This is a genomic window from Thermovibrio guaymasensis (assembly GCF_003633715.1).
Classification (GTDB): domain Bacteria; phylum Aquificota; class Aquificia; order Desulfurobacteriales; family Desulfurobacteriaceae; genus Thermovibrio; species Thermovibrio guaymasensis.
Genome location: NZ_RBIE01000002.1, coordinates 54495 through 109676, shown reverse-complemented (window position 1 = coordinate 109676; position 55182 = coordinate 54495). Strand labels below are relative to the sequence as shown.

Genomic DNA, 55182 nt, shown 5'->3' with positions numbered 1-55182 from the left:
AGGACGTAATACTTTTTCCTTGAGTCTGGAGAACTCTTAAATACTCCTTCCTCTTTCCACCTTTCCTGCCACTTTCTCTCTATCTTATCGTGCTCGTACTTCATCTCTCCTCCAGCTCATGAGTAATATAATTGTTCCCAATTTTAGCTGGGAGGTTTGATAATGTCTATTCCAGAACCCCTCTTAAAAGTAGCTGCAATCTTCTTTGACGTTATCTTTGTCCTGTTAGTTTTCTCATTTATATTCATCTTTGGACTAAGGTTCTACTGGCGCTGGAAGGCTAAAAGGTTAAAGGGTGAGCCTGTTCCGGAGGAACTTTTAGTACCAAAGCTTAAAAAGGGAAAGGGTTTAATTTACTTTTACTCTCCAAACTGCCGTCCCTGCCAAATGGTTGAACCAATCTATAAAAAACTCTCAAAGGAGCTTAAAGGTGTTCACTTTGTAAAAATAAATGTTTTGGAGAAGCCAGAAGCTGTTAGGAAAATAGGGATTCTTGCAACTCCCTCTATGGTGCTTGTTAAAGATGGTAGGATTAAAGAGGTCATTCTTGGGCCTGTGAGCGAGGGGGTTTTAAGGGAGAAGCTGAAGTGAAGATTACTTTTAACGGAGCAGCAGGGGTTGTAACTGGAAGTTGCCACTTCTTTGAAGTTAAAGGAGCTAAGTTTCTCCTTGACTGCGGTCTCTTTCAGGGAAGTGAAGAGCTTGAAGACCTTAACCCTAAGTTTACGTTTGATCCATCGAAGGTTGACTTTGTAATCCTCTCCCACGGCCACCTTGACCACTGTGGGAGGCTCCCTTACCTGGTAAAGAGGGGCTTTAAGGGAAAAATTTACGCGACCTCTGGAACCATTGAGGTATCAAGGTTAATACTCATGGATGCAGCTCAAGTTCAAGAGGAGAACCTTAAAACTGTAAACAGGAGGAGGCTGAGGGAAGGGAAGGAACCGAAGGAACTCCTCTACACTGTAGATGACGTCTTTGACACTTTCAGCCACTTTAGGGCCTGTGACTTTAAGAAGTGGTACCAAATTGGCCCTGTAAGGTTCCGTTTTCACGATGCAGGTCATATCCTTTGTTCTGAGTTCGTTGAGATTGAGGTTGAGGGCAAAAGAGTCCTCTTTAGCGGGGATTTGGGGAATAGAGGTAAGCCTTTAATAAGGGACCCTGAGCTTCCTCCGAAGGCCGATTTGGTTTTAATAGAGACTACTTACGGAAACAGGAAGCACAAGAGCTTTGAGGATTCGGTTAAGGAGTTTAAAGAGGCGGTTCTTTCAACCTTTGAAAGGGGTGGGGTCGTTTTAATTCCTACCTTTGCCCTTGAGAGAGCACAAGATATCCTTTACATACTGAAGGAAATGTATGAAAAGGGGGAGCTCCCTCCCTGCAAAGTCTTCCTTGATTCTCCCCTTGCAATCTCAATTACAAAGACATTTAACCGCCATCCAGAGTGCCTTGAGGGGAGGGTTCTTAGGGAACTAAGGAGGAAAAGGGATCTCTTTTCTTTTCCTTACCTTCACTTTACAAGGACTGTTGAGGAGTCAAAGAGAATTAACACTTATGAGGGTAGAGCAATAATAATAGCTGGTAACGGGATGTGTACCGGCGGTAGGATCCTCCACCACATAAAGCACAGGATTTGGGATAAGAGGAATTCAATAGTGTTTGTAGGCTACCAGGCAGAGGGAACTCTGGGAAGGGAGATAGTTGAGGGAAAGAAGAAAGTTAAAGTCTTTAACGAGATAGTTAAAGTTAACGCTAGGGTTTACACTATAAACGGCTTTTCCTCCCACGCAGACCAACCTCAGCTTTTAAGCTGGCTTAGGGAAACTGTAAAGAGTAATACCGACGTTGTTTTAGTTCATGGTGAAAGGAGGGTTCAAGAAGTTTTTAAGAAAGAAGTTAATAAGATATTCTCTATTATTCCTTTTGTTCCTTCTCTCTATGAGAGTCTTTTTTTTTTGACAAAAATTGTTAATCCTGATTGACAAAAATCGTCACTCTTAATTAGAAAGTTTCTTCTTTATTTTCCCTTATTAACTGGCATATGTCTTGCTACTTAAGCAAACTAAAATTCATTTAGGAGGTAAACATGAAAAACTTATCAAACTTCCGTAAAGGTTTCACGCTTATTGAGCTGATGGTTGTTGTAGCGATTATTGCAATCCTTGCAGCAATTGCTATTCCCCAGTACAGGAAGTTCCAGCTCAAGTCAAAAACCGTTGAGGCCAAGGAGAACATTGGGGCAATCGTAACTGCTGAGGAGAGCTTTGCAGCAGAGCACGGTCAGTACGCCCAGTGTTCGGCGGCTCCTACTGGAGTTACTCCCGGACCTACAAAGCACCCTTGGCAGGTTCAAACTCCCGGTGCAGGATTTGACCTTATCGGCTTTAGGCCTGCAGGGGATGTTTACTACGTTTACGGTGTAACCGAGGGGGCTCCTCAATCACCTGCAACTTCCGGTAACAGCATGGCCAACGATGCAACCGCCTACAACACCGACACTTCAATTGACACAAACGGTAACATTCAAAACGGTGTTGATGTTCACGATGGACAGGTTGATATTACGATTGCCGCTACCGGCGACCTTGACGGAGACGGCATCAAAGCCGGATTCTATAGGGACGACGAGCACACCAAGATTAATCCTGACCCCGTTGATGCAGGTGCTAACGAGTTTTAATTTGGCTTAATCCTTGCTCTCCCAAGGAAGGGCTTCGGCCCTTTCTTTTTTTTCTCAGTTTTATAAAATGGTCATAATAACTAACATTAAGAGTAGAAAAATTGAGAAGAGGGTTTACAATCTTAGAGGTCTTAATCGTACTCCTTTTACTAGGAATCCTTGCGGGAATAGCGGGGTACAACTACAAAAGGTACGTCCTTCAAGCTAAAAGAGTAGAAGCCCTTGAAAACCTCGGAGTTCTAAGAAAACTGGAGGAGATCTACAGGGCGGAGAAGGGGTGGTACGTTACCTGTTACTGGTCCCCTGAAAACATACCCCCCCCTCAGGGTACGGAGGATTGGAACAGTAACTCTTACTTTTACCTTATAGGTTTTAGACCTCAAGGTGTTATCAGGTATAGGTATGCCGTTGCAAAGGCGAATGGCAGTAGAACCGTTTCCCAGTGTATGGCCGATGTGGAGGCCTGCTACGATGACAGCGTTGTTGCTAACGGCTTTACTCAGGTAAGAGAAGGAGTTATAGATATCTTAATGAAGGCAGAGGCAGACCTTGACAATGACGGAAATATCGGAAAGGTCTTCATTCCCGATGAACCTCCCCAAAGAATCGTCTACGTCAATTACACGGTTTACTGATATGGCTATTTTATCTGTTAAAAACCTACAAAAGAGCTATAAGAAAGGTTTTCTTAAAAAGGAGAGCGTTAAGGTTTTAAAGGGCGTAAACTTTGAAGTTAGTAGGGAAATTTTTGGGTTTATAGGTCCTAATGGTGCGGGTAAAACGACTACAATGAAAGCAATTATGGGCTTTATTTTTCCCGACAGTGGGGAAATTAGAATTTTCGGAAAGTTAAATACGGACGTTTCTGTAAAGAGAAAAGTAGGTTTCCTTCCAGAAAGGCCTTACGTTCCCCTCTCAATAACCGGAAAGGAGTACCTTGACTTCTGTGCCGACGTTTACGGTATTCCCTACTATAAGAGGAGGAAGAAGTACTTAAAACTCCTTGAGCTCGTTGAACTCGTCGGCGTTGAGGAGAGGAAGCTCTCCTCTTACTCTAAAGGTATGGTTCAGCGCCTCCTCTTTGCCGCGACCCTTCTAAACGAACCGGAGTTCCTAATTCTTGACGAGCCCATGAGCGGTTTAGATCCAGTCGGGCGGAGTGTGATTGCTTCCGTTATAAGAAGGTTAAAGGAAGAAGGTAAGGCCGTCTTCTACAGCTCCCACATAATTCAAGACGTTGAGAGGCTCTCCGACAAGGTTGCTATTATCGTCGGTGGTGAGATAAAGCTAATTGACTCGGTTTCTTCCCTTATAAGTAAGTTTATTACTGGATATACGTTAGTTTACAGGAAAGTTGGTGAGAGTTCCCTCCTCTCAAAGGAAATAAGCAGGCAAGAGCTCTGGTCTTTCCTAGAAAAGTTAAGGAGGGAGGGCTATGAAATAGTGGCGGTTGAGCCCAAGAGCCTTTCCCTTGAGGACATTCTCGTCTCCTTTATTAAAGGCTCTGGAGGAATGATTTGAGTTTTTGGCCGGTTGCAAAGCTCACCTTTAGAGAGAGCGTGAAAGAGCGCTTCTTTATCGGAATGCTCCTTGTTGAGGTTCTCCTACTCTTCCTCAGCTACTACCTCTCCGAGCTTGCCGCCGGAGACAGCGTGAAGGTGGGTATGGACTTTGCCCTTGCCTTCTACTTCTTCCTGACGGCCATCTTTGCCATTATGGTTCCCGTCTCAACCCTTTTTCGTGATATCTCCGATAAGTTCGTTTATCTGATACTCTCCAAACCCATTAAGAGGGAGAGTTACCTTGTGGGCAAGTATTTTGGCTCCCTTATGGCCCTTGCCCTCTTTCTCTTTGCCTCATTCTTTATAGTTTCTGTGGGTGTTTTAGGAATAAGCCACTTCGCAAGGTTGTACGTTCCTCATGTTATTGTAGTTGAAAGGATTTTTCTCCTGACTCTTTCCCTCTTCTTTATGGGAACTCTCCTATCGGCCTTCTCAACCCTATTCTCAATTCTCTTTACGAGCCAGACCCTCGCCACCGTTGTCGGCTTTCTCCTTTTCCTCTCGGGCCTTGAGCTTGCCTCTGTTAAGGAGCTGTCCCTTTCCTCTGATTACGTAAGCCCTTTTAACAAGGTTTTAATAAAAGTCCTCTACTACTTCTTCCCCAACTTCTCCCTCTATGACCTCAAGGCCTATGCCGTTCACCTTCAGCTCTCCGTTTCACCTCTCTACTTTGTCCTGATTGTTCTCTATACCCTTTTCTACTCCTGTGCAGTACTTTTAATCTCCACTTGGTTCTTTACTAGGAGAGAACTGTAGTGAAAAGGCTGGTTTTGGCGTTTTTCCTTATAGCTCTTTCTTATCCAGTTATGGAGAAGGCAACCTCCCTTCAACCTAAGGTTGAAGGGGACTCTAAGGTCTATTCTTACTCCTACGAACGGTTGATTTTGACCTTCCCTACCCTCAAGCCCCTTATTTCCGACGTTCTCTATATGCAGACTTGTTATCTGACTGGGAATGACATCTTTAACCAGTGGCGGGAGAGAAAGTTCAGTAAGGAGGAGTGGGAAACCAATTTTCACAACGTGAAGGTTATAACAAAACTTGATCCTTACTACTTTGACCCTTATTACTTTACCGGTTCTTACATTCTATGGCGAATAAAGGATAAGAAGGAATTTCTGCACGAGGTTAATATAACTCTTGAAAGAGGAATGAAATATATAGACGACTGGAGGCTTCCGTTCTTCATAGGGTTTAACTACTTTTACTTTTTAGGGGATAAAGTTAAGGGTGCTCAGTATTTGAAAAAGGCATCTGATATGGAAGGGGCTCCCTACTACCTTAAACTTTTAATTCCCCGTCTTTACGCTCAGTCTGGTAAATATCAGCTTGCTGTGATTGAGACTGCTCAGGAGTTAAAGAGGGTTAAAAATGAAGTTCTAAGGAAACAGCTTGAAAGGAGACTAAAAGTCCTTATTTACCTTAGAGACCTTAACTTAGCTCTTGAGAAGTTCAGAAAGGTTTACAGGAGGTGTCCTAACTCTTTAGATGAGCTCGTAGATAAAGGATTTATTAGTAAAGTTCCAGAAGATCCTTATGGTGGGAAGTTTTACGTAGATAGGCAAAAGTGTACTGTTTGGACTACCAGTAACCTTAGACCGGTTAAGTCTTCTACTCCTTCTTCCCAGTAAATTTGTAGCCGTAACTTCCGAGTTTAACTAAGTTAATGGTTAAAACTATTTGGTAGTCAATTGTGCTATCGTAATTTTTTATCCACCTGTAGGAAATTTCTCCGTTCCAACATCCCCTGTTCATGGTGAATGAGTACTTTCTTTCCCTGTCAGTTGAGTTTTTTAAATCGTACCTCTGGATGTAGTTGAAGTTTAGGAATGGCGAAAGTGGTAGTTTAAAACCCCATTTAAGGTATTGGATATCCATTTCTTTACCGTTGTAGTGATTGATCCAGAGGTTAATTCTACTTAGGTTAACCTGGGCGTAGGAGTTTAGAAATTTTAGTCCACCTCTTTGGGGGGAAACGTCTGCAGTTTCCCTTAAGGTCAACCAGTAAGTTGGAGTAATTTCAAAGTCTCCCTTTAATTCCTTCCACTTAGAGCCGTTTAGAAGGTAGTCGGTCTGAGCCGATATACGAGCTAACCTTTTCCCTTTTCCGTAAAGGTAAAGTTCAACGGCAGGGCTTAACCTCCTCTCTCCCCTTATCCTATCTGTTATATCGTAGAGGGGGAAACTCTCCTGATTTTTGCTTTCAACGTAGTTAAAGGTTAGTTCTGGGTTAACTGAAATGGCGTAGCTACCTAGGGGATAGAACCTATTAACCTTAGTTGAGTTTTTAAACCTCCACAGCTCCCTGCTGTTGCCGAACTGGTAGTAAGTGTACATGTAGGTTAATTCGCTGGTGTTTTTTACCCTGCCAATCTGCTTACTGAGTTTAAGGGAAGGTTCTAGGTTAACCCTGTAGGAGCTCCCTCCAGCCTTCCTGTAAAAGTATGTAGCCCTTGAAAAGAGGTTAAAAGTGAAGGGAGTTTTAGGGATTGGAGAATCAAGGAGGTAAATGGAGAGGGAGGGAAGTCTTTGGTAGATAGTATCGGCACTTCCGTCAAGGTACCTTAAGTAAACGGCGTTGGCGTTTAAAACAGTGTGCTCCCAGAGTTTACTTACTGTTACGTCTGACTTTGTGTAGACTTGTGACTGCTCCACTGTGTCAAGGTTTGAGGAGCTCTTGTAGTACTCCCTGCTACTTACTATCTCTGCCTTTGCACTTCCGTAGGCATAATCTGAAGGTTTGTAAGTATGGTTAAGGTTAAACTTCCAGTCCTTCCTGTCTGACTTGTTAAGCTGGTAGTAAGTTAGGTCTCCCCTGTTCTTCTCTCCTAAGACGTACCTTAACTCTGCCTGTTTTCCCTCTCCGTCAATAGTCCTTTTTTCGTAGGTGAGGGTTAGATCGGCGCTCCTTCCAAGGACTAAGTAGAAGGGCTGTTTGTAAATAAAACCGTCTTTACTTATGTACCCAAACCTTGGAAACAGAAAACCACTCTTCCTTTCCCTCTTTATGGGCCCTGAAAGGTAAGGAGAAATTAAAATAGGAATTTCCTTTACTCTAAAAGCTACCCACTTTCCTGCGAAAGACTCTCCTAAGAGGATCTTAAACTTCTTTGCAGAGACCGACCAGTCTGGACATTTGTGGGAGCAGGGGGTGTACTCTCCGTCGTAAGCTATCCACTCCTTTTCGGAAACCCTTTTAATCCTTTCTGCCTTAAGTCTTTCCCCCCTTGAAAGCCACCCTTCAACGTTCTCAAGGAGAGCTTCCTTTGTGTTAAGGTTGTAAATGAGGTTTTTACAGTGGAGCTCGGTATCCCCTTCCTTTATTACTACATTTCCCCATACTCTTATAGTTTCCCTTTTCCTATCGTATAGGCCCTTATCTCCCTCTATAGTAACGTCTTTGTACTTTACGACTACTCTACCGTGTGCCTTTACAGAGGTATTAACGTTTCCCTTAACTTCCTTTGCCGTTATTACTACCGGGACCTCCCCTCCGAAGGCGGGGAGTGTAAGGAGGAAGAGAAAGGTTAGAACGCTCCTTCTCAAAATCTGTTACCCCTTTTCAATTTTGTAGTTTAATTTTAAACTGTAAACCAAATTTAAAGGAGTTTTCAGATGAAAGGACCTGCTGAAATTGTTAAGAAGCTGGCTCTCCTCCAGATCGGTTTCATTTCGCTGGTTTCTGAGAAAGTGGAGGAGATGATTAAGGAGCTTGAGGAAAGGGGAAAGCTCTCTGAGGAGGAGGGGAAGAAGTTTCTTGAAGATCTAAAGAAATTACTAATCAGTAAGAAGGAAGAGATTGCAAAGGAAGTGGAGAAAGCTGTAAGGGAGATGAACCTGGTTACTAGAGAAGAATTTGAGGAGCTAAAGAGGGAGGTGGAGAGTTTAAGAGCTCAATTAGAGGAGATTAAAGCATCTATTGATAAAGGAAATGAGGGGCCTTAAGAGGCTTTGGGAGGTCCTCTCCTCCCTTTACTTCTGTTTTTACGAGGAGGTTTCCAGATACCTTACTCCTTTTGGTGCCTTTCTAATTTCACTTCCTTTTTGGAATAAGAAGGAGCTCCTATCATACCCTCCTCCTGTAAGGTTAAGGCTTTCACTTGAGAGTTTGGGCGGAGCCTTCATAAAGGTCGGTCAGCTCTTATCAACGAGGATTGATGTACTCCCTGCAGATTTTGTTAAGGAGCTTGAAAAACTCCAGGATAGGGTTCCTCCCCAGCCTCTAAAGGAAATCCTTGAAGCCTATCCTGAGCTGAGGACTTTTTTCTCCTACGTTGAGCCTGAACCAATAGGTTCTGGTTCTGTTGCTCAGGTTCATAGAGCTTTCCTAAAAGACGGGAAGGAAGTTGCCCTTAAAGTTGTAAGACCTCATGCTGAGAAGCTAATAAAAGAGGACGTATCAATCCTTAAGCTCATAGTTAAGCTTTTGTGTTCTATTTACCCTCCCTTAAAGGACTTCAGACTTCCCCAAATCGTTGAGGAAATTGAAAGAATGCTCCTTGACGAGCTTGACCTTGGAAAGGAAGCCGCCTACATGGAGCTCTTTAGGAAGTTCTCAAAGGAAGAGCCTTCATTTTACGTTCCTGAGGTCTTCTGGGATTACACTTCAAGGAGGTACTTGGTATCTGAGTTTATCCGTGGAAAGAAGTTGGGAAGTACTGACCTGCCTGAGGAAAGGAGGAAGGAGCTTGCTGAGAAGTTCGTTAGGGCGGTTAACAGAATGGTCTTTGAGCTTGGAGTTTTCCACGGAGACCTTCACCCTGGAAACATATTCCTGCTAAATGACGGTCGTTTTGCATTTGTTGACTTTGGGATAATTGGAAGGTTCTCTCCTGATACCCTTTACGAGTTCTTCCTCTTTTCCTTGGGGGTTATGAATAGGGACCCAGACCTTATAGTCGGCTCCCTTAGGAGGATAGGAGCCCTTCCGGAGAACCTGAACGAGAAGCTCTTAAAGAGAGAGATTCTCATTTTCCTTGATAAGTACTACAACAAACCCCTTTCTAAGATAGACGCTGAGAAGCTCTTCTATGAGGAGCTCTCAACTGCAAGGAAGTTTAAAGTTGTCCTTCCTGAGGAGCTCGTTACTTTAATGAAAACAATAGCCCATACTGAGTCAATAGCAAGGATGATCTACCCCGACTTCAGGCTTCCTCCACTGCTGAAGCCTTATTTGGAGAAGATTGCCCCAAAAGTTCTCCTCTCATTCTTAAAGAGGGCAGGAACTACTCTTTCTATGAACTACGCTCAGCTCGTTGATGAGTTTCCAAATCTCTTAAGGAGCTCTTTAAAGAGGGAGAGGAGGAGTTACAGGGAAATCTTTTGGGGAATGGCCCTTTTGGGCTTCTCTGTTACTCTCGTCTTTTCTCCGAAACTCCTCCTTTTCTACATTCCCACCGTCCTAATCGTAAATAAGCTTTCCCGTTAAGGCTATAATTTCTCAAAATTTCTGGAGAAGAGGTATGGCTGTTTACACTGCGATCCTTCACTACCCAGTTTACAACAAGAGCGGTAAGGTTGTAGCTACTTCCCTAACTACCCTTGACATTCACGACATAGCGAGGGCTTCAAGGACCTATGGGGTAAAGCGCTACTACGTAGTTCAGCCAATAGAGAACCACCTTTGGCTTGCAAACAAACTCCTATCTTTCTGGCAAGGTGGACACGGCAGGGAGTATAACCCAAAGAGGTGGGAAGCCTTAAAGATAGTTAAAGCTGTTCCTTACTTTGAAGATGCCTTAAGTCACATTCTGGAAGTTGACGGAGTAAGGCCGAAAGTAGTTGTTACCACTGCAAGGAAGAGGGAAAACGCTATCTCCTTCTCTAGGTTAAGGGAGAAGATTGAAAAAGGAGAGGACTTAATAATCTGCTTTGGAACCGGGTGGGGATTGACTGAAGAGTTTATGGAGAGTGCAGACTACGTTTTAGAACCGATTGTTGGTCCTACCGATTACAACCACCTTTCAGTTCGCTCTGCTGCTTCAATAATCCTTGATAGACTTTTAGGAAGGTAGGGGGCAATCTGCCCCCCTATAATTACTTTTCTTCCTTATATTCCCACTTCCCGGTTGTCAAATACTTGTGGATTGACCTTGATGCAACTTGGGCGTGCTTTATCGCAGTTACTACCAAGTCTCCTCCGTTAACTACGTCTCCACCTGCCCAGATTCCCTCAACGTTTGTCCTGAACTCTTCATCTACAGTTGAAAGGTTGTTCCACTTATCAATCTTAAGTCCTTCAACGTCTTTATAGGCAACTGGGTTATCTCCCTGACCAACGGCAAATACTATAACGTCACAGGGTATCTCAAACTCGCTTCCTTCAATCGGTTCAACTTTTGGTCTTCTACCTTCCTGTGGAATCAGTTTCATCTTTATGCACTTAATTGCCTTAACCTTTCCTTCCTCGTTTCCTATAACTTCAATGGGCTGAGTTAGCCAGTTTATTTTAACTCCCTCTTCCTCAAGCATCTCCCACTCGTCTTCCCTTGCAGAGGATGAGTCTTTGGTCCTCCGGTAAACTATCTCTACTTCATTTCCAAGCCTTACTGCTACAATGGCACAGTCTACAGCTGTAAAGCCTCCTCCGACAACTACTACCCTCTTACCTTGGGGGAGCTCCACCTCTCTATCAGGTGCAAGGAGGGGATGGACCTCTCCAGTATTAACTTTCATTAGAAAGCCGATTGCCGAGTAGCACCCTTTTAGGTCTGCTCCGGGAATATTCATCTTCTTTCCCCTTCCAGAGCCTACTGCTATAAAGACAGCGTCAAAGTTCTTCCTTATTTCATCTAGACTGATATCCTCTCCTACAACCGTATTTGTCTTTACCTCAACTCCTAGGTTCAGTATCAGGTTTATGTCCCAATCAAGGGCTTCCCTTGGAAGTCTGGGCTCAGGAATTCCGTACCTCATAACTCCACCAAGGTAAGGCAGGGCTTCAAAAATCGTTACTCTATGTCCCTTCTTTGCTAAGAAGTATGCAGCTGAAAGGCCTGCAGGTCCTCCACCTATTATGGCTACTTTTTTTCCTGTATCTTCACACTCTTTTTCATCAACCCAGCTGTTTCCGTACATTCTCACGTTATCTGCTATAAACCTTTCAAGGCCACCTATAGCCACTGATTCCCCGTCTTTTCTCCTTAAGAGAATACAGCTACTTTCACACAGTCTCTCCTGAGGACAAACCCTCCCACACACGGAGCTAAAAGGGTTTCTCTCTCTCAAGATCTTATATCCCTCTTTAACCTTCTCTTTTTGAATTGCCTCAATCCACTCAGGTATTCTGCTGTTTACGGGACATGAGTCCATGCACGTTGGAGTCTTACAGAGTAAACACCTTAGAGACTCATCCTTTGCGGCTGTGTGGCCGTAGCCTAGAACGTACTCATTGAAGACCCTCTTTCTAACGTTTGGTGGAAGAACCGGCATTGGCATCCTATCCATCCATCTGTCAAGCCTTTTCTTCATTACCTTCCTCCTGGAAGTTTTATAGCTAAATTTTACAAACTTGTTAAAAATTTGTAAAAAAGTTCTAAAATCTTTGTTACTTTATAATAAAATTAATAAATCAATGAATCGTGTTAAGATACTCGGAAAATTTGTAAAACTTGAGGTGTGCAATGTACAGGATTGTTGAGAAGAGGGAACTGGCAAAGGGGGTTGACGAGTTCGTCGTTGAGGCTCCTGAAATTTCAAGGAAGGCTAAGCCCGGCCAGTTTGTAATTGTTAGAGTTGTTTCTAGAGGGGAGAGGATTCCCCTTACGATTGCCGATGTTGATCCTGAATCAGGAACCGTTACTCTAATGGTTCAAAGAGTCGGTAAGAGTACTTACCACCTTTCCTGTTTTGAGGAAGGAAACTCCCTGAGGGATATAGTCGGTCCCCTTGGAAAACCTACTGAAATAAAGAAGTGGGGACACGTTGTTGCAGTAGGTGGAGGTCTTGGCCTGGCTCCGATTCACCACATATGTAAGGGAATTAAGGAGGCTGGCAATAGGTTAACGGTAATTATGGGCTTTAGGAGTAAGGATTTGATCTTCTGGGAAGATAGGATGAGGTTGATGGCGGATGACCTTATCATTACAACTAACGATGGTTCTTACGGTAAGAAAGGACTGGTTACCGATGCTTTAAAGGAGGTTATTGAGAAGGATAAAGTAGATGCGGTTATATGTGCTGGGCCTGTTCCTATGATGAAGGCTGTTGCGGAGTTGACCAGGCCTTACGGAATTTACACGGTTGCTTCTCTTAATCCGATTATGGTTGACGGAACCGGAATGTGCGGTGCCTGTAGGGTTACTGTTGGGGGAGAAGTGAAGTTTGCGTGCGTTGATGGTCCTGAATTTGACGCCCATCAGGTTGACTTTGATGAGCTTATGAACCGGTTAAGGATGTTTAGGGACAAAGAAGAGATTGCCATGAGAAGGTTCCAGGAAAAACACTGTGGTTGTGGAGGGAAGTAGTGGCTAAAAAGGAGATAAGGAAGGTTAGGGTTCCCGTTCCTGAGAGGGAGCCTTTAAAGAGGATAAAGGATTTTAAGGAAGTTAAGATAGGCTACAGCCCTCAGCTTGCAGTTGAAGAGGCAAAGAGGTGTCTTCAGTGTCCTCACTCTCCGTGCGTTGATGCCTGCCCCGTTAACGTTCCAATTCCCCAGTTCATAAAGCTCATAGCTGAGGGGAAGTTCGTTGAAGCTGCAAGGAAGATTAAGGAAGAGAATATAATGCCCTCAGTTTGCGGTAGGGTTTGTCCCCAGGAGATTCAGTGTGAGGGGGCCTGCGTCGTTGGTAAGGTTGGAGATCCTGTGGCAATTGGAGCCCTTGAAGCCTTTGCAGGAGATCACGAGGCAAGCGTTGGCTACGAGAAGTTTGAGATAAAGGAAAAGAGCGGAAAGAGGGTTGCCGTTGTAGGCTCCGGCCCTGCCGGTATAGCCTGTGCTGCAGACTTGTTGAAGTACGGCCACGAAGTTGTAATCTTTGAGGCCCTCCACGAACCTGGGGGAGTTCTGATCTATGGAATTCCAGAGTTCCGCCTGCCGAACGGGACTGTCCAGAGGGAATTAGAATTCTTAAAGGAGATGGGGGCAGAGATAAGGCTTAACTTTGTTGTCGGAAAGACTGCCACTATCTATGAACTTTTGGAAGAGTTTGACGCCGTCTTTATAGGTTCGGGAGCCGGACTTCCATACCTTTTAAACGTTGAGGGAATCAACCTTAATGGAATTTACTCGGCAAACGAGTTCCTAACGAGAGTTAACCTTATGAGGGCTTACGAGTTTCCAGAGTACGATACTCCCGTCTTTGCAGGTAAAAGGCTTGCAGTGATAGGCGGTGGTAATACGGCGATGGACGTTGCAAGGACTGCTGTAAGGCTTCCTGATACTGAGGAAGTTTACGTAGTTTATAGGAGAAGTGAGAAAGAGATGCCTGCAAGGGTTGAGGAAGTTCGCCACGCTAAGGAAGAGGGGGTTATCTTCAAGACTTTAACTTCTCCTTTAAGGTTTGTCGGTGAAGAGGGTTGGGTTAAGGGGATTGAGTGTATAAAGATGGAGCTCTCAGAACCCGACGAGTCAGGAAGGAGGAAGCCGGTTCCAATTCCCGGAAGTGAATTTATCCTTGAGGTTGACTCTGTTGTTATAGCAATTGGTCAAGGGCCTAACCCTGTTGTTGTTGATGGCGTTAAAGAGATTAGGAGGGGGAAGAAGGGAGAGATCATTGTTGACCCAGAAACCTTTATGACAGACCTTCCTGGGGTCTTTGCCGGTGGTGATGCGATAAGGGGAGGATCAACGGTTATCGTTGCAATGGGAGACGGGAGGAAAGCTGCCAAGTCAATTCATAAGTACTTAACTCAAGGTTATAATTCCTCCTCCACAAAATGAGAGGAGAGGTGAAATGCCAAAGGTAATACTTGTTAGACACGGTAAGACCGTTTGGAATGCAGAAGGCAGGTATCAGGGAAAGATGGACATCCCTTTAAACGAGGAGGGAAGGGAACAGGCAAGGAAAGTTGGGGAAGCTCTAAAGGATTTCCCCGTTAAGGCTGTCTATTCAAGCCCTCTTTCAAGGTGTAAGGATACTGCATCTGAAATTGCAAAGCACCACGGTTTAGAAGTTCAGGTTAAGGAGGGCTTTAAGGAGATTGACCACGGCCAGTGGGAAGGAATGCTTGCAAGTGAAGTTGAGGAGAAGTATCCAGAACTTTTAAAGCTCTGGAGGGAGAAGCCAAGTCAAGTTAAAATGCCGGAAGGGGAATCTTTAAAGGACGTTTACGATAGGGCTGTAAAGGCTTTTGAGGAAGTTGTTAGTAAACATTCCGATGAGGATTTGATTATTATAGTCGGTCACGATGCTACCAACAAAGTCCTTATGTGTTATCTCCTTGGAACAGACCTTGATAAGTTCTGGGCATTTAAGCAGGCAAACTGTGGAATTACGGTCCTTGAGTATCATCCTGAGACTAAGAAGGTTATTGTTCACGTTGCAAACGCTACAGGTCACCTTGGAAAGGAAATAGACTTTGAGGTTCAAAAGTCCCTTTAAACTTTTAGACCTTAAGGAGGAGTTTGGGGAGCTCTTAACCGGAACTTTCGTAGAGAGGTTAAATCGCTTCGTTGTGCTGGTGAAGGTAGGGGACGAGCTTAAAAAAGCTCACCTTTCAGATACGGGGAGATTGAGGGAGCTCCTGACTCCTTCCTCTCCTCTCCTTCTTGCTCCAAACCCCAAGGGGAAGCTTGACTATAAAGTTGTTGCCGTTAAGAAGTCTTATGAGTGGATCTTAATAAACACTCAGGTTCACTCAAAGATTGCTCAAAGGCTGATAGAAAAGGGTTACTTAGGCTTTAGACCTAAAGAGGTCTTAAGGGAAGTTAAGGTAGGAAAGAGCCGAATAGACTTTTTAATTGATAAGGACTTCTATCTTGAAGTTAAAGGGTGCAATTTGGTAGTTAACGGAACCTGCCTATTTCCCGATGCTCCAACAGAGAGGGGAAGGAAGCACCTTGAGGAGTTAATTGCACTTAAAAGGAAGGGCTACAGGGCGGGAGTTCTCTTCTTGGCCTTTAGGAGGTGTTCAGAGCTCCGTCCAAACTCAAAAACAGACCCTGCCTTTAGCGAAGCTTTTGAGAGGGCCAAAGCTTCAGGGGTAGAGTTCTTTGCCTTTAACCTTTCCCTTCACCCTCTAAGCGGTGAAGTTAGAGTTATTGGGGAAGTTCCCGTTTGATGTAGAGGACTTGCCATCTGAGGACTACTGGTATATTATTCCCAACCCAGATGCTCCATCTCTCCCTCCTCTAAATTTGGGCTGCCCCCTGGGGTGGGGGCTCTTTTAACCTTCGTTAGGTTCTGAGAGCTCCGTGAGTTTCCCTTCTTTAAACAGGTTAACTGCTTCATCAAGGAACTTAACTACCGTTGGGACTAAGTAAACTTCTATTCCTGCAACGTTCTTTAGTTTGTCAAAGGCACCTGCTCCAATCTCTTTAACTAAAACAGCTTTGACGCCCTTTTCTTTCAGCATTTGGGCAATTTGCATTCCCCTTCCCCTTTGAACGTTGTTTGCTGGGTTTTTCACAAATTCAACTTCTCCCGTTTCTGTATCAACAATCGCAAAGAAGTTTGATTTTCCAAAGTGAGCGTTTATTAATCTCCTTCCTTTAACTTCAGTTTCAAGGACGGGAACTGCTATCTTCATTTTAGCCTCCTAATTTAATTCTTAAATTCAAATTTAAACTCTATTTAAATAATGTCCTTCTTTTGATTTAGGTCAAGGATATTTCGGCTACCTCCATTTAAACTAAAAAGTGCAAACAGAAATTTCAGGAGGTAAAGATGTTCGGATTCTTCAAAAAAGGCGAGAACAACGAAAAGAAGCCAGAAGGCCTTTCTAAGGAGATAGGCATTAAGATGCCCTCTTTCCACGAAAGCGTTAACTACATGTACACCAAAGTTAAAGAGGCGGGCCTTTCAAACGTTGCAGACAGATTTGAGGCAATGGAACAGGTAAGGTGTAAGTTCTGTAAGGAAGGGGTTTCATGTCAACTCTGTTCAATGGGTCCCTGCCGTATAACTTCAAAGACTCCCAGAGGAGTTTGTGGTATTGACGCCCACGGTATAGTTATGAGGAACATGCTCATTAAGGCCAACATGGGACTTGCTGCCTATACCTACCACTGTAGAGAGGCGGCCCTTACTCTCCTTGAGACTGCAAAGGGTAACACAGTTTATGAGATTAAGGATCCTTCAAAGATAGATGCCCTGGCTCAAGTTTTAGGAGTTGATACTTCACTTCCTCTTGATAAGAGGGCAGAAGCTGTTGCAGAGGGGGTTTTAAAGAGCTTAGCGGAGAATAAAACCTCTGTTTTCGTAGAGAAACTAGCTCCTGAGAGCAGGAAGGAGGTCTTTAAAAGGTTAGGTATTATGCCTAAAGGACCTATGAACGAGCTTGTTGACTCTGTTGCCCGCTCAATGACAAACATTGACGGAGATTATATCAGCCTTGCCCTTGCAGCACTGAGGAACGGTGTTGCTTCAGCCTTTGGAGCTCTTGTTCCCCTTGAAATGATTCAAGATGCCCTCTACGGAACTCCAAATCCTCACGAGTGTACAGTTGACTTTGGCGTTCTAGATCCAGACTACGTTAATATCCTCCCAAATGGTCACGAACCTTTTGTGGGAATGGCACTCGTTAAGCTGGCTCAGGATGAGAAGTTCCAGCAAATGGCCAGGGAAGCAGGAGCTAAAGGGCTTAAGATTGTAGGTTCAATTGAAACAGGTCAGGAGATGATGGCCCGCTTAGAGTGTGGTGATGTCTTTGCAGGTCTTACTTCTAACTGGATTTCAATTGAGTACTTCCTTTCAACAGGTGCCGTTGACGCATTCGTTATGGATATGAACTGTTCCCTTGCAAACCTAAAGGAGTATGCTGATAAGTACAACTTTAAGCTTGTTGCTGTTTCAAACATTATCGGCGTTCCAGGTTCCATAAGACTTGAGTATGAACCTGGAAATGAATCTAAGATTGCTGAGGAGATAATTAAGATAGCGATTGAGAACTTCAAGGAGAGGAGAAATAGGCAGAAGGAGGACGTTAGCAGGTTTAGGCAGAAGGCCATCGTTGGATTCTCTGCTGAAGCTATCGTTAATGCCCTTGGTGGTTCCCTTGATCCCCTACTTGAGGTTATTAAGAACGGTGACATTAAAGGAGTTGTTGCCCTTGTTAACTGTACTTCCCTCGGAAACGGTCCCCAGGATTCAATGACGGTTCAGATTGCCAAGGAGCTTATAAAGAGGGATATCCTAGTTATCGGTGCAGGTTGTGGAAATGCCGGTTTACAGAAGGCCGGTCTTGAAACTCTAGAGGCAGTTGATAAGTATGCAGGACCGAAGTTAGCAGGAGTTTGTAAGGCTTTAGGAATTCCACCGGTTCTTTCCTTTGGTACTTGTACAGATACCGGAAGGATTATTATGACGGTTGTTGCAATTGCCAACGCCCTTGGGGTAGATCCGTCACAGCTTCCTGTTGCCGTTACCGCACCTGAATACATGGAGCAGAAGGCTGTTATTGACGGTTTCTCAGCCGTTGCTATGGGACTTTACACCCACATCTCCCCCGTTCCACCAGTTACAGGTTCTGATAAGGTTGTTAAACTTTTAACCGAAGAAGTTGAGGGACTTACAGGCGGTAAGATTGCCGTTGGTGATGATCCGGTTCAGGCTGCAGACGGAATTGAGGAGCATATAATGAAGAAAAGAGATCTCCTTGGAATATAGGGATATTATCTCCTATCTCCCTCCCGTAGCTATCCCCTCCTCCTGGAGGGGATTTTTAAATTAGGAGGAAGGGTGTCAAGGAAGAGAGAGAAAGAAACTATTAGGAAGATGGTTGAAATTTACTGTTGGAAGAAGCATGGAAGTAAAAAGGGGGAGCTCTGCCCTCAATGTCAAAACTTACTGAAGTACGCCTATCAAAGGTTAGATAACTGTCCCTTTGGAGATAGAAAGCCCACCTGCAAAAAGTGCCCCATCCACTGCTACAGCCCCTTAATGAAGGAGAAAGTAAGGGAGATTATGCGCTTTAGTGGACCAAGGCTTTTAATTTACGACCCTTTTGGGTGGATAGTTCATGAGCTTAGGGAGAAACTACCTGTACTAAAGGGATAGTTCCCTCAGTGCCTGGGGCTTTTTAATCTTTATTCTGTTCCTATCCTTTTCAATAATTCCCATCTCTTTGAGTTTGCTGAGCATTCTGGAAACCGTTTCTTTTGTAAGTCCTAACTCCATGGCTGCAAGGTTTGTACTGAACTCTACTTCCTGCCCCTCCTCCTCAGATTTCCTCAGTATGTATAAGGAGATCTTTGAAAGGGCGTTTTTAAGGGACAGGCTCTCTATAACGTTAGTTAGGTAAACGAGCCTCTGTGCCATTACAGACATTAGCTTCATTCCTATTTCTGGATCCCTCTTTATGAGGGATAGGAAGTCCCTCCTTGGTATTAGTATGACTTCAGAGTCTTCAATAGCTTCTGCCCATGCCGGAAAGTTCTTTCCGGTAAAACTTGCTGCTTCTCCAAACATGGTTGGCTTGTCAAAGATTCTTATTATCTGCTCCTTATCTCTTGAGGTTTTATAGACTTTTACTTTCCCCCTCTTTAGAATGAAGAAGTATTCGCCTTTTTGAAACGGAGAGAAGATAGTTTGGTTCTTTGTGTACTTCTTTACTAAGGATATTGAGGTAATCTCTTTAATCTGCTCCTGGGATAGTTCTGAAAAGAGGGGTACTTCTCTTAGGAGCTCCATCTTCTCTCCTAGGAAATTAATCTGGAATGGCTCCAATCTCCTTCAAAAAGAGCTCTGCAACTTTTAGGTCTTCGGGAGTTGTTATCTTTAAGTTCCTGTAGTCTCCAGGAATAGATATAACAGTGTATCCGTACCTCTCAAGGAGCGCTGCATCATCTGTTGCAAAGAAATCCTCTTTCTCAGCCCTTTTATGGCACTCTAGAAGAACTCTGAACTTAAAGAGCTGAGGAGTTTGAACCAGAATTAGCTTATCCCTGTTTAAGGTCCTCTTAACGATAAAATCTCCAGGTTCTAGTGGTGATTCCACCTCTTTAACCGTTTCCTTTGGCTTTACTCCTAGAACTATACCGTCCGACTGGTAGTCTGAAAGGGCTATCACCATGTCACTTATAGTTGAAAGCTCTATTACCGGCCTTACTCCATCGTGAACGATAACCTCTTTTGGAGAGAACTCCTCTGCTGCAAGAAGCCCTCTGTATACCGAGCTTTGTCTCTCCTTCCCTCCGGGAATTACCCTAAGGAGTTTTGGGAACTTTTCCTTTAGCTCTTCTCCTCTCTTTAAATCCTCCTGAGGGAGAACTAGTATTATCCCGTCTATCAGGTCACTCTTGTTGAGAACCTTTAAGGGATACTCTAGGATCTCTCTACCGCCTATTTTGAAAAACTGTTTCTTCCCACCGAACCGCCTTCCTATTCCGGCAGCCGGCACTACTGCAACTCTCACTTTACTACCTCTTTCAACCTTCCAAAGATTATCTTTCCTGCTGAGGTTTGGAGTATGTTGTTTACTGCTACTTTAACTTTGTGTCCTATAAGGTGCTTTGCGTTATCAACAACTACCATTGTTCCGTCGTCAAGGTAGCCAACAGCCTGGTTTTTCTCTTTTCCTTCCTTTACTAGGAAAATTACGAGTTCTTCTCCAACTGCCACAACCGGTTTAAGGGCATTTGCAAGGTCATTAATGTTGAGTATCTCTACCCCCTTTATTGTTGCCACTTTGTTTAAGTTGTAGTCTGTTGTTATGAGTTTTGCCTTTAGCCTCTTACACAGTTCTACGAGTTTTGTATCAACCTCTTTAATCCACGGAAAGTCCCTTTCGTAGATTTCAACTGGAGGTTTCTCTAAAGTCCTGATCTTAGTAACTATCTCAAGACCCTTTTTCCCTTTAGTTCTCACCAGCGGGTCTGTTGAGTCTGCAAGGTTCTGGAGTTCTTCAAGGACGAACCTTGGAACTATTATTTTTCCCTCTATAAAGCCGAGTTTTGCAATTTCGTACACCCTTCCGTCTATTATTGCACTTGTGTCAAGGACTTTAGGTGTGCAGTAGAGGGAGCTCTCCTCCTTCAAAATTTCCGTTAAGGGCTTTTTCCTCCCTATTTCAACGGCGAGCAGTCCAAAGAGGTATGGAAGAGTTATAAAGAGAATTTCCTGAAGGTAGGGGAAGTTTGTAAATAGAGAGTAGAGGGAAAGGGTTATACCCTTTGCAAGCCAAAGGCCTAGGAAAAATCCGGCTGAAAAGAGGAGTATTAGTTTAACAGAGATTTTCTTCCTCAGGATGAACTGATAGAGGAGGAAAGCTGCAGCGGTTATGAAGATTCCGAGGATTAGAGACTGGGTTAAGGTGAAACCGTAGTTTTTAAAGATTATTAGGTAGATTACAATAAGGGCTAGGAAGAAGGCCCCAATAATTTTACTCACGACTTCTTAACCTCTCTGAGGATTTTCCTTATTTTCTGCTTTACTTTCCTTACAGGTTCTCCCAGTGAAAGGGCAATTTCCTCAGAGAGTTTATTGAAAGCTTCTTCAAACATCCTCTTTTCAGAGTAGGAGAGCTCTTTATCCTTAGAACGGTAGGAAAGGTTCCTTACTACCGTGGCAAGCTCTTTAATGTCCCCCGTTTTTAACCTATCAACGTTAAGTCTGTGTCTTACCGTCCACTTTTCACTTATACCTTTTGGAACCTCAGAAAGGTAGTTGAATATCTCCTCTATTTCCTCCTCCGAGAGTACCGGCCTTATTCCGCTACTTTCAGTTCCGGTTTCAGGAACTAGAATTGACATGTTCTTTCCAACTAGGTTAATTCTGTAGTAGAGTATCTTTCTCCCCCCTATTTCCCTTTCCTCCATCCCTTCAATTATTCCTACTCCGTGGGGGGGATATGCCACTTTGTCTCCTACTTTAAACATATCTGCTCCTAATGCGGTTTTCTAACTGGTACCTCCCCTTTCTTAGGTTCTCCGTAAGGGATTGGAATGTACTGGACTGAAGGCTGACCTACCGGTTGGTAGTAGAGCTCCATAAGTTCGTAAACCTCTTTTGGAACGTCGGTTGAAACGTTTAGCCCGAGCTCTTTTATTACTTCAACTGTAAGTGGGTAATCGTGGGTCCAGTAGCCTGAAGTTAAAAGTTCGGCAATTTTCTCTGCTTTTTTCTCGTCGTGCCCCTTTTTAGTTAAGATTCTTAAGATTGTGCTCTTCATTTGGACTAAAGCTTTCTCTGCAACGTCTGCAAGTATTAAAGTTTCATCTTTAATGCTTCCTTTACCTTCCTGATACTTTTCCTTAACTGCCTTTACTATTGAAGGTGCAGGAAACTGGCCGAGTTGGGGGTCTAGTGGTCCCAGGACGGCGTTTTCATCCATTACTATTTCATCTGCGGCAAGGGCTATGAGCGTTCCACCGCTCATGGCGTAGTGGGGGACTATTACCCTTACTGGGGCTTTATGTTTAGCAAGGGCTGATGCTATCTGAGTTGCTGCAAGGGCAAGTCCTCCAGGTGTGTGAATTATGAAGTCTATGGGCATATCGTCTGGAGTCATTCTTATTGCCCTAAGGACCCTTTCAGAGTCCTCAATTGTTATGAACCTTACAAGTGGAAATCCCATAAGGGCAAGGCGTTCCTGCCTGTGAATCATCGTTATTACTCTTGATTTCCTCTTCTTTTCAATTTCCCTTATGAGTCTTAACCTTGCCCACTCAAGGTTTTTCTGCTGGAAGAGGGGCCAGAGGGAGAAGAAGATGATTAGAAGCCAGAATATGTCAAAGAAGCTAATTCCCGGTGCAGGTGTTGGTTGGGCCATAGTAACTCCAGTTTAGGATTTATATACGATTTTACCATTATAGATGGTAAACTTCACTCTTCCCTTTAACTTCCAGCCTAGGAAGGGGCTGTTCTTACTCTTTGAAAGGATTAACTCTTCTGTTAATGTGTACTCCTCGTCTGGGTCAAAGATTGTAATGTTTGCTCTGCTTCCCTCTTTCAGATTTCCTATATCCCTCTTCCTAATAATCCTTGCAGGGTTAGTTGATAGCTTCTCAACCATTTGGGAGAGTGTGAGGTAGCCCTCCCTAACTAGGTTCAGGGATAGGGGAAGAAGAGTCTGGAATCCGATTATTCCAAAGGGAGCGGCGCAGAACTCAACGCTCTTTTCGTCCTCCGAGTGGGGAGCGTGGTCCGTTGCTATTGCATCTGCAGTACCGTTTTTTAAAGCTTCTCTGCAGGCTGAAAGGTCCTCTTTATCCCTTAAAGGTGGGCACATCTTTGCGTTTGTATCAAACTCCTTTACTGCCTCTTCAGTTAGTGTAAAGTGGTGGGGAGTTATCTCACAGGTAACTCTTACTCCATCCTTTTTAGCCTCTTCTATGGCCTTTAGAGCTCCCTTTGTGGAGACGTGACAAACGTGGATATGGGCACCTGTTAGTTTTGCCACTATTAGGTCTCTAACAGTTCCTATCTCTTCTGCTTCCTTAGGCATTCCCGGAACGCCGAGGAGACTTGATAGGTAACCTTCATTCATATGGCCGCCGGCAGAGAGAGTCTTATCCTCTGAGTGGGTAAATACGGGAATTCCTAGGCTCCTAGCGTAGTCCATTGCGTTCCTTAACACTCTGCTATCCCTTGGAGTCTCCCCATCGTCCGAGATGGCAACTATTCCTGCCTTTACCATTAATCCTATCTCTGCAAGCTCCTCTCCTTTTAAGCCTTTCGTTATAGCTCCTACCGGAAAGACGTCACAGAGGCCAACTTCCCTTGCCCTTTCAATTATGTACCTTGTAACGGAGGGGTTATCGTTAACCGGCTGGGTGTTTGCCATGCAGCAGACTGAAGTTATTCCGCCGGCAACTGCAGCGTTTGAACCGCTCTCTATGTCCTCCTTCCACTCCTGACCAGGCTCCCTTAAGTGGGAGTGGAGGTCTATTAAACCGGGAGTTAAAATTAGACCGTCTAAATCAATTACCTGGGAAGCTTCTACTTTATCTATCCTTTCTGAGATCTTTACTATCCTTCCGTTCTCTATAAGGATTTCCCTTCTACCCTCTATCCCTTGAAAAGGGTCAATAACTTTAGCTCCCCTTATTAAAAGCCTCATTTAGCCTCTCCAACTTTTTGTTTGTGGCACCTTGAGCAGTTTTTGGGATCCTTTGCACTGAAGGCTTTGCTGCCGTTGTGGCAAGCTCCGCAGAATTTACCTTCCCATATGTCTTTCATGGTGAACTTATCCGCTCCAAACTTCTTCTTAAAGAGTTTCGGGTGGCAGTAGGAGCAGTGCTGTTTTTTTACCTTTACATGGTAAACGTGGCTGAATGTAACGTTTCCGTTTTCGCTTTTAAAGATTAAATCCTTATTTAAAACTCCACCCTCAAAACAGCCTGCTAAAAGGGTGGCAAGTGTGAGGATACCTATCGTTATTTTCCTTTTCATTGAATTTCCTCCCTTAACTTTTCAAGCCTTCCGCACAGGAGGGAGAGGACTACCATCCTTACCGAAAGTCCCATTTCAACCTGAGGGAAGATTAAAGACCTCTTACTGTAGGCTACGTCTCCCGTTATCTCAACTCCCCTGTTAAAGGGGCCTGGGTGGAGGATTACGGTTCCCGGTTTTAACTCTTCTAACTTTCTCCTGTTTATTCCAAAGAGCTCTGAGTATTCCCTAACAGAGGGGAAGGTTTTCTTTGCATTTTGCCTCTCTAACTGAATCCTTAAGAGAATTACCGCGTCTGAAATTTCCTTTACCTCTTCAAAGGAGTTTAACCTCTTTACTCCAAGGGCTTCAGGGACTCTGGGCATCATTGGTGATGGGCCGTAGATGAATACTTCTGCTCCTAATTCCCTTAAAAGTATGGCATCTGAGCGGGCAACTCTGCTGTTTGCAATGTCTCCAAGTATTGTTACTCTCTTTCCCTCTAAAGAACCAAAGTGTTCTGTTAAGGTTGCACAGTCAAGGAGCGCCTGAGTTGGGTGCTGGTGTCTTCCATCTCCTGCGTTAACTATTGAAGCCTCTACGAACTTCTGTGCTAAAAAGGGAGCTCCCTCGCAGGGGTGCCTTAAGATGATTATGTCTGGGTGCATCATGTCAAGGTTTTTAACAGTGTCAATTAGGCTTTCTCCCTTCTTTACAGAGCTAGCTGACGTTGAGATGTTTATAACGTCTGCAGAGAGGAACTTTCCAGCCTTCTCAAATGAGGAGCGGGTTCTTGTTGAAGGTTCAAAGAAGAGGTTTACAACGCACTTTCCCCTCAGGACGTTGAACTTCTTCCTTCCTTCCCTCAGCGCTCTTCTAACCGAGAGGGCGGTTAGGTAGATTTCGTTAAAGAGCTCCCTGCTTATCTGATCGGCGGAAAGGAGGTTCTTCATCTAAACCCTCTCAAGGCTTTTTGCAACCAGTTTAATAGCTTCCCTTACTTCGACAGCCAATCTGTGGGCTTCAAGACCTTCACACTCTGCAAGTTCCCTTGCAGGTCCAGATACCCTATTAAACCCTTCTTGGCTTACGTAGAGGACTGATGAGCGCTTAACGAAGTCGTAAACTCCTAAAGGAGAGAAGAACCTGGCACTTCCTCCAGTTGGTAAAACGTGGTTTGGCCCTAAGACGTAATCCCCTAAGCTTTCACAGGTATGGTGGCCTAAGAAGATTGCTCCTGCGTGCTTTATGTAATCAAGAAGGGCAAAGGGTTCCTTCGTTGCGACCTCAAGGTGTTCTGGAGCTATTTCGTTTGCAACTTGGCAAGAGTGGTAAACGTCTCTAGTTAGGAATACTGTTCCAAAGTTTTCTATTGACTTTTCGGCTATTTCTTTTCTCTTTAACCTTTTAAGTTTTTCATGGACTGCTTTTACAGTCTCTTCTGCTATACGGTTATCGTGGGTTACTAAGAAGGCTCCTGCAAGTTCGTCGTGTTCTGCCTGTGAGAGGAGGTCTGTTGCAACCCAGTCTGGGTTTGCAGTTTCATCTGCTATAACGAGGATTTCACTTGGGCCTGCAACCATGTCAATGTCAACTGTTCCAAATAAGAACTTCTTTGCAAGGGCAACGAAGATGTTCCCTGGACCAACTATCTTGTCAACTTTTGGAATAGTTTCCGTCCCAAACGCTATTGCTGCTACTCCGTGAGCTCCTCCTACTCTGTAGATTTCGTCAACTCCAGAAAGCTTTGCAGCTACCAGGGTATATGGGTTAATTTCAAGGGAACCTACTGCCGGGGTTATCATTACTACCCTTTCAACCCCTGCGACTTTCGCGGGAACGACGTTCATAACTACTGAAGAGGGATACGCGGCTTTCCCTCCAGGAACGTAAACTCCAACCTTTTCAAGGGGGGTTACTTTCTGACCGAGGACTATTCCTGGCTCCGTCACGAAGTATGAGTTTTCTTTCTGGTGCTGGTGGAACTTCTCTACCCTTTCAACGGCAAACTTTAAGGCTTCTACAACCTCTTTGGGAACTTTCTTAAAGGCCTCCTCTACCTCTTTATCTGATACTTTTACGTTTTCAGGAGTTAAATCAACTTTATCAAACTTTTTGGCGTAGGAGAAAACGGCACTGTCTCCGTAGTTTCTAACGTTTTCTATTATCTCAAGGACCGACTGGGCGAACTTACTTTCAAGGCCTTGTCCTCTGTTCTTTATCCTTACGAGTTCCGGCTCCCTCTTCCAACCTTCTTTCCTCAGGTTAACTACTTTCATACCTCTTCTCCTGCTTTGAAGTTGAGAGAATTATAGCAGGGTTAGAAGTTGCTAACCTTTTCAGCTTGGTAGATTATTTCTTCAATAGTTTTTGGTTTTGAAATGAAATAACCTTGAAGGAAATCAATGCCTTCTTTTTTTAGGATTTCTGCTGCCTCTGGTTCTTCAACAAATTCCGCAACGGTTTTGATTCCAAGGTTCTTAGAAAGGGAACCTATGGCTTTTACTACGTTTCTTGTGAATTGACTTGATGAGATTTTTTTAGTGAAAGAGCCATCAAGTTTTAGTACTTCAAGAGTTCTGTTTTCTGCAAGGTCTATTACTAGTTTAAAAGAGGAATAACCACTTCCAAAATCATCAATTGCGAACTTAAGGTTAGGATATTTTTTCGAAATTTGTTTAAGTTCACAAGCATTTTCAAGGAGTCTCTGCTCAGTTATTTCTAAAAAGATGGAAAAGTTTTCCATTTTTTTGAGAAAGTTGTCTAGTTTCTTTAAGAAAGATACCGAGGAAAGAGATTGAGGACTTACATTTATGAACAAGTTAGTAGTTACTGAAGCTACGAGATCTTTTTGCTCTAAAATTCTTTTAAGAACAATTTTATCTATATTAGTTATCAAGTTGAATTGATAGATTAAATCTATAAAAAGCCCGGGAGGTACAAGAGAATCTCCATCCCTTAATCTAAATAGAGTTTCAAGGGCTATTATATTGAAAGTTTTGCTATCGGCTATGGGTTGAAAAACAATTTCTATATTGTTGTTATTGATTTTACCTGTTATAAATGAGATTTTTCTAAGCTGTTCTTTTTGCCACTTAAATAGTTTTTCAATTCCCTCTTCATTTGTAATAATGAAAACTTGTTTTTCTTCTTTTTTTGAAATCTCTTTTAGCTTAGTTAAGAGATTATTAAGGCGATTTTCAAATCCTTCAAAGCGTTCATCTAATAGGAAACCATAAACTCTAAATGGTGCTTCTGTGCCTATTTGCTTTAAAGTTTTTTCTAGCAAAACAGTTAATTTTTTTATGTCTTTTTCAAATTTCTCCTCTTCAATACCTACTCCTAGAATTAGAAAATTGTGATTAATACCCCTCACTGCTAGATAGTTTTTTTTCTGGCTTTCAAAAAAATTTTGGATTACCTTTTCGGTTTCCTCAAGGATTTTATCCACCTTGGCTTCGGAAAGAGTTCTGTTCAGTTTCTTTAAGTCCGCAAAATCAAGAGCAGCAATGAATTGCTTTGGATAGAATTCTTTTAAATACTCTACTAACTTTATAAAGTTAGAATCTCCTTTTGTAAATGCTTGAAAGTAAAGTTCTGCAAGTTTCTGGCTGACTTTTAGTGCTAACTCTTTTAATTCTCCAAATGCTAAGAGCCCTTCGGTGTAGTTTCCTTTCTTCAAAAGGATAAAGAAAGCTTTTGCAGCTCTAAATACAGCTTTTTCAAGGTTTTCAAGGTAATCACATAAATAAGCGTTCATGCAGGCCATTATACTCTCGGGGTAGTAAATGCTTGTCTTAAAATCGCTTTCTGTATAGCTCTCGAGTGGGAATTTTGATAATTCTTCTCTTCGTACGGACTCAATTATCCTTTCTATGTAATTTGCATGGGCTCTATAGAGGGCATACTTTTTAAGTTTAGAGTTTTTTATATCTTCCAATTCTCCAATATTAATTTTTAGGTATTCTTTTGCAATTTCATTTTCCAAATTTTGAAGTTTAGCTTTAATCGTTTTTGTTTCTTCCTTAGAGTCTGGGTTTTCTACTGCAATTTCTTTAGCGAGTTCCACCTTGAAATTTTCAATAAATTTTTGAATTAAGAAGAAAGGTAGCTTGTTTTTAATTATTTCTTTAATAGCTTCGGAAACTTCTAGTTCCTTGCTAAGGAATTTTAAAATTACCTTTTTTATATTTTCTACCTTCTTCTCTGAGATTTCTGAATAGCTTATTAGAGAGAGATTTTTTATTAATTCTTCACTTGCTTTTTGGGCTGATTTCTTTATTAAGTTTTTACTATTCATCCCTTCCCCCTAAAAGAATCATTTAATTTAAGATAACTCTTTTTAAAACCTTTGGAAAGGGGATAATTGAGATTTAAGAGAGGAATAGGAGGGGATATCCCCTCCTTCAAATTTTAAGAGTAAAGATCTTTTAGTTCAGGGTACAAAGGATGTTTTGTACAAATTTCAAGAACTTCAGACTTAACTTTCTCAATGACTTTCTCATCGTTAATGTTGTTTAAGACTTTGGCTATAAGCTGGGCGATTCTCCTGGCTTCGTCCTCTTTTACTCCTCTTGTCGTTATTGCAGGAGTTCCAATTCTTATACCGCTTGTAACAAAAGGACTTCTCGTATCAAAAGGAATCGTGTTCTTATTAACTGTAATATTTGCTCTACCAAGGGCTGCTTCTGCCTCTTTTCCTGTTATTCCCTTATCTGTAAGGTCAACTAGCATTAGGTGGTTGTCTGTTCCTCCGGAAACTAGCCTGAAGCCCTGCCTCTGGAGCTCTTCTGCCATTACTTTAGCGTTTTTAACTACCTGCTCTTGATACTTCTTGAACTCTTCAGTTTGGGCCTCTTTAAAGGCAACGGCCTTTGCGGCAATTACGTGCATAAGTGGTCCACCCTGGAGGCCGGGGAAGACGGCCTTGTCTATATCTTTTGCAAACTCCTCTTTACACATTACAACTCCGCCCCTTGGTCCCCTCAGTGTCTTGTGGGTGGTCGTCGTTACGAAGTGGCAAGCCTCAATGGGGGAGGGGTGGAGACCTGCTACCACAAGGCCGGCAATGTGGGCAATGTCTGCAAGGAGGAGAGCTCCGACCTCATCGGCAATCTCCCTGAACTTGTCAAAGTCAATAACTCTTGGGTAGGCTGAAGCGCCGCATATTATCAGCTTAGGCTTGTGCTCCTTTGCGAGCTGGTACACTTGGTCAAAATCTATAGTTTCTGTATCCTTCCTAACCCCGTACTGAACTACGTTGAAGTACTTTCCGGTCATGTTGACTGGAGAGCCGTGGGAAAGGTGTCCTCCGTGGGAGAGGTTCATTGAGAGAATCGTATCTCCTGGTTTTAAAACTGCTAAATAAACGGCCTGGTTTGCTTGGGAACCGGAGTGGGGCTGAACGTTGACGTGCTCAGCTTTAAAGAGCTCCTTACACCTTTCAATTGCCAACCTTTCTGCAACGTCAACGCACTCACAACCTCCGTAGTAGCGCTTTCCCGGGTACCCTTCAGCGTACTTGTTTGTTAGAACGCTTCCTTGGGCTTCCATAACTGCTGGGGAAGTAAAGTTTTCAGAAGCGATCAGTTCCAGGTGCTCATTCTGTCTCCTGTACTCACACTTTAAGGCCTCAAAAATTTCAGGGTCAACGCTCTTAAGGTGCTTCATTTAACTATCCTCCCATTCGTTTTTCTCAATTTCAGATATCTTATTTACTCTCCTTTCGTGTCTTCCTCCCTCAAACGGAGTTTCAATCCACGCCTTCACTATCCTCTTTGCAAGTTCATCCCCTATTACTCTGCCTCCTAAACACAGGACGTTTGCGTCGTTGTGGCGCCTGCTCATTTCGGCTGCGTAAACGTTGTAGCATAAAGCTGCTCTTATTCCCTTAACCTTGTTCGCAGCTATTGATATCCCTATGCCGGTTCCGCAGATAAAGATTCCCCTGTCGGCCTCTCCGTTTACTATTCCTTTGGCCGCTTTATAGGCAAAGTCTGGATAGTCAACCGATTCTTCAGAGTAAGTTCCGTAGTCAACGTACTCAATTCCCAGTTCTTCAAGGTAGGATTTAATTACCTCTTTGAGCCTAAAACCTCCGTGATCGCAGGCAAGGGCTATCTTCATCTCCAACCTCCTATTTTGTGGGCTAATTATATCTTTAATTTCTGGAGGTATTGTGATGGACTTTCTCCTTTCCATTGCCGGATTTGACCCGACCGGAGGGGCCGGAATCTTAAGGGACTATGCAACCTTTCGCCACTTTGGCTTTCTAGGGTGTGCAGTAATAACGGCGAATACAGTTCAGAATACAAAGGGAGTAAAGGAAGTTGATTTCGTTGAAGGTGATTTTTTATTAGAGCAGCTTGACGCTGTTCTTGAGGAAATTCCCGTTAAAGGGGTAAAGTTGGGGTTACCTCACAGAGAAGAAAAGGTAAATCGGAAAATAGCCGAAAGAATAGGTAAATTAGGCGTTCCGGTTGTTTTTGACCCCGTTTTAGCTCCGACCTTTGGGAAGGAGTTCGTTGAGGACTTAAAGGCTATAGCTCCTCTAATTGAAGTTTCCACGGTGATAACTCCTAATTACTCAGAATTTAAAAGGCTTGAGCCGTCTTTTGGAGAAGTTTTTAAAGAAAGAGTTCTGGTAGTGAAAGGAGCTCCCAAAGGCGAAAAAGAGGTTGAAGACCTCTTAATCGTTAATGGTAAATTGGTGGAAAAGTTTGTTCACAAAAAGGATAGCAGAGTGGTGAGGGGAACCGGCTGTGCCTTTTCTTCCTCCTTTTTATCTCTCCTTTCTAAAGGGTTTAAAGTTGATGAAGCTTTTAAAGTAGCAGTAGAGTTTGTTGGCGGATATAGGGAAAGTTCCTTTGAGTTATCTGGAGGAGGGCAACTCTATCCTGAGTTTTAGATTGGTGCCCGGGGCGGGACTTGAACCCGCACGGCCTTGCGGCCAGGGGATTTTGAGTCCCCCGCGTCTGCCAGTTCCGCCACCCGGGCAAGTTTGCAAACTATAATATAGGAAATTTTTCTTTAAATGGAGGAACTATGAATTTGAGGATTGGATTTATCGGTGGTGGAAACATGGCTGAAGCCTTTATTGGAGCCTTCGTTGGAGAGGAGCTTATTTTGCCCAGCATGGTCTGCGTATCTGACGTTAATGAATCAAGATTAAAGGAGCTCCAAGAGAAGTTTGGAGTAAAGACCTTTAAGAGAAACGTTGACGTTGTTCTTAACAGTGACGTGATCTTTTTAGCCGTTAAGCCTCAAGTTTTGACTTCCGTTTTAGAGGAAATTAAGGACACTGTAACTGCCGCTCAGATAGTTGTCTCAATGGCAGCCGGCTACCCTATAAGGAAGATTGAGCAGGTAATCGGAGATGATAAGAAGATAGTGAGGATTATGCCGAACATTTTGGTAAAGGTTAGGAAGGGGGTAATTGCCTTCTGTGAGAACAAAAGGCTTTTGGAGGAAGAGGTAGAGAGAATAAAGAGGCTCTTAGAGGCAACGGGAAAGGTTTACTCACTTTCGGAGAACCTCTTTGATGCCTTTACCGGAGCTGCCGGAAGTTCCCCAGCCTTTATTTTCCTCCTTATAGAGGCTTTAAGCGATGCAGGCGTAAGGGTCGGTTTGAGTAGAGAGATTTCAAAGGAGATAGCCTTTCAGGTCCTTGAGGGGTGTGCTTCCATGTCAAGGGATGAACACCCGGAGGTTTTAAAGGACAAGGTCTCATCCCCTGCCGGAACGACGATTGAGGGGCTTTCAGTCCTTGAGGAAAAGGGTGCCCGCTTTGCATTTATTGAGGCTGTAAAGAGGGCTACTGAACGCTCCAAGGAGATTTCAAAACTGGTAGAAGAGATGTAATGGTAAGGCCTGAGAAGAGGTATTACAGGAGATTTCAAAACCCTAAGGGCTTTAAATCCTTTGAGGTTATAGCCGGAGAGAGTGACCTCTGGATTGCCGTTCCTGAAAGCCTTTACTCTCCCGATTTGAGGGAAGGGATTTCAGAGTTTGTAGTGGAGCTCCGTTCCCAGATAGAAGTTTACGGGAGCTCTAAGGAGGAGTTCTTTACCTCTTTAACTCCAGTTGAAGTTGAACCTATTGCCCCAAAGGTTGTTAGGAAGATGGCAGTTGAGTGTAGAAAGTGTGGGGTTGGTCCGATGGCGGGAGTTGCTGGAGCTGTAAACCTCTTTGTAGGTAGGAAACTGGAGGAGATGGGAGTTAACCAGTTCATAATAGAAAATGGTGGTGATCTCTTTATAAAAAGGGAGGAGGAAACCCTCTCACTCCTTATAAGCATGAACCCTAAATTTGACGGGAAGTTCGGTATTTTAGTTCCTCCGGGTGAATGGGGGCTTTCAACTTCTTCCAGTAAGTTTGGCCACTCTCTAAGTCTAGGTAGGGTTCAGTCGGCTACAGTTCTATCAAGGGACCCGGTTTTCAGCGACTGTTGTGCTACCTATTTGGGAAACTCAACTTCTCCTGAAGATGCTTTAAGGAGACTTAACGAGCTGGATGTTGAAGGAGCTTTGGTATTTATAGATGGAAAGTTCGTCATTAAGGGGAACTTAAAGCCCGTTCTAATTGAACCTGCTTGACTGGAAACTTCCTTAACAGTATAAATTAATCGCAATATTTGAATTAAGAGGAGAAAGATGAAAATAAGGCTTCTCTCTGTTTTCCTTTCAATTTTGAGCTTTGGGAGTTCCTACGCCTTAACCTTAGAGGAGGCGGTTAAGACTGCACTTGAGAAGAACAACCTTTTAAGGGTAAAGAGGATAGAGGTTAAGGAGAAGTTCTACGACGTAAAGAGTGCAAAGGCAAGGTTACTTCCATCGCTGGAGCTTTATACCGAGTACAATAAGACGACTGATCCACCTTACGCCATTATGAACAGGATGGAAGTTAAGAAGTTGGATATGATGGGAACTAACTTTAACGACCCGGCTAAGTATCAGCTCTTTAAAACTGGACTTAAGGCTAAAGTTCCAATATGGTACGGAGGGAAACTAAGGATTGCCGTTGACCTTGCAGAGAAAGAGCTAAAGGCTACGGAGGAACAGGTAAAGAAGAGTAAGAATCAAGTTGTTTTCGACGTTGTTAAGGCCTACTACGGGGTTTTAACTGCAAAGGCCTTCGTTGAGACTGCACAGCTTGCAGTTAGGGATGCTGAAAAGCACTTAAGGGACGCTAAAACCGTCTATAGAGCAGGTTTAGGGCTTAAGTCGGACGTTCTAAGGGCTAAAGTTTACCTTGAACAGATGGAAGAGAACCTTGTAAAGGCAAAGAGTAACTATGAAATAGCTCTAAGGGCTTTAAAGGTCGCTATGGGTGAGTTTCCAAAAGGTTCTACCTCTGTTGATGGAGATTTAACCTACAGGGAATACTCATTTAACCTTGACGATTTAATTGAAAGGGCCCTCAAGAACAGACCTGAGCTTAAGGAGCTGGAAGTTCGCCTTGAGCAGACAGAGGACATGGAGAGGATGGCAAAGGCCGACTTTCTGCCCCACGTTGGAGCCTTTGGAAATCTCTTTATGGCAGACGATACAGCTCCTTGGAACAAGGAAAACTCAAGCTGGGCTTTTGGCTTTTCTGCATCTTTAAACCTATTTAGCGGTGGGCAGAAGTTCTACCGGCTGAGGAAGAGCAGGATATCTCAGCTTAAGGTGAAGGAGTTTAAAGAGAGGGCAGAGAAGGGAATAGCCTTTGAGGTTTCTCAAGCCTACTATCACTTTATATCCGCCAAAAAGAGGGTTGACCTTGCAAGGGCAGCCCTTGAATCTGCACAGGAGAGCTTAAGGATTGTTGAGAAGAGGTACAGAAACGGAGTTGCAAACATTACAGAGCTCCTTGACACCCAAACTGCCCTAAATAGGGCAAGGAGTGCTTTCGTGGCTGCCCTTTCGGCCTACTCTTTAGCAGTAGCAGAGATTTACTACTCTACTGGAGAGTTACCATCAAAATACACGGAGCTAGTTAATTAGTGTGGTAGAGCTTTGAAGGGAATTGTTGAGGTTTTAAAAAGGGCCGGTAAGGTTGGTGTTTTAACTGGCGCTGGAATAAGTGCAGAGAGCGGAATTCCAACCTTTAGGGGTAAGGACGGCCTCTGGAACAGGTTTGATCCTACCGAGCTTGCAACTTATGAGGCCTTTTTAAGGAATCCCAAGCTAGTCTGGAAGTGGTACCTCTGGAGGATGCACCTGATTTCTAAGGCAAGGCCAAATCCTGGACACTACGCAGTTGCAGAAATGGAGAACTTGTTTCCCGGTTTTCTACTTATTACCCAGAACGTTGACGGCCTTCACAGACTAGCTGGTTCTAAGAAATTTGTGGAGCTCCACGGCAACATCTTTCAGGGTAAGTGTCGTTCCTGTGGAAGGCTCTATTTGGAGGAGGAGTTTTCATCCCTCTGGCCCTTTTCAAGTAGGGGATTCCTTTCCTCAATAACCGAGGAAGAGCTTAAGGAGAAGGTGTTTTCAGAAGTTGATAAGGGGAACCTTCCAGAGTGCTTAACGTGTAAGAGTATAGTAGGGCCAGGTGTGGTCTGGTTTGGGGAGAGTTTGCCTGAAGAGGCCCTTGAGAGGGCCTTTTCCTTTGCTTCAGAGAGCGACGTATTCTTTTCGGTTGGGACCTCTGCCCTCGTTCAGCCTGCAGCCTCTATTCCCCTTTTGGCCAAGAGGTCTGGAGCCGTCTTAGTTGAAGTTAACCCTGAAGAGACTCCGATTTCTCCTTACTGCGATTTCGTTTTTCGGGGTTCTGCTTCTGAAGTTCTTCCCCAGATTGTCTCTTTGTTGGGAGCTCCCTAATTGAGTAGGAGGATAGGTAGAAGGTGTGTTTTCCCAGCCTGTATTCCTTCAGTACGTTTCCCTCTTTCCTCTGGGTAATGAAGAGGGAGTCTGCCGGTGGGTTCTCTGTAAACTTCAGAATCTCGTTCCTTCCCCTCTCAACGTAGAAGTCTAGCTGAAGGTATTTTGTTTTTGTGTACAGTTTGAAGCCCTTTGAGTCGTTCACTACTTCTTCTGCAACTTCCCTTACTGGAGGGTACTTATTCTGGGCGATGGGTAGGAAGTAGGAACTGTAAAAGCCCCTGAAGATGAGCATTAGGACGGCCCAGAGGAAGACGACTCTTGTAATGTTAAGCCTAGGAGCAAGGAAGAAGTATACTCCGTAGAGGAAGAGGATAAAAATTAAGGTTTCCTTGAGAGTTAACGAAGGGTTCTTGGAGGCAATAACCCCTCCGACTATTCCGACTAAGACTACAACCTCTGCCGTAAACCTTAGAACCTCTTTAGCCCTTTTGTGGAGAATTTGAACTTCTCTAAGTAAAGCCCCAATTACAATTGAAAGGAGAGGAAGGGCCGGCATTAGGTACCTTAGCCGACTTCCCGGGAAGAGCCAATAGATTAAGCTATCTATTAGGAAGGCCGTTATTAAGACCTTTTCTGCTTTACCTAGGTTGAGTTTTAGCTTCCTTTTGTACCCGTAGTAAAGGAGAACTAACGACCAGGGAACAGTTGCAGATACTAGTCTGAGTGGAAAGCTTAAGTAGTTCTTTACTGCTTTTATTAGAGGAACTTTTCTGGGAGCCCTTGAGATAACTTCGGAAAAGAGGGTTTTAACTGCAACGTCGCTCTTAACTGCAAGTAGCCATAGGATGAAGGGGGAGAGTCCAACAAGAGCTCCGAATAGGTTCTCTCTGCTTAGGAGCTCTCTCCACTTTCCAGTTACAATGCCGTAGGATATAACAGTTACGAGGAAAAACTGGATCCCAGGAAGGCCTTTAGTTAAGAGGGCTAAAGCTGTGAAAGTGTAGCCTAAAGTCCAAGCTAAGAGTTTCCTCTCTCCCTCCATAAAGTAGAGCCAAAGTAGGGAAGCAGTTGATACAAGGAGTGTAAAGAGAGTATCAGGCTCACATTTCGTTCCGTATCCAATTAAGACTATGAAGAACGTCGGGTAGATGAGAGCTCCCGCTAGGGCTCCTTTCTTCCCTACTAACTTCCTTCCAGTTATGAAGATTACTAAACTTGTGAGTATTACAGCTATTGAAGAAGGAAGTCTGAGGGAAATTTCCTTAACACCTCCTAAGATCAAGGAAAAGAAGGCTAGAATCCAGTTGTGAAGGGGAGGTTTCTTATAGTAGGGTTCTCCTAAAACTGTAGGCTGGAGGAAGTTTTGACTCTTTAGCATTTCAAAGGTAATTATTCCCCTCCTCGGCTCCTCATGGATTAAGACTAAAACACCGATGTTTATTAAAAAGGCTAAAAAGAGGAAGATTAAGAACCACTTTAAAAACTCACTTTCCCTTTCCTTCACTGGCCTTTACCTCTTTAAAGTGTTCTCTTGGAACGTCCGGCTTTTCCCCAACGGGATGGAACTCAACTTCAATTGAACCACAGTTAGGGCACCTGAAGTAACTTATCCACATCTCCTTCTCTCCCACTATATCTGAGACCTCTCCCTCTTGGTTAACGTTCCTTGAGCCTAGGTAGGTGCACTCTCCAACGTTTCCACAGGTTGAGCACTTTAAGAGCCTTTTGTACTCTTTCAAAACTTCCTCCTTCAGTATAGAATAGATAGCCGAATTTAGCAGTTTTGAGGAGTTTACTAAATATGGTTAAGAGCAGGAAGTTCCTATTTATCCTGTTAGCGTCCTTAACTCTCCTTTTACTTCCCAACGGTCTCTACAGTGCCTTTGATAAAGATGAGCCTAAGTACTTAGAGGCCGCTTGGGAGATGGTGAAAAACGGAGACTTCATTACTCCTTACTACAACTACGAGTATAGGTTTGATAAACCGGTCCTCATCTATTGGCTTATAAGTCTAGGTTATAAGCTTTTTGGAGTTAACGAGTTTGGAGGGCGCTTCTTTGTTTCTATCTTTGGTGTCCTTACTGTAATCCTTCTCTTCTGGTGGCTTAGGAGGAGGGAAGGAGAAGACCTGGCCTTTGTCTCATCTTTAGTTCTCCTTACGAGCTTGGATTTTATAGTTATGTCCTCAGTTGCAATGCCTGACGTTGTTCTAACCTTCTTTATAGCAGCTTCTCTAATTTCCTTCTTTGAAGGCTACGTAAGTAGGAGTAAGAACTGGTATAGGCTTGCCTTTCTCTTTTCAGGTCTTGCCACTTTAACTAAGGGACCTGTTGGCCTTGCCCTTCCAGGTTTGATTGCTGTTGTCTTTTTAGTCTTAAGGAGGGATTTACTGAAGACCCTAAGGGATATTCCTTGGGTTTCTGGCTTCCTAATCTACTTTGCAGTTGTTCTCCCATGGTACGGAGCAATTTTAGCTAAACACGGAAGAGACTTCTTCATGGACTTTATAGTCTTTCACAACATCCACAGGTTTACCGGGAAAATTCCAGGTCACCCAACCCAGTGGTGGTACTACATTGCCAACTACTTCTGGCTCTACCTACCTTGGTCCTTTATTTTTCCATTTGCCCTCTATAGGGCCTTTAAGAGTAAAGAATCTATTACTGAGCCTCTTCTTAATTTTTCAATTGTCTGGTTCTTCACAGTTTTCCTCTTCTTCCAGATTGCCCACACAAAGCTTGCCCACTACCTACTTCCCTCCTTTCCTGCCTTTAGCGTTATTGTTGGCTGGTACCTCTTAAAGTTTAAGGAGAGGTTACCCTACCTGATCACGGGGGGCCTTTTGATAATTCTATCGGTAGCAGGTTTTGGCTTTTGGTTCTATAAAGGGTGGCCGCTTTGGGGAGCTCTCTTCCTACTCTTCCCTCTGGCTGGAGGTTTCCTATCTATCAAGTTTAACGACTACAGGCCCCTTGCTTACGGTTTCCTTTCAGGAATGCTTCTCTTTAAGTGGGTTGCCCTTCCCTCCCTTGAGCCTTTTAGGGCAAAGCCCCAGGTTGGTAAGGCACTTAGGAGTTTAAAGAAGGTGTGTCCTGAGTGTAAGGTAGCCTTCTTTGACTATACCAGTCCTGAAATTATCTACTACTACAGGTTGGGCAAGTTGGAAGACTTAAATAGGGATAGGGTGGAGGAGCTTCTAAAGTCTGGTGAACCTGCCGTTATAGTTACTAGGGAAAATAGGTTGAAGAAGCTAAAGGGTGTGAACTACGTCCTCCTTGACAAGAAGAGAGAACTCATTACTAACCACTCAATCGTTGTAATTTCTAACAGGGAGTTAAAGGAATGGAGGAGATAAGGAAAGTTTCCGTAGTCATTCCTGTTTATAACGAAGTAGAGAACGTTCCAATCCTCTACGAGAAGCTAAAGAGAGTTCTTGAGGAGCTCCCTCAGGACTACGAGATTATCTTCGTAGACGATGGGAGTACTGACGGTACGAGGGATAAGTTAAGGGAAATTGCCAAAAAGGATAAGAAGGTTAAGGTAATTGAGTTTTCCAGGAACTTTGGCCAGACTGCTGCGATGGCTGCCGGGATGGACTATGCGACAGGGGACGTAATAGTAACTATGGATGGAGACCTTCAGAACGACCCGGAGGATATTCCCCGCCTCCTTGAGAAGATAGAGGAAGGGTATGACGTTGTAAGCGGCTGGAGGAAAAATAGGAAGGATGCGGCGATAAGCAGGAAGCTTCCTTCAAAGATAGCCAACTGGTTAATAGGAAAGTTAACGGGAGTTGAAATTCATGACTACGGATGTACTCTTAAGGCTTACAGAAGTAGCGTTATAAAGAGAGTTCGCCTTTACGGTGAGCTTCACCGCTTTATTCCCGCCTTAGCGTCTACGGTTACTTCTACCGATAAAATTGTTGAGATCCCTGTAAAGCACCATCCGAGAATCTATGGGAAGTCAAAGTACGGTATTTCAAGGACCTTTAAGGTAATTTCAGACCTGTTCTTTATCTGGTTCTTAAAGAAGTTTATGCAGAAACCTATACACTTTTTCGGTTTTATCGGACTGGTTCTCTTTTTAGCCGGATTTTTCCCTTTTGTTTACTTGATTCTTCTAAAGTTGACCGGCCATTCAATAGGTAATAGGCCTCTTCTTATAATTTCAGTTCTCTTTATACTTGCCGGAATACAGATGTTTACCGCCGGTATAATCAGTGAAGTCCTTATGAGGATTTACTACGAGTCACAGGATAAGAGACCTTACGTAATAAGGAGACTTATAAACGTTGAAGAAGAGCAGTAGTTTAACGGTTTCCTTCTTAATTCTTTTAATTTTCATTTACTTTCTATACGAGTATAGAGTTTTTTCAAATCTTGAACAGATAGTTTCTAATTTAGATCCTCTCCTTCTCTTTATCTCTCTCCTCCTTTACGTATCAACTTACTTCTTTAGGGCAAAGCGTTTTACCGTTATGTTCCCTCAGATTTCCACTAAAGACCTTACTGCCGTTATGGCAGTTCACACTTTCTTCAATAACGTCTTTCCTTTCCGTTCAGGGGAGGCTTCCTTTCCGATAATTCTCAAGAAATTCTTTGGCGTTGAGCTCTCCATATCTTCAGGAGCTCTTCTCTTTGCCCGCCTCCTTGACCTTATCTCCCTCTCTTTCCTCTTTCTAATTTCTTCCCTCGTGGTTGCATCTCATGAGAGGAAGCTCCTTCTGATTCCTCTGGTTTCTATCTTGGCTGTTACACTTGTCTTGGTTTTAGCCCTTAAACTACTTAAGATGCTGAGAAATAGGTTTTTTGTTATAGGAGCTCTCTTTTACTTCTTTAATCAGTTTGTATCTACCAGGAAGCTTTCTCTAATAGCGCTCTACTCCCTTTTAACCTGGCTTTTTAAGTTCTCATCCTTTTATTTTATATTAAGAGCGGCTGGAGTTAACCTTAACTTCTTTCAAACGGTTTTCGTTTCCACCTTCGGAGAGATTACCACAGTCCTCCCGGTTCACAGTATCGGAGGGTTTGGAACTTACGAAGCTGGTCTTGTTGGAGGATTTAAGCTCCTTGGAGTAAAGACTAGCTATGCCCTTACTGTTGCCTTTTACTTTCACGTTATTCTCTTGGTTATGTCTGGCCTACTTGCTCTTGCCGGGTGGGTGTACCTTCAATTTAGGTTAAAGAGAGTTTATAGATAATTTCCTCTGCAATCTCTTTAGGTTTCTTTCCTTCACATTCAACGATGAGGTGGGCCCTTTCGTAGTAAGGAAGTCTCTTCGTGTAGAGTTCCAGCAGTCCCTCTTTCCCGAGTTTTGTTAGTGGTCTGTTCTTGTCCTTAGAAATCCTTTCCCAGAGGGTTTCAAAGGGAGTTTTTAGGAAAACTGACTTTGAGAGTTGGTTAATTACTTTTACGTTGTCTTTATAGGCGGGAGTTCCTCCTCCTGTAGAGAGTATAAGTTCACTCTTTTTAAGTAGGACTTCCTTTAGGAGGGAGCTCTCTATTTCCCTAAACTTCTCTTCTCCGAAAGCTTTAAAAATTTCCGGAATACTCATTCCTACTTTTTTGACTATTAAATCGTCAAGGTCAGTAAAGGGAAAGCCTAAGAGTTTTGAAAGTTCCTTTCCTACAGTACTTTTACCTGAACCCATAAATCCAATTAAAGTTACCTTCATTTGACGGGCACCGCGAAAGTAGGTTTATAGCCTTCTCTTGGTAGTTTAATAACTTTGTCGTCTGCTGTTCCTACGATTCCGTCAATTCCAGAGTTAATAACTTTATCGTCAATTAGGTAGAATTTTGTCTTAAAGCATCCCTTTACCGGTAGTTTTCTCTTACCTTCAACTCCTAAAACTTTCTCCCTTAGCGCCCAGTTGATAGCTTCTTCAACTTTTAACCTGTTAAACTGAGTAAAGTTTATTGGAAGAACAAGGTACACTATGCATATTAGAGCCAGTGATGTTAGGAAAAGTCTAAGCTTAAAGGGTAAACTTTCAGTGGTCTTAAAAGATTTTATCTCTAAAAGGCCACTTTCAAGGGACTTTACTAAGTCAGAAAGGGTGTATCCATGTTTGTAGATTTCTTCCCTATTTATGGGAGTTTTAGTTTTCCAGTGTGCCACTAAGAAAGGAGGAAGGTTCGTTGTCTCCAGTTTGGTTATCTCAAAAACTTCCGGTATTCTCCTAACTTCCTTTAGGATTGGGTTCTTTATAATTTCTACAAGCTTTTCTTCTTCTATCTCTTGGTTTGTGGAGCAGCCTTCTTCCTCAAATAACTCAAAGATTGGTTGTATGTTCGTTGTTATCCATTTCTCTAAAAGCTTTATTAGTTTAAATCTATCTGATAAGTAAAACGAATTCCCGTCAAAACAAATGGATACTTCTTCACTTTGATAGGGAAAATGGAGCCTAACTTCCCCCTTTTTCTCCTTTAGTACGTCAATCAGTATGAGTAGATCCTCTAAGTTTGCTAGTTTTCCTTTTATGTACTGCATACCAGTTTACCTAAAATAGAGTTAAGTATTAAAGAGAGTATGAAGACCAGAATAAATACAGTGTATTTAGAATTTGCAAAGCTAGTCATACCTAGTATCTGGAGGACTTCAGAGTTAATTCGCCGGTCATTTAACCCTACGAGCCTATTAAACGTGAAAGCTAAGAGGAGTCCTAGGGTGTAAGAGATTACTGAAAGGTAAGGAATTGATATTTCAGGCTCTTGTGCTTTAACGTGAATTAATAGGGGAGTGGGGGAGGCTTTTGATATATCTATGTTTTTACTCAGGAGTTCTTCCTTTATCCTGTTGGCCTCCTCAAACATTAGGAGTGAAGAGTAGGTTATGTATAAATTAAATAAGACTTCAGGGGAGTTAATATGTTCTTTGGCTTTCTTGAAGAATTCAAGGGCTTTTCTATAGTTTTCTTTCAAGAAATAGGTATATCCTAAATCATTGTACAGTATTCCGAGTAAATAAGGGTCTTTAACCTTTATTGACTTTAGTTTACTTGCGGATCTGATTTCCCCTAAAGCTAAGTCGTTAGTTATGAGTTCTAGCTTCCTGTAGTTCGGCTCTTTTAAAGCAGAGCTTATTAAATAGGGAGGTGCGTATCCATCCCTATTAACCTTTACTGTATAGAGAAACTGGGGAGATTTTACGTAGTTAAAAAGGTTTTTGTTTAAGCCAACTGTAAATATTGAGAGTAGAGAGGCTAAGAACAGGATGACTGCAGCTCTTCTTTTCTTTAGAAAAAGGGCTAAAAGTGTTCCTGCTCCACACAGGAAGTAGTATCCAGCGGTAAAGTTGGTAAGGGTAAGTAGGGTAAGTACCAGTATAAGGGAAAGAGTTAAGTACTTCCTCTTTTCTGGATCAATTTTTAAATGTTGGCTGTAGAAGATAAAAGTATAAAAAAGGAAGAGGAAAATAGTGGCTTTTAGAGCCCTTTTTAGCGGTTCAACGTAGAATAGAGTCTTCTTTATCAGTGAAATTTCCGTGTTTGGAATCTTCTCAACCTCTTTATTCATGAGGTAGTTTAGTTCGGGTATGTGATAGATGGGATACTTTGCCTTCTTATTTTCTATTTCCTTTAGGTTTTTCTCAATTACTTGGGGGGGAGCTCCCTTACTTATGTTATCCTCAAGTTTGTTTAGGAGCTCCTTTAAGGATGAAGCCTCCCCCTTTGAAAAACTAAAGAGCCCTATCAACAGCGCTAATAAAATCCACCATTTCTTCATAGTTCTCTATCCCTTCTACTTCCCACGTCCTAAATCCTATTACCCTCTTTCCTAGTTTAAGGGCAAAGGCAATTTCACTTAAAGTTCCGTAATTTCCCCCTACCGCTACAACCGGATCACCCGATGCAGCTACTATAACGTTCCTTCCGTGACCCATTCCAGTTTGTACTTTTATATCAACGAAGCTGTTAGATGTATCTTCGTAGTGTGGAAGTATTCCAACCGTAATTCCTCCTCCCTCCTTTGCTCCCTTGCAGGCCGCCTCCATTACTCCAAATAATCCTCCACAGATTAGGACAATTCCCCTACTCCCTATAATTTTTCCAACCTCAAAGGCCGCCCTGTAGATTTCTGAAGTTGGTTTTACGTTTCCATCTCCTATAACCGAAACCTTTTTCAAATGTACCCCCTAAACCCTCCAGGAGGGTATTTTTCTACTTCCTTCTTAAGTATTCAACTAAAGGTTCTTTTATCTCCACAAGTCCTAGTTCATTTATCTCCATTAGGTGGATTCTTGTATCGTGACCGCAGAGCCTGCAACCGTCAATTCTAAAGAGTCTTAGTATATCCCCTACTTCCTTCTTAAAGAGTCTTGCTCTGCTTGCAGATAGCAGGATTTCCTTTGATAGGACCATTGAACAGTCAACGATGTGGCCTACGGCGTACCCTCCTGCAGCCTCTGCTGAGAGTTCATCGTGACCGCTCCTCTTTTGAGAGACGAATATTGCTGTTTGATACCATTTCTTCATAAAGTTGAAGAACGCCCTAACTATGGAGCGTGCAAGCATTTCTTTTGCTTCGTACAGGCCGGTTATAGAGTCTATAACCGTTCTGTGGCAATGGTAGGTTCTGTAAACGTAGGCTAGGGTATCAAGCATTGTTGGAATATCGTCCCTGAGCCTTGCGTTGCTTGCCGCATCTATCAGGATGATGTTGTCCTCTATCTCCTCAAAGTCTACTCCCATTGCAGTAGCTCTCTGCTTGAGGCCTGCTGCAACGAAGTTTGCTGGACTCTCAACTGTGACGAAACAGACTTTCTGAGCCATTGAGGCCTGTTTTATCGTAAACTGTTCTGCCATTAAGCTCTTACCTGTGTCCGGCATCCCAGTGAGGTTTACAACGGCGTACTCTGGAATTCCTCCAAGGGGTTTCCTAACGGGCTTTCCATCCTCTATTTCAACTTTGAAGAAGAGGTTGTCAAGCCCCTCTACTCCAGTTGGAACTCCCCTTAGTTCAGGAGCTTTCTTTACTGCTTCTCCGAGTACGTATACGTAGTCCTTCATTACCTGTGGTTTCCTCTCTGAATACTGTTCAGCCATCTCTTCCCTCCTCTAATTCTTTTTTACCAGTGAAACTCCCCACTTCAGGAGTTCTTCAGTAGTCCTCTTATCAGGGCTCTCTGCATAGACCCTAAAGACCGGTTCGGTTCCCGAAGGCCTAAACAGGAGCCATGAATCGTTTTCAAATATTATTTTAATTCCGTCAATAGTTAGAACTCTCTTTACTTTTAACCCCTTCCACTCCTTTGGAGGGTTCTCCTTGAGCTCCTCAAGAGCTCTTTTTTCCTCTTCACTTACCGGTAGGTCAATCCTCCTGTAGTAGGCCGTTCCAAACTCCTTGAAGAGTTCCTCAACCATCTGGGAAACTGTTTTACCTTCGGCAAGCATCTTCTCAACGATTAAAAGTCCCATTAGGAGGCCGTCCCTTTCAGGGAGGTAATCTATTAGGGCGTAACCTCCGCTCTCCTCTCCCCCAAAGAGTACCCTCTCCTTTACTAAAACTTCTGATATGTTTTTGAAACCTACAGGGACTTCAAGGAGCTCTATTCCAAACTTCCTGCAAACTCTATCAACCAAGTAACCTGAACTTACAGTCTTGACGACGATTCCTTCTCTCATTCCCCTGTTCCTAAGTACGTGGAGGAGGAGGAGGGCAAAGACTATCTGTGAATTAACGAAGTTTCCCTTTTCGTCAACTATTCCTACCCTGTCTCCATCTCCGTCGTTTGCTATTCCTATGTCAGCCTTAATGGCTCTAACTTTCTCCATGAGTCCAGTTATGTTCTTTTCAACGATAGGTTCGGGGTGTTTCCCACCAAAGAGTGGGTCCCTGTAAGCGTGGATCTCTGTTACCTCAGCTTTCGTTCCAAGGAGAGCTCTGTACATAAGCCCCTGCTGGGCCCCGTACATCGGGTCGTGGACGATCTTTACTTCCCTCTCATTAAAGAGTGAGAGCTCCAGTTGGCCTCTAACTCCCTCAACGTAAGGGGTATTTAGGTCTTGTTTTTTATACTCTCCAAACTCTACCTGATAGTTCTCGGCCTGAGGAAGTTTATCCTCTATCTTCTTCGTTACCTGAGTTCTTGCGGCTCCTCCGAAACTTTCCTTTACTTTGTATCCGTTGTACTTTCCTGTGTTGTGGGATGCGGTTATAACGATTCCCGAGTTGAACTTCCCGTACTTTGTTGTGTATGAAACTGCAGGGGTAGGGCAGAAAGTATCTGAAAGGACTACCTCAAATCCCATTCCAGAAAGTATTTTTGCTACAAAATCCCCGTACTCTTCAGATAGAAACCTTAAGTCGTAACCTATAACAACTTTTTCGGCTCCTTCTTCCTTTAGGGCAAGCCCGTGGGCTACAGCCACTCTCTTTAAGTTCTCAAATGTAAAGTCCTTTGAGATTACCCCTCTCCAGCCGTCTGTTCCAAACTTTATCATTCCAACTTCCCCCTTTATATGAAGAGAATTTGAGTTAAACCGATTATGAAACCTAAAACTCCTCCCAGTAAAGTTATGTGCTTAAGCTCTTCATCTATTAACTTTAAGACGATTTCCTCAACTTCTTCAATAGGTAGGGAGTTTACCCTTTCCTTTACCATTTCTTCAACGTTTATTGCTTCCATTATTACTGGGAGCTCCCTTTCAATTACCTCAAACAGTTTTTCAGCTAGAAGTTGGGCAATTTCCCTCTTATGGCTTTCTATAAAGCTGCTGATAAAGGGAGGTAGTTCCTCTACTAAGAGCTCTTTAAGGGTAGAGAGCTCCTTAATCCTTTTTCCCTCAATTTCCCTTAGGTACTCTCTAACTGTTGTCTTCAGTATTTCCTTCAGCTTAACTGCCAGTTCAGATTCTGTATTAATCCCACTTGAAAGTATAGTTTGAAACTTTGTCCATAGGAGTTTTGACAGTTTTAGCCTGAAAGAGGGCTCGTTTGCAACCCTTTCTACCATCTCTTCAATTAGCTGAGTTGCCTTGTGGGCTATGGTCTGGGCAAATCTCTGAGTTATTAGGGGAAGTACCGATTGAAGTTTTGAAACGTTCTCCATTACTGCCGTGTAGATTACCTCTCTTAGCTGTCCACTCCTCAGCTGCTCAATTAGACTCTCTGTGAACTTATCAAGCTTTTCGTTTAGGGTCCTTTCAAGCTCTCTTTCTACCCGATCGGGGAGGAGTTCCCTCAAGCTCCTTCCGTGGAGCTTCCTAAAGCCTTTTTCAATTAGCTGTTCAGCCTTCTGGTCAACTAATTCCTGGGGTATTACATTTTTTAGCTTTTTGTCCTCTACTTTCTCAATAAACTGCTTTACGTAGAGGGAGCTGTTCCTGCTCAACTCTGAGAGAAAGTTCTCTGTAAAGTTAAGTAGGCTTTCCCTTACTTTTGAGTGGTTGAGCCTTCTCTTTATACTCTCTTCTGTTAGGAGGTTCTCTTTTACGACCTTCGCTATGGCCTCTGCAAGTTTCTCTCTTTTTGCTGGAATGAGTCCCGGAGTAAAGGGTACTTTCTTTCCAAATAGGTAGTATGGTTTAACCGGTTTAAAGAGCATCTTTATTGCAATGTAGTTTGTGAAATAACCTATGAGGGCTCCAACTGTCGGGGGAACTATATACTCAATCAAGGTGAAACTCCTCCACTATACTGTAAACGGGACCTTTAGAAGTTAACTTACTCTCTATTAAGCATACGCTACTTTCTTCCCTCTCTTTAAAGAGGTAATCCTTCATACGGTGAAGGTAATTTTTAAACTTTATTCTCCTCCTTAACTTCTTAATTCTCAAGAGGGTTAGGTGAGGAGTGTAGCTCTCTTCAGGGGTAAAACCAAACGGCATTAAGGCTCGGTCAACCACTCTCTTAACCTCTTCTATTCCCTCAGAGAGGACTCCAACCCATAGAACCCTATCTATTCCGTTCCTTTTAAACGTGCCCAGCCCCTTATACTGAACTTTAAACTTCTGGGCGTTCTTGAGTTTTCCCCTCAACATCTTTGCAATTTGGGGAATCTTTTCCTCTTCAACGTCTCCTAGGAATCGGAAAGTGATGTGAAGGTTTTTAGGTTCAACCCACTTTCCCTCAATTCCTAAACTTTCAACTTCTTTCTTTACCTGTCCGTAGTCTATCGGCGTAAAGGTTCCGATAAAGAGCCTTTTTCTCACTTTAGCTCCTCTTGATAGGTTTTGCTTTAATTTTAAAGCTAAAAGAAAAAGTTTAAGAGGGAGAAGATGAAAAAGAGAACAAAGATCGTTGCTACTTTAGGGCCTGCCTCTTCAAATGAGGAAACTCTTACTAAGATGGTTAAGGCGGGCCTCAACGTTGTAAGGTTGAACATGAGTCACGGAAGTCACGCTGAGCATGAGGAGAGGTTTAACCTTGTTAAGGAGGTTGAGAGGAAAACGGGTCTTCCAATTCCTGTTTTAGTTGACCTGTGCGGTCCAAAGATAAGGATAGGTAAGCTACCTAAAGAGCCCCTCTTCCTCCACAGGGGGGATACTATAGTCTTGACCACCGGAGAACCTGTTAAAAACAGGATTCCCGTTAATTATCCGAACCTCCACAGAGAGGTAAAGAGGGGGGAAGTAATTCTCCTAGCTGACGGAGCTTTCAGGTTGAAGGTTAAGGAGGTTAAAGGAAGGGATATCGTCTGTGAGGTTTTAGTCGGGGGACCTTTAACCTCTCATAAAGGGGTTAACCTTCCCCACAGTAAGCTCTCAGTTCCTGCCTTAACCGACAAGGATAGGGATGACGTTAAGTTTGCAGTTGAAATGGGAGCAGACTTTATTGCCCTGTCCTTTGTCAGAAGGGCCGACGACGTCAAGGAGCTGAAAGACCTGATATCCTCTTTAGGCTCAGATATTCCGGTTATAGCGAAGATAGAGAAGCCAGAGGCTGTAAAGAACATTGATCAGATTTTAAAGGTTGCCGATGGGATAATGGTTGCAAGGGGAGATTTAGGGGTGGAGCTCCCCATAGAGAAAGTTCCAGTAGTTCAAAAGATGCTCATAAAGAAGGCCAACGAGGCTGGTAAACCTGTAATAACTGCAACTCAGATGTTAAAGACGATGGTTGATCTTCCCTCTCCCACGAGGGCTGAAGCTACAGACGTTGCAAATGCAGTCCTTGATGGAACGGATGCCCTGATGCTCTCAGAGGAGACAGCAGTCGGCAAGTACCCGGTTAGAGTTATAAAGACAATGGCAAAGATAGCGTCTGAAGCTGAGAAAATTTATCCCTACGAGAGGTATTCAAAACTTACTGCAAAGACTCTTCAGGATTCCCTCTCAAAATCTGCCTGCAACCTCTCAAGGGAGATAAAGGTTAAGGCAATAGTTCCTTTTACGAGGAGTGGAGCGACTGCTCAGGCTGTTTCAAAGTTTAGACCGTCTGTTCCCATTTATGCCGTTACCCACGATGAGAAAACCTTTAGAAGGCTTAATCTCCTATGGGGAGTTTATCCTTTCCTAACCCTTCCTGCTACAACTACTGATAAGGTTATTGAGGAGTCTATGAAGGTTGCTAAGAAGAAGGGGATAGCTAAAAAAGGTGATAGGATTATAGTGCTGGCGGGAGCTCCAACTGGAGTTCCGGGAACTACAAATCTCCTTAAAGTTTTAACCGTTAGGTAAGAGGGACGGGGTGAAAAGGACGATTTCTCTTTCTATTTTTGCTTTCCTTTCCCTTTTAACGGCTTTAAGTGATCTTGATTTGTCTGTTAAGAAAGGACTGATTCTCCTTGAGTTTGGAGCGGTCTTCTGGATTACCGAACTACTTCCCCTTCCTGTTACTTCCCTACTTATACCGGCTTTTGGAGTTCTCCTTGGAGTTAGTTCTGTTAAAGGGGCTTTTTCTTCCTTTGCTCATCCGATAATCTTCCTGTTTTTCGGAGGTTTTGCCTTAGCAACTGCCCTTTCAAAGTACTCCCTTGACAGGTTAATAGCCTCTAAGATTATTTCCCTATCAAAGGGTTCATTCCTTTTGACATCCTTCCTGCTCTTCTTAGCTACAGCCGTTATCTCAATGTGGATAAGTAATACCTCAACAACTGCAATGGTTCTTCCCCTTGCTCTGGGGCTTATAGGGGCGATCTCTTCAGATGAAAGGGTGAAACACTTCATCCTTCTAGGTGTTGCCTACTCTGCAAGCGTTGGGGGAATTGGAACCCTAGTCGGAAGTCCTCCTAACGGAATTACTGCTGCAGAGCTTGGAATGGGGTTTGCCGATTGGCTTAAAGTGGGCATTCCTATTTTTATTATCCTCTTCCCTCTCCTCTTCCTACTTCTATACTTCCTGTTTAGGCCGAAGGTTTTCCAAAAAGTTGAGATTGAGAAAGTTGATCTTTCCATCAGTAGAGAGAGACTCCTTGTCCTGTTTATTTTCGGACTAACCGTTCTTGGGTGGTTGTTCAGTAAGCCGCTATCTCACTTTTTGGGAGTGGGGAAGTACTTTGACTCTGTTGTTGCCGTTGTTGGAGTTTCCCTCCTTTTTGCCTTTAAACTCGTTAACTGGAGGGAAGTTGAGGAGGGAACGGACTGGGGAACCCTTTGTCTTTTCGGTGGAGGAATTGCCCTTTCTCACTTTTTAAAGGTAACCGGAACCAGTAAATTCATTGCTACAACTTTAATAAAAGTAGTTTCGCCCCTTCCAATCTTCTTACTTATCCTTTCCGTTGTCCTCTTTATGATTTTTATCACTGAGCTTATGAGCAACACTGCTACTGCTGCCATCTTTATTCCTATCTTAATTTCTACTGCTAACTCCCTAAACTTTCCTCCTCAGCTACTGGCCCTTCCGGCTGGAATTGCTGCTTCGTGTGCTTTTATGCTTCCGGTTGCTACGCCGCCAAACGCAATTGTTTACGGAACGGGGGCTGTTAGACAGGGGGAAATGATCAGAGCTGGAATTATCCTAAACTTAACCTTTGCCCTTGTTATTTCTCTGTTTTTCTACTTCTACCTATAGTTGGTGCCCGGGGCGGGATTTGAACCCGCACGGCCTTGCGGCCACAGGATCCTGAGTCCTGCGCGTCTGCCAATTCCGCCACCCGGGCAAGTTTGCAAACTATAATATAGTCAAGTTTGTCTTATATGACTATATTGGCTCTTAAACTAAAGCTGGAGGGAGAGATGGAAAGGTTAACTATAGTTTACGACAACAGAGCTGTTGCTCCTTTTAAGGCAGACTGGGGCTTTTCAACCCTCATTGAACTGGAGGATCAAGTAATCCTCTTTGATACTGGAGCAAAGCCGGATGTTCTGGAACACAACTTAAAGTGTGCAGACTTTCCAATTAGCAGTATAGATGCAGTTTTCATCTCCCACAACCACTGGGATCACGTAGGGGGATTACCCTTAATAGTTGAAAGGGTTGAACACTTTGAACTTTACATGCCAGAACCGGACTGCTATGGGTATGAGGAAAAACTACCTGAAAGTGTAGTTTGCGTTCCAGTTTCTGCTCCTACTTACCTTACTCAGAGGACTATTTCAACGGGAATTATGCTCACAGGCCTTGAAGAACCGGAGTACGAACATTCCTTAATTGTAGCTACCCAAATGGGGCCGGTTCTCGTCGTTGGTTGTTCCCATCCAGGAATTGTTGAAATAGCTAGGAGGGCAGTCTCTATAGTGGGCGAGAACTTGTTTTTGACAGTTGGAGGTTTCCACCTTTACAAGTCAACTAGGGAGGAGATTGAGGAAGTTGCTAAGGAGCTTTCTAGGTTTACAGAGTTCGTTGCTCCTTGCCACTGTACCGGTGAGCTTGGAATAGAGGTTTTCGCTGAAGTTTTTGGTGATAAGTTTATAGATGCAAGGGCGGGAGTAGAAATTCCCTTAGAGGAGGTCTAAATGTTTGATGCTTTGGCTGAGAGAGTTCAGTCCGTAATAGAGAAAATAGGAAGGAAGGGTAGGATAGATGAGGAGACCTTAGAGAAAGGTTTGAGGGAAATTAAGCTTGCACTCCTTGAGGCTGACGTAAACTATAAGGTTGTTTCAAACTTTATAAAGGATATTAAGGAAAAGGCCCTTGGAGCAGAGGTTATTAAGGGTGTTAATCCAGCTCAGCAGCTTGTAAAGATAGTCCACGATGAGCTCGTTGAAGTCCTTGGTGGAGAGTCAGCCAAGCTAGAGCTAAAAGGTAAACCTGCAGTTATCCTCCTAATTGGACTTCAGGGTTCAGGTAAGACGACGACGGCTGCAAAGCTTGCTAACTACTTGAAAAAGCAGGGAAAGAAGGTTTTAGCTACATCGGCAGACGTCTATAGGCCTGCTGCTATGCTACAGCTTAAAAAGCTCGGGGATAAAATAGGCGTTCCTGTTTTCCTAGAAGAGGGGGAGAGGGATGCTGTAAAGATAGCTAAGGATGCCTTAAAGAAGGCAAAGGATGAAGGTTACGATGTCCTTATAGTTGATACTGCTGGAAGGCTCCACATTGACCAGGAGCTCCTGGAAGAAGCGAGGAGGATCAAGGAGGAGGTTAACCCTGATGAGACCCTTTTCGTTATTGATTCAATGACCGGTCAGGAGGCAGTTAACATTGCTAAGGCCTTTGACGAATCGGTTGGTATGACCGGAATAATCCTAACAAAAATGGATTCAGACGCTCGCGGAGGTGTTGCCCTCTCAGTAAAAGGAGTTACCGGTAAGCCTATAAAGTTTGCCGGTACTGGTGAGAAGATAGAGGACTTTGAGCCTTTCTACCCTGAAAGGGTAGCTTCACGGATTTTAGGAATGGGAGATATAGTTTCTCTGGTTGAGAAAGCTCAAGAGGTTATAGATGAGAGAGAAGCTCTTTCTATGCAGGAAAAGTTACTCTCTGGAGAGTTTACCCTTGAGGACTTCCGTCAACAGTTGAAGATGATTCAGAGGCTTGGACCAATACAGCAGATAATCAGGATGATTCCTGGGCTTGGTAGTCAAAAGATGCTTAAACAGCTTCAGCAGGTTATAGACGATAAGAAGCTAAAGAGAATAGAGGCCATAATTAACTCAATGACCCCTGAGGAGAGGAGGAACCACGCGATAATAAATGCAAGCAGGAAGAGGAGAATAGCAAGGGGTAGCGGTACGAGTGTTAAAGAAGTTGACGCACTTTTAAAGCAGTTTGTTCAGGCAAAGATGGCAATGAAGCAGATGAGGAAGATGCAGAAGAAGATGGCAAAGAAAGGAGGAAAGTTTCCCTTTCCCTTTATTTAAGCTTGAACTAAATTAGTTTTGGGATAAAATTACCCATCAAAACTTCAAAGGAGGAGAGCCTTGGTTAAGATAAGGCTTAAAAAGATGGGAAGGAAGAAGCTCCCTATCTACAAGATAGTTGTAGCAGAAGCTATGTCAAAGAGGGACGGAAGGGCCGTTGATATCCTCGGTACCTATAACCCTAAGTCTAAAGAACTTCAGCTGGACGTTGAAAAAGTTAAGGAGTGGCTCAGTAAAGGTGCTAAACCGACTCCGAGAGTTGCTTCACTAATTAAGAAGGTTCTTCAGTAAGGAGGTAGGAGATGTCTGCGCTCAAAGAGATGGTAGAGTGTGTAGCAAAGAGGCTCGTTGATAATCCGGATCAGGTTCAGGTAACAGAAACTGAAGGAGAGAGGACTATTGTTATTGAACTGAAGGTTGCACCTGCAGACCTGGGTAAAGTTATTGGAAGGCAGGGTAGGACTGCAAAAGCTTTAAGAACGCTCCTTTCAGCTGCTGCTACTAAGATGGGTAAAAGGGCCGTTCTTGAAATTATTGAGTAGTTCCCTAATAAATGGGGTAGCATTGCTACCCCATTTGTCTTAGCTTGTTAAATACATCGTCAGCGGTTGAATCTTTATCAATAAAGAAAGATCCAAGCTTAAAGTTTATTAGGACATTTCTGTCGCTGTAAGTTTTTGCTCTTAAGTTTAAGAGCATGTTTTTAAGTCTATCTAAGACAACTTCTATATCTCCTCTGTTCTTCAGTGGGAAGACTATTCCAATTAACGTTTCATCAACGAGGAAGAGCATATCGTAAGGTCTTATGTGACCGTCAATGTAGGTTGCTATGTAGGTTATTATAGAATGCCTGTCTGCTGGTGGGATTTCCCCTACCAAAGAAAGCTTAACTCCTACACATCCTAAGCTCTCTTCACTAGTATACTTTGACCTTTCTATCATCCTATAAATTCTTTGCTTAACGAATTTCGCTTTAGGAATGAAGGACTCTTTATCTATTAACTCTCTGTACTCTTCAAGTTCCTTTCCAAGGAGCTCCACTAAGTACTCAACTTCATCAAGTTCCTTTAAACTCTCTTTAAGGAGCCTAAAAGCTTGTTTTATCTTCTCAATTCCAGTATTCATCTATTTCCCGCCTCCCACCTTTAAGGTTACTTAAAAATTTCATCCTTATCTGGAACCTTTGCCCAGTCCTCAAGGAACCTCTCTATTCCTGTGTCGGTTAACGGATGTTTTGAAAGCTGTTTGATTACTTTAAATGGAATAGTTGCGATATCTGCACCGATTAATGCCGCTTGGAGGACGTGTTGAGGGTGTCTTATACTAGCTACGATTATTTCGGTGTCAAACATGTAGTTATCAAAGATCTGAACTATCTGCTCTATAAGTTCCATTCCGTTGTGTCCTATATCGTCAAGCCTACCTACGAAGGGTGAAACGTAAGTAGCTCCAGCCTTTGCAGCTAAAAGTGCCTGTAAGGGAGAGAATACGAGGGTAACGTTTGTCTTTATTCCTTCCTCTGAGAGTATTTTAACTGCCTTTAAGCCTTCCGTCGTCATAGGGATCTTTATTACTACGTTCTCTCCCAACTTTGAAAGGATCCTTGCTTCATCAACCATTCCTTGAGTATCAAGGCTTACCACTTCAAGGCTGACTGGTCCTGGAACAAGGTCAACTATTTCCTTAGCAACTTCCATAAAAGGTCTTCCTGTCTTTGATATTAAGGTAGGGTTTGTAGTAACTCCATCTACCATGCCCATTTCAAGGGCTTCTCTTATCTCGTTAATATCTGCAGTATCAATGAAGAATTTCATACGAAACCTCCTTTAAAGTTTTTGTTATCTTTTCCCCGAAGAAAGAGTTGAAGTTAAGACTGCCAGTTTTTACCTGAACTATCATTAAAGCTACAAGTGCAAGTATAACAAAAATCTCACCGATTCTTCCCGTTCTAAAAAGTTTTAATGAAAGTCGTGGGTAGTATTTTGTTTTGTAAGGGATTCCTAAAGGAGTTAACAAGTCAAGGAGTAGGTGAGAAGCGTAACCTACGGAGAAGGATAGTAAGTAGATTCCTATCTGTTGATTTAGGAAGTCTTTAACGACAACACTGATAAAGAGGAGAACTGGAAGTATTAAAATGTGGTGAGTTATTCCCCTATGGCTGTTAAAGAGGGTTCTATTTTGCCTAAACTTTGGAAGGCCCTTCTTGAGGTCAACGTCTGGAATGAGAGCTCCGACAACAGCCGGAATAAGGGGAAGTTTAAGTGCTGAGGCCAAAACTATTGCTCCAATTATATGGGTTCCTGCCGTCATCTAAAATAGCCCTGAGATAAAGGGGTTTTCCTTAAGTTCTCTCTCCAAAGTTGTGCTTTCCCCGTGGCCGGTGATTAACTTCGTTTTGGGATCAAGCTCGTTTAAGACTTTAAAGATAGAGCTCTTTAGTTGGGAGTAATCGCTCTTAGGCAGGTCGTACCTTCCGATACTTCCTTTAAAGATTAGGTCTCCTACCAAGGCTATCTTCTCTTGGGGACAGTATAGGACTATACTTCCTGGGGAGTGACCGGGAGTGTGGAGTACTTTAAAACTTTTACTCCCAAGCTTTAACTCGTCTCCTTCTTCAATTGTCCTGTCAGGTTGAGGGGAGTACTCTGCTCCAGCCATTTGTCCGATCTCGCTCTCAGTCCAGAAGTTAAGGTCTTTGGCAGCTTGAGGGTGCATTAGCAGTTCAGCATTTGGGAAGTAGAGCTTTGCCCATGAGTTTGCAGCTGTATGATCAGGGTGTTCGTGGGTATTAACTATGTACTTAACGGTTAGTTCTTCCCTATCGATTATGTCCTTAGCCTCTTCAACAGACCTTTTATCTCCAGGGTCAACTAACATGGCTTCTCTGCTCTCTTCGTCCCAGGCTAAAGCAGTGTTTACTAAAATTGGACCGCTGGGTATTATTACTGCCTTCATGATTCTTCCCCTAATATTATGAAGTCTGCAATTTCCTCAAGGTCAATGTACTCGTTTGCCGACTGAATTATCTCCTTTGCCGTTATGCTTTTAAATGAAATTACTTCTACTTTTATTCCTTTTGCTTTAAGGAAGTTTATAAGGTCTATAAAGTCTCCGTCTCCGCTCATTAAAACGACAACGTCAACTTTTCCGTTTTCTGCCATTGCAATTGCGTCTATTGCAATTCCCATGTCCCAGTCGGCTTTGTACTCTACTCTGTCCCAGTTGTAAAACTTCTTCGGTTCCTTTAACTTTACCTCGTAGCCTATACTCCTTAAAACGTGGATGAAACCGTCTTGGTTGACCCTTTCAAGGTCAACTAAGTAAGCTATGGCTCTATATAGCTTCCTACCTCTAACGGCTACTTGAAGGAGCTTTTTAAAGTCAACTCTCCTCCTTAAGGAGTTCTTTGCACCGTAGTAGATATTCTGCATATCTACAAGAACTCCAACAGATAGGTTGTTTAGGTGCCTA

At 43.3% G+C, this 55182-nt stretch carries 61 protein-coding genes, 2 tRNA genes and 1 pseudogene (3 of these 64 only partly in view); 30 read left to right on the top strand and 34 right to left on the bottom strand.

The features are described from left to right. On the bottom strand, positions 1 to 104 hold the start of the coding sequence (gene leuS / locus C7457_RS05705) for a leucine--tRNA ligase (protein WP_121170960.1). It extends 2641 nt beyond the left edge of the window; 104 of the gene's 2745 nt are visible here — the first part of the coding sequence; it begins with the start codon at positions 102 to 104; its stop codon lies beyond the left edge, outside the window. A gap of 58 nt (positions 105 to 162) precedes the next feature. Here leuS and C7457_RS05700 point away from each other — a divergent pair, with 58 nt between their 5' ends. From C7457_RS05700 to C7457_RS05670, 7 genes and pseudogenes are all read left to right on the top strand, one after another. Further along, positions 163 to 591, top strand: coding sequence for a thioredoxin family protein (locus C7457_RS05700; RefSeq protein ID WP_121170957.1), 429 nt, complete (start codon positions 163 to 165; stop codon positions 589 to 591). Beyond that, positions 588 to 1985 carry an MBL fold metallo-hydrolase RNA specificity domain-containing protein gene (locus C7457_RS05695; RefSeq protein WP_121170955.1) on the top strand — a complete coding sequence of 466 codons (1398 nt, stop codon included), beginning with the start codon at positions 588 to 590 and terminating at the stop codon, positions 1983 to 1985. Before C7457_RS05700 ends, C7457_RS05695 begins: the two co-directional genes overlap by 4 nt. A 104-nt stretch (positions 1986 to 2089) precedes the next feature. Further along, positions 2090 to 2195: pseudogene (locus C7457_RS09020) on the top strand (prepilin-type N-terminal cleavage/methylation domain-containing protein); the annotation flags it as partial. 589 nt (positions 2196 to 2784) lie between these two features. After that, a complete protein-coding gene (locus C7457_RS05685; protein ID WP_121170951.1) occupies positions 2785 to 3318 on the top strand; it encodes a prepilin-type N-terminal cleavage/methylation domain-containing protein in 534 nt (177 codons plus the stop codon). Next, a complete protein-coding gene (locus C7457_RS05680; protein ID WP_121170949.1) occupies positions 3239 to 4204 on the top strand; it encodes an ABC transporter ATP-binding protein in 966 nt (321 codons plus the stop codon). Before C7457_RS05685 ends, C7457_RS05680 begins: the two co-directional genes overlap by 80 nt. Beyond that, the gene (locus C7457_RS05675) at positions 4201 to 5001 is read left to right on the top strand and encodes an ABC transporter permease (protein WP_121170947.1); all 801 of its coding nucleotides are present in this window, start codon (positions 4201 to 4203) and stop codon (positions 4999 to 5001) included. The genes C7457_RS05680 and C7457_RS05675 overlap by 4 nt, the downstream gene beginning before the upstream one ends. Further along, on the top strand, positions 5001 to 5876 hold the full coding sequence (locus tag C7457_RS05670) for a hypothetical protein (protein ID WP_121170945.1): 876 nt from the start codon (positions 5001 to 5003) through the stop codon (positions 5874 to 5876). Before C7457_RS05675 ends, C7457_RS05670 begins: the two co-directional genes overlap by 1 nt. Here C7457_RS05670 and C7457_RS05665 read toward each other — a convergent pair. Continuing rightward, positions 5857 to 7791 carry an LPS-assembly protein LptD gene (locus C7457_RS05665; protein WP_121170943.1) on the bottom strand — a complete coding sequence of 645 codons (1935 nt, stop codon included), beginning with the start codon at positions 7789 to 7791 and terminating at the stop codon, positions 5857 to 5859. The two genes, C7457_RS05670 and C7457_RS05665, sit on opposite strands and share 20 nt — an antisense overlap. Before the next feature lie 69 nt (positions 7792 to 7860). On the opposite strand from C7457_RS05665, the gene C7457_RS05660 reads away from it, so the two are divergent. Genes C7457_RS05660 through C7457_RS05650 form a run of 3 tightly spaced genes read left to right on the top strand, consistent with a single transcriptional unit; the run spans position 7861 to position 10259 of the window. Next, positions 7861 to 8190 carry a phasin family protein gene (locus C7457_RS05660; protein ID WP_121170941.1) on the top strand — a complete coding sequence of 110 codons (330 nt, stop codon included), beginning with the start codon at positions 7861 to 7863 and terminating at the stop codon, positions 8188 to 8190. Then, positions 8165 to 9673 carry an ABC1 kinase family protein gene (locus C7457_RS05655; RefSeq protein WP_245939601.1) on the top strand — a complete coding sequence of 503 codons (1509 nt, stop codon included), beginning with the start codon at positions 8165 to 8167 and terminating at the stop codon, positions 9671 to 9673. Before C7457_RS05660 ends, C7457_RS05655 begins: the two co-directional genes overlap by 26 nt. Positions 9674 to 9707: 34 nt before the next feature. Then, positions 9708 to 10259, top strand: coding sequence for an RNA methyltransferase (locus C7457_RS05650; protein ID WP_121170939.1), 552 nt, complete (start codon positions 9708 to 9710; stop codon positions 10257 to 10259). Between the two features lie 22 nt (positions 10260 to 10281). On the opposite strand, the gene gltA (C7457_RS05645) is transcribed toward C7457_RS05650, so the two are convergent. Next, on the bottom strand, positions 10282 to 11715 hold the full coding sequence (gltA, locus tag C7457_RS05645) for an NADPH-dependent glutamate synthase (RefSeq protein WP_121170937.1): 1434 nt from the start codon (positions 11713 to 11715) through the stop codon (positions 10282 to 10284). A gap of 152 nt (positions 11716 to 11867) precedes the next feature. Between gltA (C7457_RS05645) and C7457_RS05640 the strand changes: the two genes are divergently transcribed. From C7457_RS05640 to sfsA, 4 genes are read left to right on the top strand one after another with little or no spacing between them, the layout of a single operon-like run. Then, entirely contained in the window at positions 11868 to 12710 is an 843-nt protein-coding gene (locus tag C7457_RS05640; protein ID WP_121170935.1) for a sulfide/dihydroorotate dehydrogenase-like FAD/NAD-binding protein, read from the top strand. Beyond that, positions 12710 to 14125 (top strand): NADPH-dependent glutamate synthase, encoded by a 1416-nt coding sequence (gene gltA / locus C7457_RS05635; RefSeq protein WP_121170933.1) that lies wholly within the window; start codon positions 12710 to 12712, stop codon positions 14123 to 14125. Before C7457_RS05640 ends, gltA (C7457_RS05635) begins: the two co-directional genes overlap by 1 nt. A 13-nt stretch (positions 14126 to 14138) precedes the next feature. Next, entirely contained in the window at positions 14139 to 14786 is a 648-nt protein-coding gene (gene cobC, locus C7457_RS05630; RefSeq protein WP_121170931.1) for an alpha-ribazole phosphatase, read from the top strand. Next, the gene (sfsA, locus tag C7457_RS05625; protein ID WP_121170929.1) at positions 14764 to 15465 is read left to right on the top strand and encodes a DNA/RNA nuclease SfsA; all 702 of its coding nucleotides are present in this window, start codon (positions 14764 to 14766) and stop codon (positions 15463 to 15465) included. Before cobC ends, sfsA begins: the two co-directional genes overlap by 23 nt. A gap of 105 nt (positions 15466 to 15570) precedes the next feature. Here the strand turns inward: sfsA and C7457_RS05620 are convergent, their stop codons facing one another. Then, positions 15571 to 15933 carry a NifB/NifX family molybdenum-iron cluster-binding protein gene (locus C7457_RS05620; protein ID WP_121170927.1) on the bottom strand — a complete coding sequence of 121 codons (363 nt, stop codon included), beginning with the start codon at positions 15931 to 15933 and terminating at the stop codon, positions 15571 to 15573. 137 nt (positions 15934 to 16070) lie between these two features. Between C7457_RS05620 and cooS the strand changes: the two genes are divergently transcribed. Both cooS and C7457_RS05610 read left to right on the top strand, forming a co-directional pair. Then, entirely contained in the window at positions 16071 to 18011 is a 1941-nt protein-coding gene (gene cooS, locus C7457_RS05615; RefSeq protein ID WP_121170925.1) for an anaerobic carbon-monoxide dehydrogenase catalytic subunit, read from the top strand. Between the two features lie 72 nt (positions 18012 to 18083). Next, entirely contained in the window at positions 18084 to 18401 is a 318-nt protein-coding gene (locus C7457_RS05610; protein ID WP_121170922.1) for a nitrous oxide-stimulated promoter family protein, read from the top strand. Here the strand turns inward: C7457_RS05610 and C7457_RS05605 are convergent. The 12 genes from C7457_RS05605 to rpiB all read right to left on the bottom strand — a co-directional run bounded on the left by C7457_RS05605 (position 18390) and on the right by rpiB (position 29840). Further along, positions 18390 to 19034: a Crp/Fnr family transcriptional regulator gene (locus C7457_RS05605; RefSeq protein WP_121170920.1), complete on the bottom strand. Its 645-nt coding sequence runs from the start codon at positions 19032 to 19034 to the stop codon at positions 18390 to 18392. The two genes, C7457_RS05610 and C7457_RS05605, sit on opposite strands and share 12 nt — an antisense overlap. Positions 19035 to 19050: 16 nt before the next feature. Further along, on the bottom strand, positions 19051 to 19758 hold the full coding sequence (gene ispD, locus C7457_RS05600; RefSeq protein WP_121170918.1) for a 2-C-methyl-D-erythritol 4-phosphate cytidylyltransferase: 708 nt from the start codon (positions 19756 to 19758) through the stop codon (positions 19051 to 19053). Further along, positions 19755 to 20732 (bottom strand): PIN/TRAM domain-containing protein, encoded by a 978-nt coding sequence (locus C7457_RS05595; RefSeq protein WP_121170916.1) that lies wholly within the window; start codon positions 20730 to 20732, stop codon positions 19755 to 19757. The genes ispD and C7457_RS05595 overlap by 4 nt, the downstream gene beginning before the upstream one ends. Then, on the bottom strand, positions 20729 to 21220 hold the full coding sequence (locus C7457_RS05590) for a CarD family transcriptional regulator (protein ID WP_121170914.1): 492 nt from the start codon (positions 21218 to 21220) through the stop codon (positions 20729 to 20731). The genes C7457_RS05595 and C7457_RS05590 overlap by 4 nt, the downstream gene beginning before the upstream one ends. Positions 21221 to 21228: 8 nt before the next feature. Further along, positions 21229 to 22113 (bottom strand): SDH family Clp fold serine proteinase, encoded by an 885-nt coding sequence (locus C7457_RS05585; protein WP_121170911.1) that lies wholly within the window; start codon positions 22111 to 22113, stop codon positions 21229 to 21231. 12 nt (positions 22114 to 22125) lie between these two features. Beyond that, positions 22126 to 23403 (bottom strand): dihydroorotase, encoded by a 1278-nt coding sequence (locus C7457_RS05580; RefSeq protein WP_121170909.1) that lies wholly within the window; start codon positions 23401 to 23403, stop codon positions 22126 to 22128. Next, entirely contained in the window at positions 23400 to 23735 is a 336-nt protein-coding gene (locus C7457_RS05575) for a cytochrome c3 family protein (RefSeq protein ID WP_121170907.1), read from the bottom strand. Before C7457_RS05575 ends, C7457_RS05580 begins: the two co-directional genes overlap by 4 nt. Then, positions 23732 to 24667 (bottom strand): aspartate carbamoyltransferase catalytic subunit, encoded by a 936-nt coding sequence (locus C7457_RS05570; RefSeq protein WP_121170905.1) that lies wholly within the window; start codon positions 24665 to 24667, stop codon positions 23732 to 23734. The genes C7457_RS05575 and C7457_RS05570 overlap by 4 nt, the downstream gene beginning before the upstream one ends. After that, the gene (gene hisD / locus C7457_RS05565) at positions 24668 to 25993 is read right to left on the bottom strand and encodes a histidinol dehydrogenase (RefSeq protein ID WP_121170903.1); all 1326 of its coding nucleotides are present in this window, start codon (positions 25991 to 25993) and stop codon (positions 24668 to 24670) included. Between the two features lie 41 nt (positions 25994 to 26034). Next, positions 26035 to 28014, bottom strand: coding sequence for an EAL domain-containing protein (locus C7457_RS05560; protein WP_121170901.1), 1980 nt, complete (start codon positions 28012 to 28014; stop codon positions 26035 to 26037). A gap of 113 nt (positions 28015 to 28127) precedes the next feature. Further along, on the bottom strand, positions 28128 to 29384 hold the full coding sequence (locus C7457_RS05555; protein WP_121170899.1) for a serine hydroxymethyltransferase: 1257 nt from the start codon (positions 29382 to 29384) through the stop codon (positions 28128 to 28130). Then, complete coding sequence (gene rpiB, locus C7457_RS05550; RefSeq protein WP_121170897.1) at positions 29385 to 29840, bottom strand: ribose 5-phosphate isomerase B; 456 nt, start codon at positions 29838 to 29840, stop codon at positions 29385 to 29387. A gap of 55 nt (positions 29841 to 29895) precedes the next feature. On the opposite strand from rpiB, the gene thiD reads away from it, so the two are divergent. After that, entirely contained in the window at positions 29896 to 30621 is a 726-nt protein-coding gene (thiD, locus tag C7457_RS05545; RefSeq protein ID WP_121170895.1) for a bifunctional hydroxymethylpyrimidine kinase/phosphomethylpyrimidine kinase, read from the top strand. A gap of 2 nt (positions 30622 to 30623) precedes the next feature. On the opposite strand, the gene C7457_RS05540 is transcribed toward thiD, so the two are convergent. Continuing rightward, positions 30624 to 30710 (bottom strand) — tRNA-Leu (locus C7457_RS05540). A gap of 48 nt (positions 30711 to 30758) precedes the next feature. On the opposite strand from C7457_RS05540, the gene proC reads away from it, so the two are divergent. The 4 genes from proC to C7457_RS05520 are packed head-to-tail and all read left to right on the top strand — an operon-like array spanning position 30759 to position 34519. Then, complete coding sequence (gene proC, locus C7457_RS05535; protein ID WP_121170893.1) at positions 30759 to 31574, top strand: pyrroline-5-carboxylate reductase; 816 nt, start codon at positions 30759 to 30761, stop codon at positions 31572 to 31574. Beyond that, complete coding sequence (locus C7457_RS05530) at positions 31574 to 32308, top strand: UPF0280 family protein (RefSeq protein WP_121170891.1); 735 nt, start codon at positions 31574 to 31576, stop codon at positions 32306 to 32308. Before proC ends, C7457_RS05530 begins: the two co-directional genes overlap by 1 nt. 57 nt (positions 32309 to 32365) lie before the next feature. Further along, positions 32366 to 33697: a TolC family protein gene (locus tag C7457_RS05525; RefSeq protein ID WP_121170889.1), complete on the top strand. Its 1332-nt coding sequence runs from the start codon at positions 32366 to 32368 to the stop codon at positions 33695 to 33697. Positions 33698 to 33709: 12 nt separating this feature from the next. Beyond that, positions 33710 to 34519, top strand: coding sequence for an SIR2 family NAD-dependent protein deacylase (locus C7457_RS05520; protein WP_121170887.1), 810 nt, complete (start codon positions 33710 to 33712; stop codon positions 34517 to 34519). On the opposite strand, the gene C7457_RS05515 is transcribed toward C7457_RS05520, so the two are convergent. Together C7457_RS05515 and C7457_RS05510 are read right to left on the bottom strand one after the other, a co-directional pair. Next, positions 34416 to 36026: an ArnT family glycosyltransferase gene (locus C7457_RS05515; protein WP_121170885.1), complete on the bottom strand. Its 1611-nt coding sequence runs from the start codon at positions 36024 to 36026 to the stop codon at positions 34416 to 34418. The genes C7457_RS05520 and C7457_RS05515 overlap by 104 nt on opposite strands. Beyond that, positions 36007 to 36261 (bottom strand): hypothetical protein, encoded by a 255-nt coding sequence (locus C7457_RS05510; RefSeq protein ID WP_121170883.1) that lies wholly within the window; start codon positions 36259 to 36261, stop codon positions 36007 to 36009. The genes C7457_RS05515 and C7457_RS05510 overlap by 20 nt, the downstream gene beginning before the upstream one ends. 62 nt (positions 36262 to 36323) lie before the next feature. Between C7457_RS05510 and C7457_RS05505 the strand changes: the two genes are divergently transcribed. Genes C7457_RS05505 through C7457_RS05495 form a run of 3 tightly spaced genes read left to right on the top strand, consistent with a single transcriptional unit; the run spans position 36324 to position 39725 of the window. Beyond that, a complete protein-coding gene (locus tag C7457_RS05505) occupies positions 36324 to 37877 on the top strand; it encodes an ArnT family glycosyltransferase (protein ID WP_121170881.1) in 1554 nt (517 codons plus the stop codon). Beyond that, entirely contained in the window at positions 37865 to 38833 is a 969-nt protein-coding gene (locus C7457_RS05500) for a glycosyltransferase family 2 protein (protein ID WP_121170879.1), read from the top strand. The genes C7457_RS05505 and C7457_RS05500 overlap by 13 nt, the downstream gene beginning before the upstream one ends. Further along, the gene (locus C7457_RS05495; RefSeq protein ID WP_121170877.1) at positions 38817 to 39725 is read left to right on the top strand and encodes a lysylphosphatidylglycerol synthase transmembrane domain-containing protein; all 909 of its coding nucleotides are present in this window, start codon (positions 38817 to 38819) and stop codon (positions 39723 to 39725) included. The genes C7457_RS05500 and C7457_RS05495 overlap by 17 nt, the downstream gene beginning before the upstream one ends. Here the strand turns inward: C7457_RS05495 and C7457_RS05490 are convergent. From C7457_RS05490 to thpR, 8 genes are read right to left on the bottom strand one after another with little or no spacing between them, the layout of a single operon-like run. After that, a complete protein-coding gene (locus C7457_RS05490) occupies positions 39700 to 40200 on the bottom strand; it encodes a shikimate kinase (RefSeq protein ID WP_121170875.1) in 501 nt (166 codons plus the stop codon). The genes C7457_RS05495 and C7457_RS05490 overlap by 26 nt on opposite strands. Then, the gene (locus C7457_RS05485; RefSeq protein WP_121170873.1) at positions 40197 to 41018 is read right to left on the bottom strand and encodes a hypothetical protein; all 822 of its coding nucleotides are present in this window, start codon (positions 41016 to 41018) and stop codon (positions 40197 to 40199) included. Before C7457_RS05485 ends, C7457_RS05490 begins: the two co-directional genes overlap by 4 nt. Beyond that, positions 41006 to 42253 (bottom strand): tetratricopeptide repeat protein, encoded by a 1248-nt coding sequence (locus C7457_RS05480; protein ID WP_147422184.1) that lies wholly within the window; start codon positions 42251 to 42253, stop codon positions 41006 to 41008. Before C7457_RS05480 ends, C7457_RS05485 begins: the two co-directional genes overlap by 13 nt. Continuing rightward, on the bottom strand, positions 42207 to 42653 hold the full coding sequence (locus C7457_RS05475; protein ID WP_121170869.1) for a TIGR00725 family protein: 447 nt from the start codon (positions 42651 to 42653) through the stop codon (positions 42207 to 42209). Before C7457_RS05475 ends, C7457_RS05480 begins: the two co-directional genes overlap by 47 nt. Positions 42654 to 42687: 34 nt before the next feature. Further along, positions 42688 to 43572 (bottom strand): KaiC domain-containing protein, encoded by an 885-nt coding sequence (locus tag C7457_RS05470; protein WP_121170867.1) that lies wholly within the window; start codon positions 43570 to 43572, stop codon positions 42688 to 42690. A 12-nt stretch (positions 43573 to 43584) separates the two neighbouring features. Further along, entirely contained in the window at positions 43585 to 44970 is a 1386-nt protein-coding gene (locus tag C7457_RS05465) for a phosphoglucomutase/phosphomannomutase family protein (protein ID WP_121170865.1), read from the bottom strand. Between the two features lie 14 nt (positions 44971 to 44984). Further along, positions 44985 to 46145: a DUF445 family protein gene (locus C7457_RS05460; RefSeq protein ID WP_121170863.1), complete on the bottom strand. Its 1161-nt coding sequence runs from the start codon at positions 46143 to 46145 to the stop codon at positions 44985 to 44987. Then, entirely contained in the window at positions 46138 to 46680 is a 543-nt protein-coding gene (gene thpR / locus C7457_RS05455) for an RNA 2',3'-cyclic phosphodiesterase (protein WP_121170861.1), read from the bottom strand. Before thpR ends, C7457_RS05460 begins: the two co-directional genes overlap by 8 nt. Before the next feature lie 66 nt (positions 46681 to 46746). Here thpR and pyk point away from each other — a divergent pair, with 66 nt between their 5' ends. After that, the gene (gene pyk, locus C7457_RS05450) at positions 46747 to 48147 is read left to right on the top strand and encodes a pyruvate kinase (protein WP_121170859.1); all 1401 of its coding nucleotides are present in this window, start codon (positions 46747 to 46749) and stop codon (positions 48145 to 48147) included. Positions 48148 to 48157: 10 nt separating this feature from the next. Next, positions 48158 to 49480, top strand: coding sequence for an SLC13 family permease (locus C7457_RS05445; RefSeq protein ID WP_121170857.1), 1323 nt, complete (start codon positions 48158 to 48160; stop codon positions 49478 to 49480). A 1-nt stretch (position 49481) separates the two neighbouring features. Here the strand turns inward: C7457_RS05445 and C7457_RS05440 are convergent. Beyond that, positions 49482 to 49568, bottom strand: a tRNA-Leu gene (locus tag C7457_RS05440). A gap of 76 nt (positions 49569 to 49644) precedes the next feature. Between C7457_RS05440 and C7457_RS05435 the strand changes: the two genes are divergently transcribed. Genes C7457_RS05435 through C7457_RS05420 form a run of 4 tightly spaced genes read left to right on the top strand, consistent with a single transcriptional unit; the run spans position 49645 to position 52253 of the window. Beyond that, positions 49645 to 50364: an MBL fold metallo-hydrolase gene (locus C7457_RS05435; protein ID WP_121170855.1), complete on the top strand. Its 720-nt coding sequence runs from the start codon at positions 49645 to 49647 to the stop codon at positions 50362 to 50364. Beyond that, the gene (ffh, locus tag C7457_RS05430; RefSeq protein ID WP_121170853.1) at positions 50365 to 51711 is read left to right on the top strand and encodes a signal recognition particle protein; all 1347 of its coding nucleotides are present in this window, start codon (positions 50365 to 50367) and stop codon (positions 51709 to 51711) included. Positions 51712 to 51771: 60 nt separating this feature from the next. Next, positions 51772 to 52002, top strand: a complete 231-nt coding sequence (rpsP, locus tag C7457_RS05425) for a 30S ribosomal protein S16 (RefSeq protein ID WP_121170851.1) — start codon at positions 51772 to 51774, stop codon at positions 52000 to 52002. A gap of 11 nt (positions 52003 to 52013) precedes the next feature. Then, positions 52014 to 52253, top strand: coding sequence for a KH domain-containing protein (locus C7457_RS05420; protein ID WP_121170849.1), 240 nt, complete (start codon positions 52014 to 52016; stop codon positions 52251 to 52253). 25 nt (positions 52254 to 52278) lie between these two features. Here C7457_RS05420 and C7457_RS05415 read toward each other — a convergent pair whose 3' ends face one another. After that, positions 52279 to 52836 carry a hypothetical protein gene (locus C7457_RS05415; protein ID WP_121170847.1) on the bottom strand — a complete coding sequence of 186 codons (558 nt, stop codon included), beginning with the start codon at positions 52834 to 52836 and terminating at the stop codon, positions 52279 to 52281. A 26-nt stretch (positions 52837 to 52862) separates the two neighbouring features. Beyond that, a complete protein-coding gene (gene fsa, locus C7457_RS05410) occupies positions 52863 to 53525 on the bottom strand; it encodes a fructose-6-phosphate aldolase (protein ID WP_121170845.1) in 663 nt (220 codons plus the stop codon). Then, positions 53509 to 54021: a metal-dependent hydrolase gene (locus C7457_RS05405; protein WP_121170843.1), complete on the bottom strand. Its 513-nt coding sequence runs from the start codon at positions 54019 to 54021 to the stop codon at positions 53509 to 53511. Before C7457_RS05405 ends, fsa begins: the two co-directional genes overlap by 17 nt. Next, entirely contained in the window at positions 54022 to 54666 is a 645-nt protein-coding gene (locus C7457_RS05400) for an MBL fold metallo-hydrolase (protein ID WP_121170841.1), read from the bottom strand. Beyond that, a protein-coding gene (locus C7457_RS05395) for a LabA-like NYN domain-containing protein (protein WP_121170839.1) crosses the window boundary here: on the bottom strand, positions 54663 to 55182 show its 3' portion. 29 nt of this gene lie beyond the right edge of the window; the window shows 520 of its 549 coding nt (coding positions 30-549); its start codon lies beyond the right edge, outside the window; it ends in the stop codon at positions 54663 to 54665. Before C7457_RS05395 ends, C7457_RS05400 begins: the two co-directional genes overlap by 4 nt. Then, positions 55180 to 55182, bottom strand: partial view of a cation diffusion facilitator family transporter gene (locus C7457_RS05390; RefSeq protein WP_121170837.1) — the end only. Its footprint extends 1272 nt past the window's final position; 3 of the gene's 1275 nt are visible here — the last part of the coding sequence; its start codon lies off the right edge, out of view; the stop codon is at positions 55180 to 55182. Before C7457_RS05390 ends, C7457_RS05395 begins: the two co-directional genes overlap by 32 nt.

What these genes read in the sequence shown, in the direction of transcription:
- C7457_RS05575 (WP_121170907.1), bottom strand. Translation starts at nt 23,735, where the DNA reads ATGAAAAGGAAAATAACGATAGGTATCCTCACACTTGCCACCCTTTTA.
- gltA (WP_121170937.1), bottom strand. Translation starts at nt 11,715, where the DNA reads ATGAAGAAAAGGCTTGACAGATGGATGGATAGGATGCCAATGCCGGTT.
- C7457_RS05570 (WP_121170905.1), bottom strand. Translation starts at nt 24,667, where the DNA reads ATGAAGAACCTCCTTTCCGCCGATCAGATAAGCAGGGAGCTCTTTAAC.
- C7457_RS05415 (WP_121170847.1), bottom strand. Translation starts at nt 52,836, where the DNA reads ATGAATACTGGAATTGAGAAGATAAAACAAGCTTTTAGGCTCCTTAAA.
- proC (WP_121170893.1), top strand. Translation starts at nt 30,759, where the DNA reads ATGAATTTGAGGATTGGATTTATCGGTGGTGGAAACATGGCTGAAGCC.
- C7457_RS05420 (WP_121170849.1), top strand. Translation starts at nt 52,014, where the DNA reads ATGTCTGCGCTCAAAGAGATGGTAGAGTGTGTAGCAAAGAGGCTCGTT.
- C7457_RS05605 (WP_121170920.1), bottom strand. Translation starts at nt 19,034, where the DNA reads ATGGAGCTCCTAAGAGAAGTACCCCTCTTTTCAGAACTATCCCAGGAG.
- C7457_RS05400 (WP_121170841.1), bottom strand. Translation starts at nt 54,666, where the DNA reads ATGAAGGCAGTAATAATACCCAGCGGTCCAATTTTAGTAAACACTGCT.
- cooS (WP_121170925.1), top strand. Translation starts at nt 16,071, where the DNA reads ATGTTCGGATTCTTCAAAAAAGGCGAGAACAACGAAAAGAAGCCAGAA.
- C7457_RS05580 (WP_121170909.1), bottom strand. Translation starts at nt 23,403, where the DNA reads ATGAGGCTTTTAATAAGGGGAGCTAAAGTTATTGACCCTTTTCAAGGG.
- C7457_RS05640 (WP_121170935.1), top strand. Translation starts at nt 11,868, where the DNA reads ATGTACAGGATTGTTGAGAAGAGGGAACTGGCAAAGGGGGTTGACGAG.
- pyk (WP_121170859.1), top strand. Translation starts at nt 46,747, where the DNA reads ATGAAAAAGAGAACAAAGATCGTTGCTACTTTAGGGCCTGCCTCTTCA.
- ffh (WP_121170853.1), top strand. Translation starts at nt 50,365, where the DNA reads ATGTTTGATGCTTTGGCTGAGAGAGTTCAGTCCGTAATAGAGAAAATA.
- C7457_RS05530 (WP_121170891.1), top strand. Translation starts at nt 31,574, where the DNA reads ATGGTAAGGCCTGAGAAGAGGTATTACAGGAGATTTCAAAACCCTAAG.
- C7457_RS05620 (WP_121170927.1), bottom strand. Translation starts at nt 15,933, where the DNA reads ATGAAGATAGCAGTTCCCGTCCTTGAAACTGAAGTTAAAGGAAGGAGA.
- C7457_RS05500 (WP_121170879.1), top strand. Translation starts at nt 37,865, where the DNA reads ATGGAGGAGATAAGGAAAGTTTCCGTAGTCATTCCTGTTTATAACGAA.
- C7457_RS05590 (WP_121170914.1), bottom strand. Translation starts at nt 21,220, where the DNA reads ATGTTTAAAGTAGGAGACAAAGTGGCATATCCCCCCCACGGAGTAGGA.
- C7457_RS05465 (WP_121170865.1), bottom strand. Translation starts at nt 44,970, where the DNA reads ATGATAAAGTTTGGAACAGACGGCTGGAGAGGGGTAATCTCAAAGGAC.
- C7457_RS05560 (WP_121170901.1), bottom strand. Translation starts at nt 28,014, where the DNA reads ATGAATAGTAAAAACTTAATAAAGAAATCAGCCCAAAAAGCAAGTGAA.
- C7457_RS05555 (WP_121170899.1), bottom strand. Translation starts at nt 29,384, where the DNA reads ATGAAGCACCTTAAGAGCGTTGACCCTGAAATTTTTGAGGCCTTAAAG.
- thiD (WP_121170895.1), top strand. Translation starts at nt 29,896, where the DNA reads ATGGACTTTCTCCTTTCCATTGCCGGATTTGACCCGACCGGAGGGGCC.
- C7457_RS05405 (WP_121170843.1), bottom strand. Translation starts at nt 54,021, where the DNA reads ATGACGGCAGGAACCCATATAATTGGAGCAATAGTTTTGGCCTCAGCA.
- C7457_RS05480 (WP_147422184.1), bottom strand. Translation starts at nt 42,253, where the DNA reads ATGAAGAAATGGTGGATTTTATTAGCGCTGTTGATAGGGCTCTTTAGT.
- C7457_RS05485 (WP_121170873.1), bottom strand. Translation starts at nt 41,018, where the DNA reads ATGCAGTACATAAAAGGAAAACTAGCAAACTTAGAGGATCTACTCATA.
- C7457_RS05470 (WP_121170867.1), bottom strand. Translation starts at nt 43,572, where the DNA reads ATGGCTGAACAGTATTCAGAGAGGAAACCACAGGTAATGAAGGACTAC.
- C7457_RS05505 (WP_121170881.1), top strand. Translation starts at nt 36,324, where the DNA reads ATGGTTAAGAGCAGGAAGTTCCTATTTATCCTGTTAGCGTCCTTAACT.
- C7457_RS05680 (WP_121170949.1), top strand. Translation starts at nt 3,239, where the DNA reads ATGACGGAAATATCGGAAAGGTCTTCATTCCCGATGAACCTCCCCAAA.
- C7457_RS05700 (WP_121170957.1), top strand. Translation starts at nt 163, where the DNA reads ATGTCTATTCCAGAACCCCTCTTAAAAGTAGCTGCAATCTTCTTTGAC.
- C7457_RS05490 (WP_121170875.1), bottom strand. Translation starts at nt 40,200, where the DNA reads ATGAAGGTAACTTTAATTGGATTTATGGGTTCAGGTAAAAGTACTGTA.
- C7457_RS05660 (WP_121170941.1), top strand. Translation starts at nt 7,861, where the DNA reads ATGAAAGGACCTGCTGAAATTGTTAAGAAGCTGGCTCTCCTCCAGATC.
- cobC (WP_121170931.1), top strand. Translation starts at nt 14,139, where the DNA reads ATGCCAAAGGTAATACTTGTTAGACACGGTAAGACCGTTTGGAATGCA.
- C7457_RS05435 (WP_121170855.1), top strand. Translation starts at nt 49,645, where the DNA reads ATGGAAAGGTTAACTATAGTTTACGACAACAGAGCTGTTGCTCCTTTT.
- rpiB (WP_121170897.1), bottom strand. Translation starts at nt 29,840, where the DNA reads ATGAAGATAGCCCTTGCCTGCGATCACGGAGGTTTTAGGCTCAAAGAG.
- C7457_RS05585 (WP_121170911.1), bottom strand. Translation starts at nt 22,113, where the DNA reads ATGGCCCAACCAACACCTGCACCGGGAATTAGCTTCTTTGACATATTC.
- hisD (WP_121170903.1), bottom strand. Translation starts at nt 25,993, where the DNA reads ATGAAAGTAGTTAACCTGAGGAAAGAAGGTTGGAAGAGGGAGCCGGAA.
- C7457_RS05525 (WP_121170889.1), top strand. Translation starts at nt 32,366, where the DNA reads ATGAAAATAAGGCTTCTCTCTGTTTTCCTTTCAATTTTGAGCTTTGGG.
- fsa (WP_121170845.1), bottom strand. Translation starts at nt 53,525, where the DNA reads ATGAAATTCTTCATTGATACTGCAGATATTAACGAGATAAGAGAAGCC.
- C7457_RS05650 (WP_121170939.1), top strand. Translation starts at nt 9,708, where the DNA reads ATGGCTGTTTACACTGCGATCCTTCACTACCCAGTTTACAACAAGAGC.